Here is a 46,076-nt window from a genome sequence, read left to right as displayed (position 1 = left end):
CCCGCCGATGCGGGGACAATCGTCTCGGGAGACGAAGGAACGGATCATCCCCGCTGAGCGGGGACCACTGCCGAAGTGTCTCACTGGCCCTGATCGGGCGTCTCGGCTTTCCAGGTTCCCGCGAGGAACGCGTCGATGGTCTCCGGCTTCCACTGTGGGGTGCGGCTGACGTGGCGGTCCGGGGGTGGGGCCTGCCGCCGCTTCTTCGAGGTGTAGGCACTCCATGTCGACACGGAGATGTCTCGCCCTCGGGCACGCATGTACGCGAGGACCTGGTCCCGAGTCAGGTACTGGTCTGCCGCTCCCGAGTCCTTGGAAGGCACAGGGGTCTGTGGGTTGGCGCCGAGCACGTGCCAGCCGGGTGGGATCTTGCGTGCTTCTCGCTCGAGGTAGTCGATCGGGCTCATGGTGGAAGTGGCGGGGTAGTGGGCCCAGCCTCGCCATGGGCGCCGCTCGGGCTGGGTGGCTTCTTCTTCCGTGTACCAGTTACTCCAGTCGGCGATGCGCTCCCGGATGGGCTGATCAGATTCCATCCAGACGTCTCCTGCGCTGCGGGACCTGGTCTGTGCAACGGCTTCTGCAAGGGCGCGGGCGCGGGGTGTGAGTTGATCGAGGTCGACGTCTTCGTGGTGGCCCTGGACGGTGGTAGGGATGGCCCCTTCCCCGTCGAGGGTGAGTTCGTAGCCTGGGGCGTCGTCGCGCAGGCGGATGTTGACGATAGTGGCCATCAGGGGTTCCTGTCAGCAGGGACCGTCGGGGAGGCCCTTGAGGTTTTCGATGAGGTTGCTGGCCTGCGCCTGCGACAGTGCCTGCACCTCGTGCTTGCTGGTGGGGCCGTCGTAGTACTCCAGCCCGAAGTCGCTGTCGGCCAACTTATTGATCAGGCTCATGATGTAGCTGACTTGCCGGTCCGTGGCGGGGGGCTGGGGCTGCTGCTGGGTCATTTGGGCTTCCTTTCGGGTGCGCATGGCTCCGATGGCAATGCGGTGAGCGAGGGACGCGGTGTCGATGATCCAGCGGCCAGCCTGCTTGACGGCGGCGATGACGTTGCGGCGGCACCAGGTGCGGATGGTGTCGGCGGTGACTCCGGCCTCGGCGGCGGCTTCGGTGGTGGCGATGGTGGTCATCGGTTCCCCCTCGGTTCGACACAACGAAACTACAGCCTCACGCTGTACAGCGTCAAGCTGTATAGCCGGATCCGGGGCGGGAAGCCGGGCACGAGTAGGCCCCGCCCGGGATCCGAGCGGGGCCGAGGTGGTGAGGTGGGTCAGGGGTAGATGTCGTTGACGAGGCCGCTCGCCGAGATCGACACGACGGTGCCGCATCCGGGGCAGGTGTAGTCGCGGCCTCCGCTGCTGGTGTTTTCGCCTTGCATGTCGTCGCAGCAGACGGGGACGTCGTTGATGTCGGTGTCGTCACCGGGGGACAGCTCGTGCCCGTAGCTGGTGGTGGGTGCGCTCAAGGCAGTCTCCTTCTCAGGCGGGGCCGTCGTACTGGACGGCGTGGATGCGGGCGTTGGGGTGTTCGCGGGCAGTGATGGTCACGTCGGCGACGAGGCTGGCGAGGGAGTTGGTCGAGTTGAAGCTGAGCAGCTGGCCGCGCTGGTCATAGAGCCGGTAGTTGATCGTCTCGGGCAGCGGCTTCTGGATCCGCCTCCGATCGGGCAGCTGCTTGCCGTTCCACAGGTCGGGCATCGGGTTCTCCTCTACTTGCTGCGGTTGTTGAAGCGAATGCGGTCGAGTTCGAGGTTGGCCGCGTGCAGCCTCCCGGCGGTCGGCCGTCGGTGCTGGCCCTCGCATTCGGTGGCCCAGCACTGATGGGTGTGGCAGGTCTCGCGGTCGTCCGGGTGCATTCCGGCGTCCTCGCGGGCGTCATCGCGCTGGAGGGCGGCGGCGAGCCTCTTGTCCATGAGTGTCCTTACTTGATCTCGGCCCCGCGCGCTGAGACGGGCGTGGGGCACGACTGCCGTGGGGGAGGCTTCGGGGTGCTAGGTCAGTCGTCAGGGTTGGAGTTGCGACTGCGGTCGATGTCCTCGACATCGATCCAACGGCCGCTCGGGTACGGGCCCCAGCGGCCACTGTCGCCGTTCACGGCGACAGTGGAGCCGACGATGCTGCCGCCGCACTGGATGCCGACCACGCTGCCGGGGCTGGCCACGTTCACGACCGTGTTGTCGTCGGTGTTCTGCTTCTTCTTCGCCATGGGATTTCTCCGTCTCTGGATGGATTTGGGTTGGGTGGTTAGGTGGATGGCCGCCGGGTGGGCCACGTCCTCGTGCCACCCAGTGCCGGATTCGCTTACTTGTCTGCGGCCAGGCGCTGGCGCAGGGCGACGTGGACGATCTCGTTGTGGTCGAATGCGAGGTCCCCGATCGCGTCGAGCGGCACCCACTGCACAGCAGCAGCGTCGTCCCCAGCCCGCGCCGTGACGTCGGCGTCGACCGTGATCACGTAGGCGGCGCTGATGTACCGGCCGCGAGGGTCACGGTCGGGGCGGGCGAACAGCCCGACGAAAATCAGATCGTCCACAGAGACCTTCACGCCGGTCTCCTCCAGCAACTCCCTCGCGGCAGCCATATCCGGGTACTCCCCGGGATCCACGCCGCCTCCGGGAAGCGCCAACTGGCCCTGAAAAGGCGGGCATCCTCGCTCGATCAGCAGAATGTGGTCGCCCCGGATGCACACCACGTCGGCGGTGAACCGGACGGACTCGGTGGTGTCGGTGTCGGTCATGCTTCCTCTTTCGTGGAACAGGTAGCGGGCGGGCTGACGGGTCAGGGGTTCCGGTCATCCTGTAGCGCGCTGATCGGGACCTCGTAGATCTGGTCTCCCGTGACGTGAACTCCGGCCCTCTTGGTGATCACACGGGCTGTGGTGCCGGTGGTGGCGAGTACACGGACGGGGATGAGGCTTCCCTCGTATCCCACGAGGTCTTTCTCCTCGACCTTGTGCATGGCTGGGTTCCTTCCTGGGCGGGGTCGGGTTGTCGGGCTTCGCTTCAGTGGTGCCTGCGGCGGCTGGTGCGCCTCCACCCGAATGGGCCGGGCAGATCCATGGAGGTGGTGCGGCGGCCGGTGGAGCTGATGGTGTGCCGGGGCCCGCCGCGGGCGCCGAGGGTTATCGACCAGGACTTGGCGTTCAGGTTGAGGGTTACGCCGGGGAAGATACGGATGCTCTTGCGGAACGTGATGGCCATGGTCAGCTCCTGATGGCGTTGGCGAGTGCGGGCCACAGCCGGTCGTCGCGGCCCCACACGGGATCGATGAGGGTGAGGTAGGTGGACTTCCGCAGTTCACGAACGGCCCGGCCGCCGACGCCGGGCCACTCGTAGGCGATCTGGTTCCGGTGGCCGTCGGTGCGGGCGAACCAGGTGTACGGCTCCCGGTCGGCATCGGTGACAGGTATGCCGTCATGCCATCGAACTCCGGGCTTGTGCGCGATGACGTCGATCCCGGCCCGCTTAGCGCTGACCCGAAGGCGGTCGAGGAGACGGCGGTCGGCGACCCAGCCTTCGACGGCGGCCCGCTGCCGGTACATGCGCCCGTCCCATCCGCGGGTCTCGGGTTCCCCAGGTTGCGAGCAGGTGGTGACGAACCCGGCCCGGTTGCAGGCTGCGAGGATGGGAATCAGGTGGTCGGTCTCCTCGTCGGGCTGCGTGTCGCAGTAAGCCGGCCGCGTGCTGATCCGGCCCTCCAGCCAGTCGGCCATCAGGTTGCCCAGGGCGGCGACACTGGCCGCCTTCTTCCACGGGTTGCTCATGAGGGCTCCTCGACGTCGATCCAACGGAAGGCGAGAAAGGCAGTGCCGCGCGGGTTGGATGTCGTCTTGCACAGGGCGTCGGCGCCGTCGACGTCCCCCGCGTTGACGAGCGCGGCCACCTGGCGCGCGATGTTCTCGTCGACAGGTTGGCTGAGGTCGAGCGGCTCGTGGTTGGGCTTGCGGCGGAAGTTGAAGCGCATGGTCAGTGGCCTTTCGGGAGTTGTCGGGCGAGGGCTTCGAGGCGTTCGGCTTGCCGTTCACGGGCGTCGATCAGCCGCTCATACGCCTGCTCGTCGGCTGGGAAGTGCTCGGTGATGCCGTACTGCTGCCGCAGGTAGGAGATGTGCCGCTCGCGGGCGCCCTCCAGGTTCAGCTGCACGCAGTGGGCGAGCTCGTGGATGAGGGTGCGGTCGAGTTCCCGCAGGTTGCGGTGCCGGGCTGTGTCGATGGCGACCAGGGCGCCCGTGGCGGTGAGGGCGGTACCGGCGAGGGGCCGCACGGTCCAGTGGTCGACGACACGCCCGAATGCCTGCCGCTGCCGGGAGACCTTGCCTGCGAGGTCGACGTCTGCCTGCTGGACGAGCGAGACGACGCCTTTACGGTCAGTCAGGGCTATCTCCACGAGCGGGAGCGGCCCGCCGACATGTCGAGCAACCAGGCCCCCGGCCTGCTCTCCAACCTCGCGGATACGCTGCTCGACACGGTCGACACCTCGGCAGCGGCGGTGGATGGTGATGTTCATTGCGCGGCCCCGAAAAGGCCAGATTGCGGGTCGGTGGTGTGGGAGCGGTGGATACGGAATCCGTCGCCGGAGAGCACGAGCGGGTCACGGCTGGTGCCGTCATGGCCGCAGGCGGCACAGGTGTTCCGCTGACCCTTGTGGTCGCGCACCTGCTGACGCGAGTTGATCCAGCGCATGGTCACCCCGTTCCGATGGCGTTGCCCGGGGCCATACGGATGACGCCGTCCGGCTCGTCGAGCACGAGCCAGTCGTGATGTTCCTGGCAGTAGTAGAGACCCTTGGCTTTCCGCTCGCCGCAGAACTGGTTGCCGGTGTTGTGCCAGCTGCCGATCTGAATCTGGTAGCCGCAGATCTGACTCGACCGGGCGGGCTCGCGCTTGAGGACACGCTTCGCCTTCCGGTCGGCTTGTACGGGGTCGTACATGGCGATTCCTTTCGAGGTGGATGTGGTGTCAGATGCCTCGGGAGTCGGCCCGGACTGCAGTCAGCGCCTGCTTCGACCGAGCAGCTGCCTTTTCGTAACCCCCTTGCGGAAGCACTCGAAGCGCTTGAGGGTCCAGCCAGGGTTGGGGAGGTGTAGGACTTCGATGTCGCGGTAGCCGCGCTTGGCCCAGGTGAGGAGCATCTGGGCGACGTCGCTCTCTGACATGCGCCGCTCCACCAGGATGGTGCCGAAGTAGGGGTGGGGCTTCAGGCGGCGGTTCGGATCGAGGAAGACGATCTCGAACTCGTACCCGCCGGGCTCGTACATGGCCATGGCCTTCTCCTATCGCTGGAATGGGGATTTACTTCGGGCGCGTTCTCGGCGCTGCTGGACGGGGCACCAATCGGGGTGCTCTACGTGCCGGGGATTGCAGCAGCCGCAGCGCTGACAGTGGGACTTCAGGACCCTGCCGCAGTGCTTACACTTCATTGACCCGCCGCGACGGCTCGCTGGTAGGCGCTGAGGGTGACGTCGATAGCCGTCTCGGCTGTGCCCTGCTGCTGGTTCCAGTCGCCGATCAGCCCACGATTCCAGCCTCGGCCGCGCAGCTCGCACAGCACGTGCCATGCTGCGGTTTCCGCGCCGCTCATGGTGCCGATCCCGAGTGCGACGGTGGTGACGAGCGCCCCACAGATGCAGCGCTGCCCGCGTCGGTTGCGGAGCTTGTGCGGTTTCGCCTGCCAGCCCCACTCTCGGAGGATCGCGGCGGCCACGTACAGCTGGGTGGACGGGGGGTGGGTGATATCCCGGCGCCGCCCGCGGTGGGCCCAGTCCGGCATGACCGCGGCGAGCCGGCCGGGGAGGCGGACGTCGACCGGAGGCCGGGTGCCGTGCGGGTTGATGCCGCCGAGGGCCTCGGCGACGAGTTCATCCACCGTCTTGGTGACGAGGTTCCGAGCAGCCGGCACGGCGGGGGCGGTGCGCTCGTATCCAGCGGCGATCTGGTCGAACGCCCGGCGGTCGGCGGCGGTGAGGGGCCGTGCCTTGTACATGCGGGCGGCGGCCCGGTCGAGGTCGGCTGGGGTGGGGATGGTCGCGGCCATCAGAAGCCTCGGGCTTTGCCAGTGCCCTTGCACTTGGGGCATGTGGCCTTGATCCGCTCGCCGCCGAAGGCCGACCAGTTGGCGCCCTTGCCGGAGCAGTGCCAGCACAGGCCCCGGGCGCGCGCCTCGTCGGGATGGAGAGCGCCGTTCTGCGCCTCCCATTCCTGGTCTGTCATTCCGTGCTGCTTGTTGGGCATGCTGGATGTCTCCTCGTGTGATGTGAATTGCGCGGGGTGGGTGGGGCGCCCCGGTGCTGTCCAGGCGATGCGGGGCGCCCCGGTCGCTACTGGTCGCGGCCGATTTCGGCGAGCGGAATACCGGCGGCCTTCGCGGCCTCGGTGGCTTGCCGGGCGGCGGCGAAGTCCTCGACGCTGCCGGAGGTCTCGTATGCCGCCCACGCGCGGCGCGCCTCGGCGAGCAGCTGCTCGCGGTTGCTGATCACGACTTGCACTCCTTCGCGTGGCTGCTGGCCCATTCGCGCGCTTCCCGCATTCCGGAGATACCTCCGCAGCCGCCGCACTCGGCGACCAGGCGAACCTCAGCCTTTGTGCGAACCTGCAGCAAAGTCACGTCCGCGCCCCCGGCGGTGGGATAGCGGGTGACGACGTGGGTCGTGGTCTCCCGGCGTTCCTGCTCCCTGCGGCGCTCCTCTTCCTGCCGCTCCTCCGTGAGTGCACGCCGCATCTTCGCTGTCAGTCGCTCCACTCGCCGCGCCCTAAATCCGCGCATCAGATCCACCGGCCCCTCTTAGCCTTCTTGTGGGCGTCGGTGTTGTCCCGCACCCGCTTCCGCAGACCCTGGATCTCGACCGTGTCCAGGGGGCGACCGAATGCTTCCTCGTTGCCGAGCGGCCCGGCAACCTGCGGCAGGGGCTCCCACATGGGGTGGAGGGGCTTCCCCTTGTGACTGGTGATCGGCGTCGCATACAGGGGCCCGTGGCTGAACAGGATGCTTTCCAGTGACGAGGATCCGACCATGGCGCTCCTGAAGATCGGGTGCATGTGGGTGATGGTCCATCGGTCGCACATGTACTGGGGGGCCATAGCGCGGCGCCCCAGGGCTGACTGCTCCTGGACGCCGTAGAACGTCATGCCGGGCTTGGCGTACTTCAGGAGGTTCTTCTTGTCCTTGTTGGTCTTCTCCCAGCGTGTCTGCTGAGCCATTTCGATCCCCTTCGGGTTGATGGAACATATTTGGATGAATGGGGTGCTCTGGGGCCTGCTCGGGGGTGCTCCGTCGCAGGTCAGGGGGTGCTCGGAGGGGTGCTCGCGGGGTGCTCGACAAGATCAGCGAGCAGTCGCCGAGCAGCAGGCGAGCAGGGGCTGACCTGCGGTGGAGCAGGGGCGAGCACCCATCGAGCAGGGGACGATCAGGGCATTACGGGCGGGATGAGGGCGTCAACGACTCACGCTTGAAACCTCGCGGGTTGGACAGGCCATCCACCGCACCGAGCGGCACCGGGCTGCCAGCCCCCGCCTTCCGGAGCATCGCCTTCAGCGACTCTGGGGTCAGGTCGCTGTAAGACTCCGGGCTCCCGTCCTTCAGGCCGGCTGCCAGCACCTCGGTGCGCATCCGGTCAACCCCAGCCTCATCGAGGACACGAAGGCAGTCGGCCCGAAGCGCCGCCGATGCCGCGGCAGCCGAACCACCCTCGCCACGGTGCACTGCGGCGCCCATCAGCGTCCCGGCCTCCTCACGCAGAGCCCGACCGCGCTCGCAAATGTCGGTGAACTCGGGCAGGTCGATGACGTCCGCCTTCAGGGTCAAGTGGCCCTCCTCGGCGCCCTGATCCAGAACAACGACCCCCTTGCTGCTCTCCCCCAGCAGGTGCGGGGCCGCGCCTGCCGCGACCGCGTCATCGCCCAACACCATGCGGGACGACTCAGGGCCCTTGACTCGGAAGCACCCGGTCTTGACACATACGTTCCGCAGCTTGGTGGGCACGCTGCTGGAGTCCGGGCGCTGGGTGATGAAGACGCCCATGCCGCCGACGTAGCGCGCCACGCGCACGAACCGGGCGAACTTCTCCACCAGCACGTCCTTGCCGGACCGTCCCCGGCCGCCGCCTTCCTCCTCGTCGCCGACCTTGACCTTGGTCAGGGCGGCAGCGTCCAAGAGTTCTTGGAGCTCATCGACGATGATCAGGGTCAGCTCGGTGCCAGGCTCGCGCGCCAACTCCCGTGTGACCTTCCCCTCGGGGCAGGCCGCCGGGTCCTCCTCAAACAGTCGCTCCAGCCGCTCGCCGCGGTCCTGCATGTCGGCGATCGTCTCGTCGAGAATGCCGTGTACCGCATCGAGTCGATCGGGGGTGGAACCGGCGACGAAGGCGTGCGCGATCTTCTTCAGGGGTGCCCAGTCGGGCCCGGACTTCCCGCTGATCAGCACGATGCGCATGTAGGGGTCGAGGGCGGCGGCAGCGGCGATCAGGCGGGCCAGGTAGGACTTGCCGTAGTCCTGGAGGCCGCCAATCATCAGCGACGACCACATGAGGTGCAGCGTCTGCCGTCCTCCGCGGGCGTCACCGCCGAGCGGCACTCCATCCCTCCAGAAGTCCCAGCGCTCGGCCTCGATGAGCTTGGAGTAGTTCTTCCCTGTGCCGTAGGGGTTGTCGTTGTCGGCGACCCACAGAACGAACTGGCCCTCGTGTCCCTCGTCGGACGTGTCTGCCTTCACCTCGATGCGGGTCTTCTTGATCCGCAGGGCGGATGCCAGGTCGGCGGCCTTGCTGGTGGCGGCGGATGCCTTCATGCCGGGCGGCAGCTCCACTGTGGCGGTCCATCCGGGGCCGTGGGTCCGGATGGGTGCTGTCAGGTGGGTCTCGTCGCGCTGGGCCTCGCTGATGATCCCGGCCTTCGCCAGGACGGCCACGAGGTCCGCTTCGCCCTGGGGTCGAACCGGACTTGTGTTGCGGATTTCGGTGCTGCTTTCCTCCACTGCCTTGGGTGCTTCTGGCCGCCCGTGGTAGATGCCGACGGCGTAGGTGCCGAGGGCCATGAGCAGGTCGACCCACGGGCCGCCGACGACCGCTCCGGTCGCTACTCCTGCCGTGCCCGCCGCACCCCACCCGCTGGTCTTGGCCCAGTGGATCCACTTGTGCCGGCGGTACTCGGCGCGGCGCTCCTTGACGAGGTCCTTCGCGTCGGTCTCGGCCGCCGTGTCGCCGTCGGCTGCCTTCAGGTCGGCTTTGGCGGAGCGGATCATCTGCGGGTAGTCGTCGCGCCGCGCTTCGAGCCAGCGGCGGCCGAGGTTGCGGTAGCCGCGCACGGACCATCCGGCGTACAGCTTGTTGTCGAGGGTGTGGTCCTTGGCGCGCTCGATGCGGGCTGCCGCGGACTCGATCCACGCGGGCCGGACGATCTCGCCCTGGTGCTTGACGACGGTGCCTTCGAGCGCCTCGGCGGTCGGCTCGGGCTGGTCCTTGCGGAGGCTGAGCGGGGCCTGCTGGGCGGGGTGGGTTGCGGTGGTCACTTGTTCTCCTCCGGCTTCTCGGCGCGGACTGCGTCGCGCAGTCGCAGGGCGTACTCGTTGCGGCAGCCGACGGCCTCGCGGACGTTCCGCGCGGACAGCCGGTGGACTCCGCCGAGGGCGGCGGCGAGCTTCCTGACGGCTTCCAAATCCGCCTCGGCGAGGGGCTTGGAAGCCTCCGTGTCGGCCGTACTCCGAACCGGGCGCTTCCCTTTACCCCCAAGGGCTGTACGGCCCTCAGGGGTGCCCCCGCGCGGCCCGCCGCTGGGGGTGGCGGTAGAGGTTCCGGAAGACCCTCCATCGCCGCCTTCGGGACCGAAGATGTCGGCCAGCAGAAGCTCCACGGCGACCCGCTCCGGGGTCCGCTCGGCCTCGGCGAGGACGGCGGAAACGTCGGCCTCGGCGTCGAGCCGGTCGGCGATCACGTTGGCGGTAACGCCGAGCGGTGCACCCTCGACGTCCCACCAGGCGCGGGCGAAAGCGTCCTCCGACTTGAGCGTCCCGTAGGGGGCGGCGAGCATCAGCTGCTCCTGCCGGGCGACGATGTCCTTGAAGACCTTGCGGCGCTGCTTCTCGTGCTTGGCGCGGGCCTTCTGCTCGGCCTGCTTCTTCGGGTCGGCGGTCGATGCCGACAGGGTCAGCACCCACTGCCGCACCTCGAAGAAGAGCGGGCCTCCGAGGGTGACGGCGGCCAAACCGAGACCCGCCACGCGTGCGTTGCTCTCGCTGACGCCGTGCTCGGTGAGGCTGAGCCCGTACTGGTAGTTGATGTTGGCGGCGAACGCGGCGGCCGACAGGGACAGGACCCGCAGCAGCCACCGCACCCACGGCGACAGCTTCCGCTCGTCGGCGTAGGCGGTCCCGGCGGCCATGACCCAGGCTGCGCCCTCTACGGCGGGGCCGATGGGGAACAGCATCCAGTGGATCGCGACGAAGTGCAGGACCTGCGCGGGAAGGGAGGCGAGTGCGGACAGGGCGACGAGCAGCAGGGTGCCGCGCTTGTACACGTTCCCGGGGGTGAGGGTCTTCTCGCGTTTGGCGGCGCGGGCCTGGCGGCGCTGGGCCTTCTCGCGGCGGCGCTGGGCTTTCTCGGCGCGGGCCTCGTCGCGGTCCTTGCGGCGTTCGTCGCGGCGCCGCTTGTCCTCGGCCTCGCGCTCCTTGCGGCTACGTTCGGCGTCGGCGTCCTTGTTCTTCCGGCGCTGCTCTGCTTCGGCAGCCAGATTGCGCCTGCGCTCCTCGCTCCAGCTGCTCATCGGGCTGGGTCCTCTCTGTGGGGGTGGTGAGCGGGTTAGTCGGTTGAGGTGGCGATGCGGTCGAGGCCGAAGCCCCGTTCGACGAGGGCCGCACCGAGGGCGTTTGTGGCCTCTTCGGTCGTGACCCCGATCTGGTGGCGCCCGTAGGCGAGGACGATGACGTGCTCGGGGCTGATGCGCGCGTTGTCGTCGACGATCAGGGCGTGGGCGTCGACCATGTGCCGGGCAGCGGCCATGATCTGCTGGTGGCGTCGGCGGGGAGAGCGGTTCCTGAACATGAGTCCTCCTCAGGCGGCGGTCTTGAAGTCGTCGGGCTGCTTGGTGCGCACGTAGTGGCGGCTCGGCTTGTGCTCGTCGATCACCACGTCGAGGGCCAGGGCGACCAAGACGAGGGCGACGAGCACGACCCGCGTCCACAGGGGCGCATCGAGGCCGACCAGCCACGCGAGGCCAGCGACCATCAGGAACAGCCGCAGACGGGCGAGCCCGGCGAGCAAAGTGACAGGCATGGGTACTCCAATGCGGGTTGGATGGGGTGTCTGACGGGCTCTCCACCGCCGCCCGGAGAGCAAGGCCGGGCGGGATGGGCTGCCGTCAGGCGGCAGTCAGCGGCCGACGCTCAGACCTTCTGCAGGTCTTCGGGGGCGAACCCGACGTAGCCGAGCACCCGCTCCTTGACCTTGGATTCAAGGCCCTGCACCGCCACCAAGCCCGAACTGTCGGGCCCGTCGCGGTAGACCTTGGCGGTGCGACCCACGTACTTGCGGTACTCCGGGTAGTCGACCGAGCTGACGATCTTGACCTTGTCTCCCTTACGGAACTGCATGGTGTCCGTGCGAGACGGACGGATCAGGCTGCTGCCGGGGCTTGTGTCAGGAAGGCAGGGTCTTGGCGATGGCGTCGTGGATCGCCTGGATCTCCTCCGGCGACTTATCGGCCAGCTCCTCGCGGAGGACCGTCTCGACGTCCCGGCGGCTCTGGATGCCCTCGGTCACCAGCCACATGCCAGCGATCACCCGGTCCGCAGCCTCGTTTCCCGTGCTCTTCATAAATTCCTCCCGGGTTGGTTAAGGACTTGACTGTTCAGGTGGCGCCCCGGAGGCGCCTGTTGAGGGCGGCCTTGGCCTCCTCTTGGTCGGCCGGCGACACCCCGGCGAGGAGCCGGTTCATCTGCTCGTGCGCCTGCTCCCGGGTGATCAGCCCGGCCTTGGCTCGGTTCGCGGTCTGTTCGATCTGAAAAGCGACGATCTTCCCGTAACCCACTGCGAGCTCCCTCCCAGCCGGACTGTCCGGCCACCGCACCCCACGCCCAAACCGGCACGCGGAGCACGGAGGCGGGGCGGTCAGGCGGGTCGGTTGGCGATGCGGCGGAGGCGGCGAGCGATCCGCTGCCGCAGAGTCTTGGGCTCGTCCCAGCTGCGGGCGAAGTTGCGGAAGGAGCGGGCCGCGTCCCAGCGCTGGGAGAGACGGGCGAAAGTGCGCTCCTGCTCAAAGGTCATGGGCTGGTAGGTGGCCACAGTGGTGCCCTTCCAGGTCAGATGAAGAGAGGGGAGTCGTGCTCGCGGGGCCGCGGGGGACGGAATCCCGCGAGCACGACGACTGAGGGGGCTAGCGGCCCGACTGGCGGCGATCCACCCACGGGAACGGCGGCAGATCCTGCGCCCGGTAATAGACCTCGAGCGCCGCCCCGTCATGACCCGGCAACGGATACACGTGAGGCCGGATCAACGACGCGTACAAGCGGGCAGCGTGATGAACACAGCCCGACATACTCGCCCCGGCCTGGTTCACAACCCGCACCACCTGCGGGCCCCCACACGGGGTCGGGTCCTCCGCGTGCGCGGCCGGGCAACGCTCGACGGCAGTCACTGGGGCAGCTCCGGCTGCTCGCCGTACTCGGCGGCCGTCTCGAACGCGGCCCGAGCAGCCTCCCGGTACAGCGGCAGACTCCCCCGCGACGGGTTCGACGGATCCGAAGAGATCTGCACGATCCGAGCGGCCAGACCCTCACCACGCGCCTGCTCCTCAGCGGCCAGCGCCGGCGCCTTACCGAAGCGGGCCATCACGCCACCTGCTTCCGGGGCACGATGCGGTACAGGTCCCCGCGAGGCACGTACACGACCTCCACGTCCTCGCCCTGGGCCCGCAGACCCTCGGCGATCCGGTCCAACAGCGGCAGGTTCCGGGAATCCCCCGCGGGCAGCTCACGCAGCATCTCGGCGACAGTCATCACGCCGCCTCGACGAATCCGAGACGGGCGCCGGCCGCGTCCAGCACCGGGATCAGCTTCGGCTGACCGGGGCGCGCCTCATCCATGTCCGCCGCGTCCAGATAGGCGGCAGCCATCGCGTCGAAGTCACGCTGATCCAGCGCCGCCATGTAGGCGACGCGGATGCTCTCCCACGCCTCGTCCTCCAGATCCGGGCCGGCCGCGACCTGAAGGTCGGGGACCAGAGTCAGAGAGCGGCGGCGACGGCCAAGCTCCGTGGAAGCGGCATCGCCGTCGAAGAGCGAGGCGGGCAGCGGCGGAGTGGTGAACGTGGTCATGGTCAGTCCTTCCAGGTTGGTCAAGCCGGATGGTGTGGCGGGGGCCGCGCTAGGCGGCGGGAACCTCGGGGGTGGCGGTGACACCGACGTCCATCGAATTCAGGACGGACTCAGGGATCCGGAGGGCGCCGGTCGCACCGTCCCCGGGCTTGTAGGGCTGACCGTTCCTGTAGGCAGGGAGAAAGCCCTGGTGGATCCAGCGGTAGACAGTCGCGGGGTGCACTCGGAAGTGCGTCGCGACGTCTCGAACTCGCAGCATTGCGCCTCCGATCGAGTGCTTCGCATCTGTGAGCAACCTTAAAGGCTTGCCGAATAAGGTAGCAAGCTTCGCGGCATAGATTTGGCCAAGGAGCGACCAGTAGGCGTAAGCATCAAGGGATTAAGGTTGGTGAGGTCAGAAGACACATCACCAACAGGAGGGGAGGGTCCAGAGATGGCCGATAACCGGCGGCAATCCGACTCGCTCGCCTACGTCACACCACGCACCAACAGGCAATCCGATGCCTGGAGCGACGAATCGCAGCAACGAGGAGGCCAGCGACTCGCCGATGTCGCCGAAGTCGACCCTCCGCAGGAAGTGGCGGCAGCGCTACGCCTCTCCCCTGGCGAGAGGGTCGCCGTTCGCCGACGCGTCATCCTGCTCGACGGCTACGCCATTGAGCTCGCCGACTCGTACTACCCGCTCTCGGTAGCCCAAGGCACTGCTCTCTCCGAGAAGCGAAAGATCAAGGGCGGCGCGCCCACCCTGCTAGCGGACCTCGGGTATCGAGCCCGCCACGTGAGCGAGGATCTTGAATTCCGCGACGCCGACGAGTTCGAGCGCGCGGCCCTGGCCCTACCTGAGGGCGCCAGTGTCCTCACCCTCCTCCGCACCACATCCGCCGAAGACGGGAGTCCATTCGAAGTGCAGCTGATGGTCATGAAGGCGCCTCGCCGCCTCCACTACGAGATCGAGGTCGACTGACATGCCCGAGCCGCACGAGGACAAGCGGCCCCTCGCCGAGAAGATTGCCGCCGAGATCAGAAAGTTGATTATGTCTGGGGAGTGGGAGCCCGGCAAGAAGGTCCCCACCAACGAGAAGCTCAGAGCACAGTTTGAGACGTCGAACGTCACCGTCCAGCGCGCCCTGCAGATCCTGAAGGACGAGAAGTTCCTCGAAGGCCAGACGGGGGTTGGCGTCTTCGTCCGGGGCGAGCGAGCACAGACGATCCAGCCCGCTCACTACATTGCGCCGTCGGAGCCGGGGCAGCCGTACCGGTGGCTGACGGAGGCAACGAAGCGGCAGCAGCGTGGGAAGTACCGGATGCTGGAAGTTGCTGAGGTCGTCCCACCGGTAGAGGCCGCGCGCGCCCTACGCCTCGGAGAGGGCGACACCGCGATGCTCCGCTCGCGCATCGGCTTCCTCGATGACCAGCCGGCCGAACTGGTGCACTCGTACTATCCGATCGAGTTGGCACGAGGCACACGCCTGGCCGATCGTCGCCTCATCCCCGGCGGGTCCCCTGCCCTGCTCCAGGAGATGGGCTACCCGACGCGCTCGCAGGATGATGCGGTTGCCGCTCGCCCAGCGACAACCGAGGAGTATGAAGCCCTTGAGATTCCGCGCGACGTGCCGGTCCTAGAGATCTTCCGCATCGTCTACAGCGACGACGAGAAGCCCATCGAGGTGACGATCCTGACCAAGCCAGCGCACCGGTTCAAGATGGGCTATCACGTCAAGCTCTGACGCTCCGCCAACATGCGCCCCCAGCCCGACAGCTGGGGGCTTTTGCGTATCGAGACGCGGAGCTTGATACAGATGCGAATAAGCCTTACGGTCGTCTCGTGAGCGTGGCGGAAGCACCACGCATCGTGAGGAGGGGCATGCCTGAATCGCCCGAACGCACCGCGCTGTACCGCCTGTACGGCACCGACGACCGCCTGCTGTACATCGGCATCACAAGCCAGCCAGGCCCGCGTTTTACGCAGCACGCGGCCGATAAGCCATGGTGGCCACAGGTGGTGCGCCGCGAGATCAAGTGGTTCGATACCAGGCCGCTGGCCGCTGAAGCCGAAGTATCGGCGATCATCGACGAATCCCCCGTACACAACGGAAACAATGCGCTGGACAGGTTCGGCCTGTACCGACAGATTGCCGATGCTCTGCGCGAAGCGATCTACAGCGGCGAGATACCGGCGGGTGACCGACTGCCTTCTGAGAATGCCCTGGTCGCCCGGTTCGCGACCACCCGGACCACCGTGCGCAAGGGCGTTGCCCTGCTCCGCGCGGAAGGGCTGATCGTTTCCCAACAAGGCAAGGGCGCGTTCGTCCGTGGCCCGGTGAGCCGAAGCATCCCGATCCCCGTGGCCGATCCCGGCGCGGCAGCGGAAGCACTCGCCGCCCACATGCACAGGGAGGCGCTGGTCGCCCTGACGCAGGCCCTCGTAGCGGAGATCGCAAAGCCATCGCTCGAACCCCAGTAGCGCGAACGGCCGGGCGCTGCGAACGCCCGGCCTGTTCAACCGCGAGTCGCCACTCGCGATCAAGAAACTCAACCAGTCCAGATTGGAGCTTCACCATGACTGTACTGCACGACGTTCCCACCCAGCAGACCTCTGCGCCTGTCACCCCCACACCGCCGAGCGCCTCCCCCCGCCTGGTGGCCGCTGTGGTGCGCGGCCAGCGGATCGCCATCCCATGCCCTCCGTGGTGCGTGGTGGACCACGCTGCCGAGGACCTGGCGTTCCTGGAGGACCTGTCGCACGCCGGCGAGGCAGCCACCCTCCCGGTACGCCAGTTCGACGGCAGCGTGGAGGAGGTGCTGGTGGCTCAGCTGGTGCAGTGGCCGTTCACCCGCGAGGGCGAGGCGTACCTGTCGGTGGACGCGGACGGCAGCGGGGAGTGCAACCAGTACGCGGCGCCGGCTGCTTTGGCGTTCGCGGATCAGCTGGTGGCGCACGCGGAGAAGATCCGGCGCCTGGTGGGTGCGCTGCGCTAGCTGGTAGCGACTGGTCAAACCAGAAGCCTCCACCCCCGGGTGGGGGCTTCTGGTCATGTGGCTGGTTCGCGCTCTCCCGCCCTGCGGGCTGCTGCCGTCACTCTGATGGCTCTTGTCTGACCAGAGGGGGAGCGGCATGGCGTATGTGTGCCCGAGGTGCGAGATGCCGGATCAGGTGGTGAACCTGGCCGCGTTCTGGGGATCGCTGTCGCATGATGCGGAGTTGAAGGCCACATTGGCTCAGCCGGCTCCGTATGAGGCCCGGTGGGTCATACCCGTCGCGTTGGGTGCTGTCGCTGTTCTGTGTCTGACGACGGGCGGCGCGGCGGCCATCCTGCTGGGCATCGTCCTGTTGCTGGCGACCGCGGGCGCGGGGGTGTGGATTCACCGGGAGTCGGCGGAGCGGGAGGCCGCACGGGCGGCGTGGCTCCGGCTGCTGTATTGCAGGCACTGCCCGAACCAGTTCCCGCCGGACAAGGCGTTGATCTCGTAGGGGCAGCAGAAAGCTTCCGACGGACGCGACCTTGGGTGCTTCGGCTTTCGCATCACGCCCCGGGGAGCGTCTCCTGCTCGACCTGGTGCTCGGGCGGCCGGGGCGCGGCCCGCACGGCGAGCTTGGTGCGGCAGTCCTCCCCGAGCCCCCACAGCCGCGCCTGCCTGCCTCGGAGGGGCCGCCCGCACATGCGGCAGGTGACGCGAGGACGCCCCGCGGCCGGCTCGTCGAAGCCGGGCAGCGGGGCGGGATCGTCTGGGGTCATGCCGTCGAGGCTCCCACTTTCGGCATTGCCGTGAAAGCGCTGCTGTCAGTCGATGTCGGGTTCGCGGCGGAGCATGCGCAGGGCGGATGCTCTGGCCGCGGCGCGCATGGCCTCACGAGCCCGCTGCACAACGCGCTCGGTGGGGCACCCGCTTTTCAGGGCGCGGAGCATGTCGTCCACGTCGAACAGCACGCTTCCGAGACGGCTCCGGGCGTCCTGCCAGTTGTCCACGTACTCGGCGGCGCCGCGCTCCCCGAGCCGGCCGTTGCTGGCCTCAACGAGGAGCCGCACGGCCTGCTGGCGGTCCATCTCGCCCGCGTCCACGGCGCGGCCATAGAACTCGATGTCGTCGATCAGGGCCATCAGATCTCCTTGGGCCACTGCTGGGCGGCGTATTCGTCGGCTATCGCGCGGATGTCGTCGGCGGTCAAGCTGGGCGAGTCGCGCCAGGACGGGAGCAGCAGCTTCTCCATCTCGGCGCGGATGGCCCGGCGCTCGTGCAGCCATGCCATCCATGCCTTGTGGCCGGCGCCTCCCGGGGCTGTGTAGGTGCGCCGGACCTCGTCCCACTGCTCCATGGCGTCCAGGCCGTAGGCGGCGAGGAAGCCCGACCCCCGGTGCATGAGTTGACCAGGGTCTGCTGGCCAGCCGAAGGGCGGCTTGGGGCGTCGGATCCGGCGGCCTGCAAGGTACTGCTGCCATTCGTGCCGCTCTCGTCTGCGGTCGGCGGCGTCCATCAGGTCGGCGGTGTGGTGGAGGGCGTGGACAACAGGCCCGAGGTCGCCACGTCGCCCCAAGCGGGCACGGCGGGCGGCGCGGAGGCAGGTGAGTAGTTCGAGGCGGGCTTCCTCGGTCACGGCGAGTTCTCCTTGCGAAAGCGGGTCTGATCGAGTGCCCCGCGCCGGATTCGAACCGGCTGCGTCCGCCTGACGGGGCTGGGTGGATCTGTGTCATTCGCCTCGGGCGATCCGAGCGGCATGCTCACGGTCCCTGCCGGAGTCCCACGCGGTGTCACCGTCGACCACGTGACCGCCGCTGGCGAGGATCTCGCCTGCGACCTGCTGCCGGATGTGCTGCTCGATAGCGGGCCAGTAGTGGGCGAGCAGGGTGGCTACCTCGTTCTGCGAGCGGCCCTGGGACGCGGACAGGGGGCAGGTGTAGACGAGCTTGGTGATCTCGGTGGGGATGTCGTCGGGACTCATTGCGGGCTCCTCTGTGGGTTGGTGGTGCGGCGGGTTCGGGGGCGGGGCCCGGCCATGGCGGGCCGAGGGTCAGGCGTCGAGTTCGTGCTCGGCATGCCGGTCGGCGGTGTACTGGCCGAGGTCGGCCTGCATTCCGGCCCACACGGCGAGGTACATCTCGGCGCACACAACGCGGGTCAAGGCCATGCGCTTGAGGAGCGGATTGCTCGCAGCTTCGTGCTTCTCGACAGCTTCGGCGCGGATGCTCTGGAACTTGCTGGTGATCCAGGTCGGGGAGCAGCCGTCGCGGCGCCATTCGGCGAGCATGGTGCGGACGAACGGCAGGCCGGTCTTGATGATCTGGTTGGCGTTGCGGCGGTCGATGATGCCTTCGCGGACCTTGCGGTTGAGGAGGTCGCGTGCGGCCCGCTCGCTGTGGTCCATCTTCGGCTTGATGCTCGACATCTGCGGTCTCCCCTGCGGTGCGGTTGGCGGTGGTGGGTGGGGGCCCGGCCTGAAGGCCGGGCCTGGTGGAGCTAGGAGACGAAGACGCTGATCGTGTCGAGGAAGTCGGGGTCGGCGATGCGGACGATGCGCAGCGGGTTGCCGTCGCGGTCGGTGACGTTCCACTCGTTGATGCTCTGGCCGAAGATCTGCGCCTGCTCGATGTCCACCTCGGCGTCGGCGATGGTCGACTCACCCCAGAAGCTGCCGTGGTTGTCAAAGTTGAGAACAGTCTGGGCGGCCTGAATGGTGGTGTTCATTTCCATCTCCCCTACGAATCGACTGCCAACTTTCTTGGCACTTCGATACTGACAGACCCGCCCTCTTGATCGCAAGAAAGTTGGCAGTAAATCTTGAACCGAAGGCGTCCACTCAGTTGGCGGCCAGCTGCCTAGTCAGTTGGCACTCGCCCGTGAGACCATGCCGGGCATGACCCCGCACATGGACCCCGACGCCAAAGCCCAGTGGCTACGCAAGCTGGACCGGGCGACCAAGGCCCACGAGAAGACCCGCATCGCCCTCGACGAACTCGTCACCGACGCGCGGGCCGCTGGCGTACCCCTGACGCACATCGCCGAGCACACCCCCTACAGCCGCGAATGGGCCCGCCAGATCGCCGACCGCATCGAAGCCGAGCGGGCCAAGCGAGCCGCCTCCGAACAGCAGCCGGACGTCTGACCTGCCCTGTGCCGCACACCCCTCCCCCGGTGTGCGGCACACGTGCGCCCGGGGTCAGTCGGCACCGTGATGGCCGCAGGTACAGAGCTTCCCGGTGAACTTCTGGCTCTCCCGGCACCTGGCGTGCATCCGCCTGGCCCACTCCCGCAGCCCGACCTGCCGATCGGGGTGCTCGGCCACCGCCTGCTCGAGGAGCTGGGCCGTCTCGCATGCGGTGGACAGGTACGGCGGCGGGTCGATCAACGCCAGCACGTCGTCGGGCAGCTGCTCCACCATGGAGCCGGGCAGGTTGACGAAGTCGGGCGTGAGGTTCGGGCCATGAGCGCCGGGCTCTCCCCGCATGTACGCGGCTGCCGCCTCGGGCCCCTCAAACACGGCGACCGTGTGGCCGATGGCAATCCGCAAGCCGGCGGCCATGCCGTCGTTGAGCAGCCGGAACTTCTCACCACGGCACAGCGGGGCGTTCCGCTCGGACTTGGCCTGCTCGGCCTCCAAGCGGGCGCGGAGGACGCGGTACGGGGGCTGGGCCGTCACGACGCGCCCCCGCCCTCGTCGACGTATCGGTAGCCGGTGCTGGTGGGCCGGAACCGGTCCAGCCGAATGCGCGTGCGGCGCCCCGGCTTGGCGCTGCTGACAGGCAGACGCGGCTGGTGCAGTTCGACGACGGCGTGGGTGCCGTCGATCTCGACGATCCGCACCTTGCGGCTGTTGCTGCGCGGGTCGTTGTCCTGCCAGATCTGGCCGACGGCAGGGGTCGGGTTGGTCTCGGTCACCGGGTCTCCTGTGTGTAGTCGCGGTTCGGGGCCCGGCCGGTGGGGCGGCCGGGCATGCGTAATTAGGCGGGCAGGTCGAAGCAGAGTGGGGCGTGCTGCAGGCGATTAGCGGCGGCTTCGGCGTACTTCTCGTCCGCCTCGATACCGATCGCGCGGCGCCCGCACAGGCGGGCAGCGTCCAACGTAGAGCCGCTGCCGGCGAACGGGTCGACGACCAGACCGCCGGGCGGGCAGGCGTAGCGGATCAGCGGGTCGAGGATGCCGAGCGGCTTCTCCGTCGGGTGCGGGCCGCCGCGGACCGAGCGGGCATCCATCACGGACCGCACAAGCCGGGTTCCGTCATCCTCGTAGCGCTGCGCGCCGATCTTCCCGAGGTGCTGTCCACGGTCGTTGCGGGCTTGGGCGTGCTTGTCCGGTCCGGTGTAGGCGACGCGCGGGGTGTCGTGGTGGACGGCCGACCAGTCGCCGCGGTACCAGTGCGTGGCGATTTCATGGACGCGCTTGAAGCGGTCGGTGGCGAAGCCAGTGCCGTTGGCCTTCTGCCAGATCACGTCCTGGGAGAGCTTCCAGGCGGCGAACTCGTCGCGGCGTTCGAGGAACATGCGCATCGAGCCGAAGCACCACATGCTGCTCGCGACGGTGGCGGCGAGTGTGGGCCAGCCGTCGGGCCAGCGGTCCCAGGCAAGGCTGGTCTCGGCGTAGGGAGGATCCGCGACTATCAGGTCGGCCTGGCCGAGGGCGGGCAGGATCTCGCGCATGTCGCCGAGGTACAAGGTCACCTGCTCGTCGGCGTAGTACGGCTCGGGGCTCACGGGTTCTCCTCAGGCTGGTAGCAGTCGATGTCGGGCAGGTGGTGGACGCGCCGGCCGCGGCGTCGTGCGGACGGGATCGGGACGGGCAGGGTCACGGCGGCGATGAGCTCGGCGGGGAGGGTGAGTTGCTCGGGGGCGGGCGGCTCGGCGCGGTCGTGCTCGGCGGTGGCACTGCGGGTCATGAGGCCTGCCTTCTGCTGGCGGGGCGGGGTGTGATGGGCTGACCGGGTGGCCGCCCCCGGATAGGGCCCGGGGGCGGCCCGCTTGCGTGGTCAGGCGCAGGTCGCTTGGTCGATGACCGGCTGGACGACGCGACGGAAGCCAGCCAGCCACGCCTCGCATTCGCAGAACACCGAGCGCCGGGGGTGCTGCTGGCACCCGGCGTGGTACCGCTCGACGGCGGCAACCTGCGTCGGGTGCGCAGGCCGCGCCAGGCCGACGCTGCCCGTGATCGCGCCAGGGCTGCCGTTCCAGGTGGCCTCGACGGCGAAGCCGCGGCGCTCCAGCTCGGCGGCGAGAGCCTGCAGCTCGCCGGGCTCAAGCGGATTCGCAGGCGTCTGGAGCTGGTTGGGGCCGTTATTGATCCACTCGACCTTGGCCACGTCCACCACGACGACCGGGTGCTGCCGGGCGCCGACCGGGACGAAGCTGTACGTGCGGTTGCCGTCTGCGGGGATCATCTCGCCGTGGTGCTGGGCCCAGGCATCGGCGGGCTGCTCGGTCTCGAACAGCCAGCGCAGGCCGGCGTCGAGGACGGCGGTTTGGGTGGGGCGCGGCTTGGTCATCGGGTGGCCTTTCGTTCGACGTGGCGGGTGGATGGAGGGGCTGTGCGGCCGTCTGCGCTTCTCTCCGGACCTCGCGGGTCCTGGGTGGCGTTCGGGCGCTGCGGGGCGCCCTGGGGGTCACTGGAGCCGCGCGGCGGGGCATCGGTGGCTGGCGCGGTGGTAACCCGATTGGCCGAGCGCCCGCCTGACGGCCTATCTCCGCCTCGCGCGACCCGAGGCCTGGAATTCTCCTCCGAGGCGCTCAGGCGGGCACCCAGGCCCGCTCGCGGGGCATCGACGTCCATCACGCCGCCTCCCGCCGCTCGTCGAGCCCCGCCGCCTCTGCCGTCGGGCACGGCCACGGCGTCACCAGCCCCCGGCAGCGGCGCCCGTCCCAGCCCGAGCACTCGCCGCACACCTCAACGCCGGCGCGCAGCATCGGGCGATGCAGGACGGCGAGCGCACGGCGCAACCCGACAGCGGACCGATCCCGCCGCCACGACCGCCGCCACTCCAGGCCACGGCGGAACCAGCGCGCCTCCTCCGCCGAGAGCGGACCGCGCTCGGCCCGGTCGACCAGCACCCGCATCTGCGCCAGCGACGGGCCCGGACGCCGCGCCGTCACGACTCGGCCCCGAGGATCTTCCGGGCCACGGCGAGGGCGTGGGGGTCGGCGCCGACCTCCTCAGCGTCCACAGCCGCGCCGTCGAGCCACTCGGCGAGCTCAGGCCCGAACCGGGCGACTACTCCCGGCACCCACGGGTCAAACGTGGCGTCGGCGGCCCAATGGCGCACCGTCTCGGCGGCGGCCCGCAGCAGGGCGGCCGGGGTCTGGTCGGTCATGGTTCTCCGTTCTAAATTCAGCGTGCGATGAATTCCGTGGTGGCGGTCACGGCGGCCACACCAGCCGCCGTGACCAGCCACGGGACGAGGGCGCGCATCACGCGGCGGACTCGTTCGCGAGCTCGAGCAGCACCGATGCGTGGCAGTGGTCGGGCTGGCCGGGCTCTGGTAGCGGGCACCAGCACATGAGGTCCCGTCCGGCCAGGAGGGCGCGGAAGAGGCGCCGTTGTTCGCCCTGCTCAGGCTGGGTGATCCAAAACCGGTAAAGCTCGGTGGCGAACCGGCGGGCCTCGACGCCGTCGATGGGATACGTGCCGACGCTGCCGCCGGTGGCGCCCCACTGGACGGTGAGGCCGTGCTCGGCCTGCACGAGACGGGCGGGATTCCCGAAGCGAGTGGGGCGTCCGACGTACACGGCGCCTTCGGGCTTCCGCCATCCAGGGGTGCGCTTGCGCTGGATGCGGGACGGGGTGGTCATCGGGTTCTCCTTGTGTGGTGGGATTGGTGGGTGGCCGCCTCCGCTAGCCCCGGAGGCGGCCCGCCGTGCGTCAAGCGGCGGCATCGAAGGCGGCCAGCTTGTCCGCGGGCTCGTACTCGACACCGAGGACGGACTCGGCAACGCAGGCGAAGAGGTCGCGGGCCGGGGGCGGGGTAACGGCGTTTCCAGCGAGCCTCACGCGAGCCCGCTTGCTGCCCATCCAGATGTACGAACTCGGGAAGTCCATCGCCGCCGCGTACTCGGCGGGCTCGAGCATCCGGAACCCCAGATCCTCGACTGCGGCGACCGTGCCCGCGGGCAGCAGCCCGTGGTGGTTCCCGGAGGCGCACACCGTGGCGAGCGGCTTCGAAGCGAGACGGTGATTCGACCCGCCGCCGCGGAGCTCGACGATGTACGAGGGCACCGCCAGCAGCCCGGTCTCGTTCCGTGCCGTGCAGGTGCGCATCGGAAGGCTCGCCGGCCGGGCGACCTTGCCGTCCCTGCCCTCGACCGGAACGAGCAACGGCACAGCATGGGTGTCGAACCCGTCCTGGATGCGCTTCATGGTCTTCTCCGCCAGCGGCCTGGCCCGGTCCCCGATGCGCTGCGCGGGCAGGGTCCAGTCGACGGCGTCCGATGCGGGCCGGACCGCGGGGAAGACTTCGGCGTGGCAGCGGGCGGTCGGGCAGCGCCACACGTACTGGGTCTTGTACTTGCCGTATCGGCGCTGCGGGTTCTTCCAAGCCTGCACCGCGCGGACTGGCCTCTCGCAGGTGTCGCAGTACGCCATGGGCCGGGTCCACTTGTCGAAGTCCGGCTCCCGCTCGCCCTCCAGCCAGAACACCACGTAGATCCGGTCGCGGGACTGCGGGGCGCCGGGTCCGAGCGCCTGGGCGTGCATGCTGTTGAGGCACACCAGCCGGAACCTGTAGCCCAGCGCCTGCATGCCAGCGATCCACGCGGGCCACAGGATCCACTCCCGGGCGTCGACGACGTTCTCGACGATGACGGCCCGGTACCGGTGATATTCGGCGAAGCGGACTACGTCCCACATGGTGGCCCGGGACCGCTCGGCGGCCTCGTCCGGCAGAGTCTCGCCGAACAGGTCCGGGGTGGCGTCGATGTGCTTGCGGCGGCCCTTGGCGATGGAGTGGTTGGTGCAGGACGGGGAGAACCAGGCGAACGTTGTGGTCGGGTAGCGGCGCGGGTCGACTTGGGAGATGTCGGCGCAGTCGTGGTCGGTGTCGGGGTGGTTGGCGTTGTGGACCTCGACGGCGAGCGGCCAGTGGTTCAGCGCCGTGCGGACCCTTATGCCGACCTGGCGGGCGGCTTCGGAGGACCCTCCGGCGCCGCAGAATCCGTCGGTGGTGTCACCGTCCAGGGTGCGCATGTTGATCAGCATCAGGCGGCCTTCCTGTTGGGCTGCTGGGTGCGGCGGGCGTGCAGGTCGGAGTAGGCGGTCAGGTCACGGGTGGTGGCCCAGGTGCGTCCGCAGCCGCAGCGGTAGCCGTGGACGATGCGGTTGCCGCGGGTGCGGGTGGCGGCAGGGGCTATGCCACGGCGGCAGCACGACGGGCAGGTGTCGGTCAGCACGGGTCGGGTCCCTTCCGTCGGCAGTTCGGGCAGTCGCACACGGCGGGCACGGGTCCGCTGGCGGCGGTGCCGACGGGCCAGGCGCCGGGCCGCGGGATCGTGTAGTGGACGACGTCCGGCTTCTCGGCGGCGGGCGGCTTGGCGGGGGCCTTGCCGGTGAGGCCGAGGAGGAACTCCTTCAGGTCGCCCTGCTCTCGCATGGCCGCGATGTCCGCGGCGTCGAACTGTGTAGGGTCTCGCGGCCCGCTGCATACGCCGCCGCTCTGACCTGCGCTGTCTCGTTGCTGCACAGGGTCGCCGGACGGGGCCAGTCTCATCGGCTGCCGCATTTCCTCGGTCAGCGGCACCGGTTCGGAGCCGCTGACCTGCGTGTCTCTGCTCGGCGCAGTCGATATGCAGAGGGCGCTGAGATTATGAAGCGGGATTTGAGACCCCACAAACTGCGCGGTCACGTCTGAGCCATATCTACGAAACGCGCATAATGCCCCTGGAAGGCGCATGTGATCGTTGCGGTGGGGCCGCCCCGATGCTTGCCGACGATCAGGTCGGCTTCGCCGGCCCGCGGGGATTCCTTCTCGTAGGCGTCCTCGCGGTGCAGCAGGATCACGATGTCCGCGTCCTGCTCAATGGCCCCGGACTCGCGCAGATCAGACACCTGGGGTTTTTTCTCGGTGCGCTGCTCGGGCCCGCGGTTGAGCTGACACAGGATGATCACGACGATGCCGAATTCCTTGGCCATCAGCTTCAGTGCGCGGGACACGTCCGCCACCGCCTGCTGCCGGGTCTCGGCTCTGCCGACCTGCATGAGCTGCAGGTAGTCGATGATCACGAGGCGGAGGCCCATGGTGCGGACCATGTGGCGGACACGGCCGCGCAGCATCGGTACCGAGAGGATCGGCGAGTCGTTGATGTGCATCGGCGCGAGGGCGATGTCGGGGGCCCGGCGGGCGGCTCGCACCATGTCGTCGTCGGTACAGATGCCCTGCTTCATGTGGTGGAGGGCGATCCGGGCCTCGGCGGACAGGATCCGGTCAGACAGTTCCGGCTTGCCCATCTCAAGGGATTCGACGAGCGTCGGAACGCCAACCTTGATGGCGGCGGCGCGGGCGAAGTCCTGGGCGAGCGTGGTCTTCCCCATGGCAGGGCGAGCCCCGACGACAACAAGCTGCCCGGCCGCGAAGCCGCCGCAGAGCAGCGAGTCGAGGTCGATGAACCCGGTGGGGATCCGGTCTTCGCTGGTTGGCGGGGTGACGGCCCGCACAAGCGAGTCGCCGATCAGGTCACCGATCGTGGAGAGTTGTGCTTGGTCGTTGGCGCGGATCACTCCGTCGAGTTCGGTCTGGGCGGCGGCGACGTCCTCGTCGGGGTCGAAGGCGGCGGAGCGACCGCGGCTGATGGCGTTGTGCCCGTGGGCGACGAGGCGTGCGGCGACGGCGGCCTTGGTGACCTTCGCGGCGTACCAGGATGTGGCCCCAGGCGCGGCAGAGCTGTACAGGTCGCAGACCTGGACCTCGCTGGGGCAAGGGATCGGCAGGTAGCCGGAGGCCTTCCAGGCGACGAGCTGGCGGTGGACTGCCTGCCAGCGGATGTCGCCCTTGGTGAGGGTCTGGCGGATTTCGTCGACGGCGTGCCACACCCACCGGTACCAGTCGGTGGTGATGTCGGCGGGGTCGAACTCGGCGGCGAGTTCGTCGATGAGGTCGGGCTGGTCCATGACGTTGGCGGCGACGACACGTTCGGCGTCAACGTCCGCGGGTCGGCCGGTCGGCGTCTGGGCGTCGAGGGGGGCATCCCACAGGTCGCTGCTCACGCGGCGACTCCCCGACGGCGGTCGGCGCCGCTGAGACGGAAGGCGCCGCCGCGGCACATCTCGGCGAGACGGGAGGAGACGCGGTCGCCGACGATGTGGCTAATCTTGTTGGGCATGACGTCGCACGTGATCAGCACGGGGCGGCGGTTGATGTACCGCTCGTCGAAGATCTCGTACAGACGTTCCTGGGTCCATCCAGTCGGCGAGACGCGGGCGGCGGCGAGGTCGTCGATGTACAGCAGGTCGGCCCGCTGCAAGGTTTTGATCAGCGACTGCGGTGCGCCTCCCCCACTGTCGGGGCGGAGCGCGTCGAACAGGGCGGTGGAGCGCCAGGTTTCGATGGACGGGCTGCTCTGCCGAGTGCTGGCGGTGTGCCAGTTGTGGACCCACAGTCGGATGGCCTGCCAGGCGTTGTGGGTCTTGCCGACTCCGATGGCGCCAGCCAGGAACAGGCTGGGGCAGTCGGCGGTGCCGGTGGCCCAGCGGTAGGCAGAGGGGGCGAGTTCGATCTCTACCTGGTAGAGGCTGGGGATCCGGGCGCTGAAGGCGTTGACGGCGCGGTCACGGCGCTCCTGGAGGAAGGACTGGCGGGGGCTGATGTCGTCAGAACTTGAGTGCATCTTCGATCTCCTCGTCTGTCATGTCGTGCGGTGCGGTGCTCGGGTCGCTTTGCGGTTCGGGGTCGGGCTGGTCTTCGTAGCGGCCGTCGTCGAGCCAGCGGGCGGGGTACGGCGTGTACTTGGGGTCTTCACCGTGGCGCTCGTGGGCATAGGCCTTGGCGGCTTTGATGATCAGGTCGGGGTCGGCGCCGCGGTCGAGTGCGTCGCACCAGGCGCGCTTGGCTTTCTCGATCTGCTTGCTGCGCGGGTAGCAGATCCAGAACTCGCCGAAGGCGGGCCAGCGGTAGTCGCGTTCGTCGTCGGCTTCCGGCTCGCGGGCGCCATAAGAGTCTTTTGGTTCAGCTCTGGGTTCAGTCTTTTGGTTTGGGTGACGTGGGCGTCGCCCCTCCTGCGACGTGGACGTCACCCCATCGGCGACGTGGGCGTCACCGGTGACGTGGGCGTCACCGGTGACGTGGACGTCACCGGTTCCAGGCTCCGGGAAGTCGTCCGAGCTGGGCTTCTTCTTGCCGCCGCGTCGACGGGATGACGCCAGCGTCACCCGTGACGCCCGCGTCACCTCATCGGCACTGGCGCGGCCCCCTGGAACAGTGCGCTCCATGGCCAGGTCGTAGACGTCGGGGCGCTTGCCTTCGGGGAGGTGGGCGGCCTTGCTTTGGTCGCCGAGGCGGATGAATCCGAGGGCGCGAAGCTGCTTTAGGTCGCGCTGGACGGAGCGCTCCGCCTTGCATGCGTAGGCGGAGAGCCGGGCCACGGACGGGAACGCGCCGCGGCCGTGCTTGTCGGCGTGCCGTGCGAGTCCGCTCAGCGTGGCGACCAGCTGCGACGGCATTGGTGGGGCGTACTCCATAGCCCAGTCCATGGCCTCTTTACTCACGGAAATCTCTTCTCGGGGAGGGGATCGCTGCTGGTTTCGGCTGCGTGCGGGCAGCGCTCATGGAGGCTTCAGCAGGGCACGGTCCTTGCCCTCCGGCTTCACCGATCCTACCTCAAGGTGCCCGTGCACCCGAGATGCAATTGAGGGGCACTTTGTGTGGCGACGGTGCCCAGTCACTGCACAGTCAGCTACGCTGGGGCCATGACGACGAAGGGAACCCCGGGCCGCGTAATCCGCGTGGACGACGAGACGTGGGCGGCTTTCGGTGAGGTATGCGAGGCCAAGGGCCTGTCGCGCGCCGCTGACCTGCGCGTCTACATCAAGCGCGAGGTGGCCGCGTTCCGGCGCCGGCAGAAGGCCGAAGCCTCCGAGTCCTGACCTCATCGGTCCCCTCCCCTCCTTGCCCCGCCGTGTGGCGGGGCTTTGTCGTGTGCGGCTGGTGTACTGGCCGGCCGGGCTAGGCGGCGGTCTGGATCTGGGCTCGGTGGGTTCGGGCTTGGCGACAGGCCGGGCAGATGGGGATGCGGCTCCGGGAGTGGGCTCGGTAGCCCTCGGGGGTTCCGCACTTCCCGGTCCAGTCGGGGTAGGCGGCCGGGTCGTCGATGGTGTCGTCGTCCCACGCGCCGACCGGGGCCCACTGGCGGCTGGCGGCGTGGTTGCGTGCCCGGCTGTATGCCTGGTTGTCGACGCCGTGCTTGCGGGGGTCGGCGCGCCACAGCTCGTCGTAGAGGGTGAGGTTCGCGCGGGCCGTGCCGACCCTGACTTGCCGCTCGCCGTGGAGGGTGCTGCCGAAGTTGGACGGGTCCAATCCGAGCTGTCTGGCGAGGCGGGTTGGCGGCCAGCCGGCGGCTACGAGGGCGCGGAGGCGGCGCCGGGTGCCCGTTCCATCGATGAGTGCTGCGGCGCCGAGGTTGTCGAGGGTGGGCTCGACGGCCAGCAGGGCGGCAGCATTCTTGGGCAGGAGTCGCTTCGACGGGGCCATGCCGCGACTGGGGTCGCCGTACAGGAGCTTGGAGACGGTGCCGCGGGGCACGTCTGCGAGTTGGGCGAGGCGCATCCAGCCGATGCCGAATTCGCCGAGGGTTCGCACGTGGGTGCGGGCGGGTTCGGCGTCGACGTAGGGTTGCCAGGTGCCGTAGGCGATGGCGCGGGACCGGTTGGCCCGGTACTGGGCTTCGGCGTAGCAGCAGGGGTAGCAGCGGCAGCCGTCGAGCGTGTACTTCACGTAGGTGCCGTGCTCGCGGGCGGTCACGCCGCCTCCTCGTAGCTCTGGGGGTGGCGCTTGAGCGTCTGGTAGAGGTGCTCTTTGGTGACCTGGAGGCGCTCGGCGATGGCGTCGTGGCCGTAGCCGAGGGTTATGAGTTCGCGGGCGTCGTCGGCGAGGTCGGCACCGCGGCTGGATGCGGCTGCACGGGCCTTGCGGAGGGCGGTGAATCGCTCGCTGGAGGTGGCCGGGCCGAGGTCGGCGAGCCACTGCTGGTGGGCGGTCTCGCAGCGCTGGCAGGTGGGGATGTTGTTGAGGCGGTGGAGCCACCAGCCGTGGTCGGTGCCGCAGTGTCCCGTCCAGTCGGGGTGGGCCTGGGGGTTGTCGATGGTGTCGTCGTCCCAGGCGGCCGGCGGGGCCCAGCCTTCGCTTGCTGCTCGGTTGCGGGAGCGGGAGCTGGTGCCGGGCTGGTCGGCGAGCACGTTGTAGGCGTGTGCGATCTTGTCTGCGAGCATGCGGCGCATGCGGGGCTGGCCTGCGGCGATCGGCTGGATTCGGGAGAACACTCCGCCTGCTGTGGTGGCGATGGTTTCGATGGAGTGGCCGATGGCCAGGAGGGCTCGGACGCGGCGGATCGATCCGGTGGCGTCGATGTAGACGCCACCCGTTGTGCCTTGCTTCGCGGCCATGATCTTGTCGTGGGTGCCGCGGTTGATCCTGGTGACGCGTCCGAGTGCGATCTGGTGGAGGTGCCGCGGGGAGCAGCCGGCGGCGGTGCCGATGTCGTTCCAGCCCATGGTTTCGTTGAGTTGCAGGAGTCGTGTTCGGGCTTCGGCGGCGTCGACGCGGTTGGGCCTGCCGAGCTGCCTGTTGACGTGCTCGCGCTTCTTCTTGGCGCGGCGGGTGAGGACGCAGGGTTCGCATTTGCAGGGCGGCCGGTAGCCGGGGCTGCCGTTGGCGCGGGCGTAGCTGCCGTGGGGCGGGAGGGGCTTGGTGCGGGTGGTCATCGGTCCCCCTTGGTGGTGGGTAGGGCGTGGATGTCTGCGAGGGTGCGGCGGGCCCAGCGGGGCTCGTGGCCGAGGAGGTGCATCTGTTCGGGGAGTCGGGCGCGGTCTCGTGCGCGGGTGATGCGGGCGGTGGCTTGGCGGCGGTGGTAGGAGCGGATGGCCCGGGTGGCGGCCCAGCCGGCGAGGGCGCCCGTGGCAACGAGGAGCACGAAGGCCAGGGCGGGGCTCATGCGGTGACCTCGCGGACGGGGATGCCAGCCATCTGGGCGAGGCGCATGCAGTTGCGGGTGCCGTAGGAGCGACCGTGGGGGAAGGCGATGCCCCAGTCGGCTCGGGGCTGCTTGGCGACCATGGCGGCGTTGCGTCGGGGCCCGGCGGCGGGGCAGTAGTCGGGCAGCTGGCCGGGGTGGGCGGTGTCGCCGGGCGCTTTCGTTCGGCGGTGCCCGGGAGGGCAGTCGCTGGTGCAGTGGTCCCAGTCGGCGGCCATGGGGTCTTCGGTGACTCCGAGCCACTCCCCGCAGTCGCGGATCCAGTCGGACGCGGCCTGGTCTGCGGACTTCCTGCCGGGGCATGCGCCGTGGCGGATGACAACGGGGCCGTCTGCGATGTTGAGGGCGATGTCGGCGATCGTTGCCGGGACGATGCCCGGTTCGGGCAGCTCGCGGGCGCCGGTCAGGAGGATGACGAGGGTCTTCATGCGGCCCTCCCCTGGTGTGCAGGACGCCGCTGGGCGGCTATGGCCCGACCCTTGTCGGTCAAAGTCCAGACAGCGATCCGGTGGCCGTGGGTGTTCTCCTGCGTGGACGGCACCATCTGTCCGGTGTGGGCGATGATTCCGGCCGTTCGGAGGCTGTTGATGGCGGCGCCGAAGTAGCCGTGGCCGAGCTCAGGGAGGACGTCGCGGAGGTCGTTGGCGGACCATTCGTCGCAGGCGAGGCCGAAGTGGAAGACGGCCTGCTCGACGAGGAACCGGTCCCAGGTGGAGGACTCGACGATCTGCTCGAGGGTGGTGTTCTTGTCGACGGCGGCGAGGCGCTCGGCGGGTGTGAGGCGGCGGGCCATGGCGAGACTCCGTTCGGGTGTGCTGTCCTGGGGTGGGCCGCCCCGATTCCGGCGGGGCGGCCCCAGTGCCGGTTAGGCGGTGGATCCGGGCTGGGCGGCCTCCGGCCAGGACGAGGGCTCGTCCGCCTGGGGTGCCTGCTGCTGGTGCTGGCCGCGGATCTCGGCGGCGGTGATGCGCTCGGGCGGGAACGCCTCGTCGCGGGTCATCTCGCCCCGCTCGACCGAGCGGAAGATCGTGCCGAGCTTGGCGACGTCCTGCTTGTCCCACTTCTGGCGCGGCCGGCCGACCTTCGTCTCGAGCTGCTTGACGCTGACGCCGACCCGCTCGTAGCGGCTGACTTCCTGCTCGATGCGGTCGTCGAGGGAGGCGCCGTCGCCCCTGGTGAGCGTCTGCTGACAGATCTGGATGGCCTCGGCGGTGTAGTAGTCGGGCAGCACCGCGTAGATCGCCTCACGCAGCCGTCGGGCGCCGAGGTTCGCGTTGTTTTCGTACACGTCGCGCAGGTCGGTGAGGTTCTTCTTGCCGCTGCGGGTGTCGCGGATGTGGGGGGCGATGAAGATCTGCGAGGAGCGGGAGTTGCGCTCGAGGTCCCAGGCGTAGGCGAGGATTTCGGACTGTCCGAGTGCGGTGTCGCGGGACAGCTCCATCGTGCCGTGCTGGATGTTGCCCCAGATGAGGGCGAGTTCGCGGGCGAGGTGGACGGATGGCCCGGAGACGGTCTGCCCGGCCTTCGGGTAGGAGAAGAACGCCTTTTCGGCGATGGCGAGCTGGCTGCAGGCGAACCGCATCTCGTCCTGGGCGGCCTGCCGGTTGCGGGGGCTCTGCTTGGCGACGAAGACGGCGGCCTTGACTTCGGCTTCGGCGCGGGAGAGTTCGATCGCGGTGGCCTGGCCGATGTGGGCGGCCGGCTGGGTCTGGGCGGGGAGGTTCACAGGTAGATCTCCTTGTCGCGGTTCTCGGCCCATCCGGGGAGCGAGAGGTAGTTCGGTTCGTCGCCGTATCCGGGCCAGTTGTCGGTTGTCATGCAGTCCGCGAAGGTCTCGATGGCGGCCCGGTTCTTGCCGCGGCCTATCTCGCGGGACATGAAGTCGATTCCGATGACGTTGACCAGGTAGGGCGGCTTCTTCTCCTGGACGATGAAGAGGAGCTCGGTGTCCAGTCCGCCGAGGTCGAGAGCTTGGGCTGCCTCCTCGTACCAGGCGGCTTGGCAGTTGTAGCCCCGCTTGTCGATCTCCTTTTCCATGGCGTGGTTGCTGGCGTCGACAGCCGTCTTGTAGTCGGAGATGATCAGTCGGTCGGAGCGGATGGACGGGAGCCAGTCGAAGCGGACTCGGCGGCGGATTCCCGTCGGGCCGTCGATCCAGAACCCGGACTGTTCGGGGGCTCCGTAGGCTGGGTCGAGGAGGGTGGCGGCGAGGGGGTGGCGGCGGATGGCTGCGGCCATGTCCTTGACCATCTGCATCTCGTGTTCTTTGAGCGGGATGCCTCCGCGCTCGCGGATCTCGGCGACGTGGGCCTTGGCTTTGCCTGTGTCCCAGCGGGCTCCGGGTACGACTTCGAGGTCGGGACCGTTGCCGAGGACCAGCTTGTGGGCGGCATTGCCGTAGTCGAACGTCTTGCTGGCCGGCTGGGGGTGGTCCTGTTCGTAGCGGAAGGCGGCGGGGGTGGACGGCGGCAGGAGCTTCCGGGCGCCGGACGAGGACAGGGACGTCTTGTCAGCGTGGTAAGCCCCGTTGCTCAGGTCGGTGTGCAGACCGAGAGCTGGCGGGGCTATGGCGCTGGGAGCCTCGGTGGTGACGGTCACTTCTTCCCGTCCTTCTTGTCGGCGCAGTCTTCGCAGATGAGGCGGCCGTTGTGGCGGACGAAGGGGCCGTTGGTGTCGCCGCAGTCGCGGCAGGTGATGGGTGGCATCAGAAGGGCTCCTCTACGGGCCAGGCGGGGCGGCGCCAGAGGGGCACCCGCCAGGTGCGGAGTTGGTCGAGGCAGGGGCATTCGTCCCAGTCGGGGCCGGTGCCGTTGGGCTGCCAGCCGCCGCGGTTGCCTGTGCAGTCGGGGCAGTCAGGGTCGGGTTCGCGGGTGATGTGGATGGCCCGCCGGTGGAGTTCGATCTGCCAGCGGCCCTTGCGGATGGGCATGCGGTCTCCCGGTGGGTGGCCGCCCCGCCACTGGTGCGGGGCGGCCGGGCGGGTCAGCTGTGGTAGCGGATGGCGTCGGCGATGCGCTCGATGACGGCCTTTCGCGTGTCCTGGTCCATGTCGGGCGCGAAGGCGAGGTGGAGCCGGACCCGGTCATCGCCGTGGGAGTCCTTGATGTTGAGGTTTCCACTGATGGGCTGGAGTCCGTCGGCGCCGAGGTTGATGGCCCACTCGGAGACGTCGGCCGCGCCGTCGATCAGGTCGTGGATCTTCCGCTGCGCCTTCTCGAACTCGTCGTAGTCGTCGGCGTTCAGGCGCAGCACGCTGTCCCAGCTCCGCGGTGCACCCGCTTCGCGGGTGGACGGGACGATGCCGTCCTCCATCTGCTCGCCGATGCCCATGAAGTCGGGGTCCTCGGTCAGCGTCTTGTGCTGGCGAGCGGCTTCGGCACGGAGGTCGTCGTTGGTGTACGGGTGGTCGGTCACGTGTTCTCCTTGATCTGGGAGCCCCCGCCGAATTCGCCTCGGCGGGGGTGTTCCTGTGGGTTCAGGCGGTGAGGTTTTCGTTGCACTTGGCGCAGCGGGAGTGGGCGCCGACCACGCCGCCCATCGGGTCGTGGAGGTGGACGAGGAGTACGTCGCCGCCGCACCCGGCGTGTTCGACGTTCTCGGCGCGGTAGGTGCGTTCGAGTCCGCCGCCCCAGTCCTCGGTGCTGGTGAGGGTCCAGGCGATCTCGTCAGGGAGTTTGGCCACGGTGTCTTCTCCTTGGGTTTGGTCCCGGCCCCGCCGGCCGGTGTCGTCCGGCGGGGCGCGGGCGTCTCAGGCCGCGCGCAGCGGGATGCTGTTGGGCGCGGTGGGCTGCGGCGCCTGCGCGGGCACGGCGGTGATGCGGGGCCGGGCGTTGTGGAGGGCCTGGCGGAGGCGGGCCACGCGGACGGTGTCGTCGATGTGCTGCTGCTGGAGGCGGCGGATCTCGGCGACGGCCTTGTCGAGGTCGCTCCAGGCGCCGGTGAGTGCGATCCCGGCGGTGTCGAGCTGCCGCTGAAGGGTGTCGTTCTCGCGGGCGAGCCGGACGGTCTGGCAGGCGAGCTCGGTGCTCTCGGCTTCCAACTCGCGGACCCGGTCTATGGCACGGTGGCGTCCGTGCGGGCGGGGCAGGTGGAGGGTCATGACGCGGCCCTTCGGTGGTCGCAGTCGCCGAGCAAGCAGGGCTCGGCGCGCCGCTTCCACTCGTCGTGGCCGACGAGCTCGTGCCGGTAACCCTCAGCGGCCTCGCGGCGCCGGTCGCGGACGCGAGGGGTGAACTGCTTGTGCGCGTCCTCGACGAGCGGGCCGACGTACTCACCGAGCGCTGAGCCCTCGACGCAGCCCTGCGGGTTGATGCGGATCCAGAATGTGCGGGCCGCTAGCCGCTCGGCGCGGATGGCCTCCCGACACTCGGGGTGGCCGAGGGCCCGCAGGACCCAGGCGCGGTTCTCGAGCATCTCCCGGCAGTCGGGGCAGACGGTCGCGGTGGCAGTCATGCCGCCTCCTCCTGGTCGTCGGCGTCGTACCAGTCGGGCATGTCGCCGTGTTCCAGCAGGTGGCGGATGTCGTCGCCGCAGCGTTCGAGGCTGGCGCCGCGCTCGTAGGCGCCGTTGGCGTTCTCGCCCTGGTTCTGCCGCTCGGCGGTGGCCAGCTCGTGGTCCTGTTCGCGGCCCCACGCCTTGGTGAGCGTCTCCAGGAGGTCGCGGAGGCGGGCCTCGGACTGTTCCAGCTCGACGGCGATGCGGCGGGCCTGCTCCAGCTGCTGGATCAGCCACTGCTCGTCGCTCTTGCGGGCGGGCAGGGTGGAGGCGGAACGGTCCTTGATGTCGGCGAGGCGGTCGTCCATCACTCGCCCGCCTTCCGGACCTCAGCGGCGGTGATGCGGGCGGCGCAGAAGCGGGCGCCCTTCCTTGCGACCAGGTCGAGCCACACGAACTGGCCCATGGTCAGTTCCTTGTTGGTCTGGAAGAAGCAGTCAGCCGCCTCCGGCTGGCCCATCTCGGCGAGGACGGGCCGCATGTACGGGATGGCGTGCTCGGCGACGGCCCGGTGGAACTCGTTGACGTCGTCGGTGGTGACGGTCAGGTCCGGCACGGGGCGGCCTTCGCCCAGATGCCCGAACTCGACGGTGTAGGTGGTCACTGTCCCCCCTTGGGGTGGTTGATTCGGTGGCCGAGGGCGCAGAGGCCGAGCCCGGCGAGGAGGCGGCGCCCGGTCACTGGGCGGTCCGGCGGTCGATCTCGGCTTGTGCCGCGTCGGCGATGGCCCGGCCGACCTCGCTCACATACGGGCGGTCGAGGGCCTTGTCCCGCATGTGCTCCAGGTCGGCGATGCTGATCTGCGGATCCTGGAGGGCGGCGGTCACGTCGAAGGTCACGGCGTCACCGCCAGCCGCTCCCGGGTGGGCCGCACACCGTCGGCAGCCCGCCACGTTTGCGGCACGGTCCAGTCGGCGTGCGGATACTCCTGCCGCAGGATCGTGGCCAGCATCAGGGCCTCATCGCCGCTGGTGTGGATCAGGTCGTCTGCGGTGTTGTACGCCCGCACCAGCGACCTGCCGCCGACCGGGACGACCATGACCGTGGCCACCTGCTCCGCCCACACCTGCAGCAGATCCGGCAGCGGCACCGGCGGGCGGGTCACGCGGCACCTCGCAGCAGATCGGCCGGCGTGGGGGCGGTGATCCCCCGCATCCACAGGGTGTCCGGTCGGCAGTGCGCGACGGGGATGAGCGGCCCGTGGTCGCGGTGGACGTCCGGCAGCGGTACCGGGGTCTGGGGTCCGTACAGGGCCTGCATCAGCGGCACATCCTCGGCGTTCCGGGTGCCGGTCCACTCCCACTCGACGCCGATTGCGTCGCAGTGCACCCGGTCCAGGTCGATGCGGGAGCCGTCGATCGTGTAGGTGCTCACGCCGCACCTCGCAGGACCGACTCGGCGGCGAGGGTGTTGCCGTTCCGCCGCCACACCAGGGGGCGGGCCCAGTCGGCGGTGAACGCGCCCTGAAGAAGGCCGAGGATGTGGGCGGCGTGCTCGTCGGTCACGGCCATCGGGCGGCCGGCCGCGTCGTATGCGGTGACGCTGTGGACGGTGTCGCCGGCCGAGTCGGGCAGCACCAGCACGGTGGCCACGCCGGGCGCGAGGATGTCCAGGCGGTACGGCAGGTGGGTGCGGTGGTGGCGTCGGGTTCCGGCGGAGGAGCGGCGGATGTTGCTGGGGCGGTTCACGCTGCCCTCACCTCCCGGGCGGCCTCCTCGAAGGCAGCGATCACGTCGGCAGCAGTGCGCTCGCGGTTGTCGTTCCACACGGCGAGATCCCAGATCGCGCTCGCCCCCCTGTAGCCGGGGGTCACGTGCCGCATGAATCGCCGCGCCGCCTCGACCACGACCGGGATGTCATCGCCGTCATAGGCGGGTGCGGGTGAGCCCGTGAGTGCGACGTTCAGGGCGCCTGCCGCGCACACCGGGTACTCGGCCGGGGAGAGCTGTATCCCGACGCTCGTCTCCGGCACGCGGTAGTAGGAGCCCTTGTTGTGGCCGTTCGTGCGGATGATGTCGGCGGCCTGCTGGTAGATGACGGCAAGGTTCGTGCTCACGACGATTCCCCTCGCTCGATCACGTCGATGTGGGTGAGGCAGATGCCGCCCGCGTAGCCGTCGACGGACACGACGGGCTCACCGTGGCCGAGGATCCACGCCGGGGTGCGGGTCGCGGTCTCCAGCCGCTCGCACGGGTCGGCGTGCCCGAAGGTGCGACCTTCCCTGACGCACTTCTGGTGGGCGATGGCCGCCGGATGTTCCGGGCGGATACTGGGATAGGCGATGACCGGTGTACCGATCGGGTAGCGGGCGTTGAACTCGTCGGCCTGACGCTGGCCTTCCCGCTTATCGGCTTCGAGCTTGGCCTGATATTCGGCGTAGCTCACGCGGCCACCTCCGCCGTCTTGCGGGCGGCAAGTTCGAGCAACACTGCGGCGTGGCAGTAGTCGGGCTCCCCGGGCTCCGTCGGCAGCGGGCACGGGCAGGCGAGGTCCTGGCCGCGCAGCAGGTGAATGTCAGCGAGGACGCGGCGCCGGTCGAACGTCTTGCCACCGGCGATGAACGTGTCGGGATACTCCGTGCTGCCTTCGAGCCAGGCGCGGTAGTGGGAGACGCAGGCGCGGCGCGGGTTGGAGTACTCGGCTTCGATGGCGTCCTCGACGCGGAACGGGTTCCCGTAGCGGCTGGTTCGGTCGACGATCACGGCGTTCGGCGGGAGCCGCCACCCGGGGGTGCGCTTGCGCTGGATGCGGGTGGGGGCGTTCATGCGGTCCTCCCAGGGGTCTTGGGGTGGGGGATGCCGGGCAGCGGCACGCACGTGTCCGGGTCGGCGTCGAGGAAGTGGCGCTGCTCGGCGAGCTGGCCGTCAGTGACGGGTTGGGCCTGCTGCAGCGAGTCGAGGAGCATCGCCGTGCGGAACCTGATGTCGGCCGCCAACTGCTCGGCGGGCACGTCCAGGTCGGCGATCGAGCGACGGGGAGTCGTCGGAGTCGCCATCACCGACCACCCCCGAGCAGGGTGCGGGCCAGGGCAGCGATGTCGCCCACCAGCTCACGCGAAACCGGGGACCCCAGGGCCGTCAGCGCCTCGTACTCGCCCAACCGCGACCGCAGCGCCCCCCGAGCCGCCTGCTCCAGCTCGTAGCGGACCAGCTCCTCACGGTCGTTCTCACGCGCCGACCAGTACGTGTACAGCAGCTGGTCGAACGCCTCATCGCGCTCCGTCTCCGGCAGCCACTCCCACGCGAGCCGGCCAATGTCCTCCGGGTGGAAGCCCTCCGGGCGGTCCGCCAGCAGCTTGTCCTCCGCCGCGTCGAACATCGCCGCGAGCGGAGACACCCGGCGCAGGCCGGACGTGATCTGCTCGAAGATCGTGTCGGGTTCAGGGTTCTGGAAGAATGTGGACACGGTCCACGCTCCTGTTCTTCAGGGTTCTGGGTGGTGTGGATCCGAGGCCGGCGTCGGGTCTAGGCCCCCGGCGTCGGCCGCAAGCCGCACTCAGGCGGCGGACTTGACCGGAGCCGGCGAGATGGCCCTGCGGGCGCGGCGGGCGGGACGACGGATGCGCTTCGGCCCCTGGATGCGGTGCTCGTAGAGGGCGCGGCGGGTGGCGCTGTCGATGACGATCCTTTTCCCGGGCTTGCTCTTGAGGCCAAGTTCGTCCAGGAGCCTGGTGACCGTCTTGGGGTTGCACTTCAGGACGAAGGCCGTCTCCTGAAGCGTCATGTATTCGGCGTTCGGATCCGTGGGGGGCTTTGGCTTCCCGTACTCCTCGTACTTGTCGCCGGGCATGTCACTCCTTCTTGGTGGTTGGGTCCTCGGTGGGGGCGAGGAGCTCGTCGTCAGTTGCGCTCAGCACGGCACGGAGGCGGATGTAGCTGCTTGGCCCCATGCACTCGCGGACGCCGGTTTCGAGCTTTCGGATGTAGCTGGCGGTGACCCCCACCAGCGCTGCGAGCTGCGGGGCCGAAAGGCCTGCCTGCATGCGGCGCTTGTTGATGGCCACCCCTCTCACCCGGAAGGTGGTCGGGGCTTGCTGCATACCCATAAGTTAGCCCTAGATGGCCCACGAGTCCAGCCCCAGTCGGACATTAGTTAGCCCCAGACCGCCCTAGCGCGTGCACACTGGCTGCCGCCATTCGGCTACTTAGGGTCCACTTTCCAGCCCTTGTTACCCCCGGTCCTGGCTGGTCCCGGCCAGTCCTGCCAAGATGCCCCCATGGACCGTGACCTCGACCGCCTCGCACGCGTCGCCACACAGCGACGCCTCGAGCTGGGTCTCGCGCGCAACAAAGCAGCCGCGGAGATCGGAATCTCCAAGGACACCTGGAAGCGGCTCGAGCGGGGCGAGCCGATCCGCGAAATGAACTACGGGAAGATCGACAGCGCTCTCGGCTGGGCCATCGGCAGCTGCGTTGCCATCACAGAAGGCGGCGAGCCGATCCCCATCGAGGCGAGCAGCGACGACGCCGTCATCGCGCACGTCCCCGTGGAGGGACTGCAGGGCGAGGTACAGGACGCCGTGGCAGTGGCCGCGGTCCTGACGACGCCCGACCTCACTGCACGAGAGATCAAGGCGCTAAGTGATCAGATTGTGGAGGAGCTGCGAAAGCGCGGCATCCTTCCATAGGTCGACCAAATAGGGCCGTTCGGCTATACAACCTTTTTGTTGTTACATGATCGATATCGTTCGATCATGGGCTATCTTCTGCTAACGGGTGTTGCGCAGGTGTACGCCGTGACACCCTGTGTGGCACCTGGGGGTTCTCCCACTGCAGGAAAGGGGGGCCCATGCACAAGTTCGTCATGATGGATCTTGGGCCAAAAGTACGCGTCTGGTCGGCACGAGTACGAGACGACACCGTGTGCGTCATGACGCCTGCATCGCTCAAGGATGCGTTCGCTAGACGCAAGGCGAGGGAGATGATGAAGCGCCAAGGCGTCGACTGCGGCACCTGCCGTGGCTGCCCGCTCGGCCGGGCAGACTAAGGCAGAGTTGGACGCGGCACCCGGCGGAACCCACCGCCGGGCCCGCGCAAGAGAATGGGGGGTAGCCGCGTGCCCTACGTGGAACAGCGCGGGAACAGCATCCGCGTCAAGTGGTGGGGCGGCGAGTACAAGCTCGACGCCGACGGCAAGCCCACCAAAGCCAAAAAATACGAGTCCGCCAGCGGGCCCGCTCCCGGCGTGAAGTTCCAGTCCGAAGACGAGGCATACGACTTCGGACTCGACCGCGAATACGACGTGCGGCACGGCAAGCACGTCAGGCGAGCCGACAGCAAGACGCTGATGAAGGACTACTGCTGGCTCTGGTACGAGGCTCAAGACCTTCGGCCCATGTCCATGGACAGATACCGGTCACGGCTACGCGCGAGGATCATCCCCTACTGGGGTGAGCACGCTGTCGGCGACATCACCACCTGGGAATACGACGCGTGGAGGAAGGGCCTCAAAGCCGCGGTCGCTCGGGGTGAGCTGTCACAGAACTACATCGACCAACTCCTCAGCCTGTTCGGCATGCTCATGAATGACGCTGCCGTGAAGTACAAACTGCGCCCCGAGTCCCCCGTCGTTGTACAGCGCCGCCGCGGCAAGTACACCAAGAGACACCGGGAAAAGAAGCGGCCCATGCAGATGGCCGTGCTACACCAGCTGGCGACCAACGCGTACACCGTGTGGGGCTTTACCGGCTGGACGTACATGTGGACCATCGCGTTCACAGGCATGCGTCCGCCCGGAGAGATGTGGGGGTTCCGGCGGGAATTCGCATCGCCGACCTGGCCGGCCAGCGATCCTGATCCAGAGCGGCGAGAGGAGGCGCTCGAGCGCTACGGGCCGGATCGGATACCGGCGCTGCGCGTGCAGTACCAGTTGCAGTATGTGGACAGTGTGCGGACGCTCGTCGAGCCGAAGTACGAGTCGCATCGCACCCTGGCCCTACCGCCGTTCCTGCACGAGATGCACACAGCGCTGCTGGCCTCCCATCGCTCGCCATGGGTCTTCCCTGCCCCGACTGGTGAGGCCATGGGCTCTCAGTGGGCTGACCGCTACTGGAAACCCATCCGGGGTGGGGCTCCGGCCCGCACAGCACGCCGGGATTACTTTCGCCCGGAGATCCCGGCCGTGCCGGAGATGGTCGGTAAGCGGATCTACCTGTTGCGGCACTGGATGAAGGAGATGCTCGAGGAGGACGGTCATCCTCGAACGGCCCAGGAGACGCGGATGGGGCACGAGGTCGCGGGGGTGGAAGCCCTGTATGCGAACCTGACCCCTGGGATGGAGCTGCGTATCGTGGAGACGCTGCAGGAGCGCTGGGAGAAGTTCATGTGTTCCGAGGGCGGGAAGTGGCAGCCTCCTTTTCCCACCGCTCTCCCAGTTGATCACTCAGAGTTGGGATAAGTCCAGTTCAGGCGCGTGTCCCGACCCTTCCCATCGGGATGCTGGCCATGCTCGTGACGCTCTGAGCGGTCACCCGGCGGGGACGGCCCGGCCCCGGCGCGGCGAGGGCCCCGGCGCCCGGAACAAAAACTTCCTCGCCAAACACCCGGCCCGTCCCCCGGCGACCGTGGCGTACGTCACTTCCGGCCGCAGGACCGTACCCGCCCCGACACCGCGCTCATAAGGTAACGGCCATGATGGTCCCGCTCGCGCTGATGGGCCTCGGCGCTTTGGCGGCGGCAATGGCGCCCCGCCTGCTGGCCCGGTCCGACTGGGCCGACCGCGAACCCGTGCTCGCCCTGTGGGTGTGGCAGTGCGTGGTGGTCGCCGTACTGCTGTGCTGCGGGCTGACCATGGCGCTGACGGCGGCGGCCGCCTCGCAGGCCGTGCGCGGGAATGTCTTCGCCCCCGCGCCCCACGGCGTGGTGGAGGCGTACGCGCTGTCCGCGTACGGGCCCTGGGCCGCCCCCGTCGCCGTCGCCCTGGCCTGCGGTGCCGTGTGGACGGCGGTGATGCTGACGCGGGAGATCGGCCGGGCACGGGGGCGGCGCAAGCAGCGGCGGGCCGAACTGCTCGACCGGTGCCCGGCGTTGCCCGGCGAGGAGCCCACCGGGGACCGTCTGGTGGTGCTGGAGGGCGAGCGGCCCGAGGCGTGGTGGCTGCCGGGCGCTCCGCCCCGGCTGGTGATCACCACGGCGGCGCTGCGCCGTCTCAAGGGCCGTCGGCTGGACGCCGTGCTGGCGCATGAGCAGGGGCATGCGCGGGCCCGTCACCACTGGCTGCTGCACTGCTCGTCCGCGCTGGCCACGGGCTTTCCGCAGGTGCCGGTGTTCGCGGCCTTCCGCGACCAGGTGCACCGGCTGGTGGAGCTGGCCGCCGACGACTCCGCCTCGCGCCGCTTCGGGCGGCTGACGACCGCGCTCGCGCTGGTCGAACTGAACGAGCACCGCGGGGTGTTCGGACCCGTTCCGGCCCAGCTCGCGGAGGTCCCGCGGCGGGTGGACCGGCTGCTCGCCCCCGCCGCCCGGCTCTCGCCCGCGCGCCGGTGGCGGCTGACGGCCGCGGCGGCGCTGGTCCCCGTCGTCCCGCTGGTGGTCACGCTGGTCCCGGCGCTGCGGGTGCTGGGCTGAGCGGAGCGTAAAGTCTTCGCCGGGGCGGGGCGTGCGGGGCTACAGTCGCGGGCTGTCACCTATCTGGGAAGGCACGATCCGCATGGACCACGCACCATCCGCACGCCCCGGCGACCGGGCGCTGACGGCTCCCACCGTCTCCTGTGTCTTCGTGTGCCACGACGGCCAAGGGCGCGGTGCGGGGCGCGTACTGCTCGCCCGGCGCGGAGCGGGGGCCCGCGACGAGCCGGGGACCTGGGACACCGGGGCCGGGGCGCTGGAACACGGCGAGTCGTTCGAGGCGGCCGTCGCGCGTGAGGTCCGTGAGGAGTACACCGCGCGGGCCCTCGCCATCGAGACCATCGGCGTCCGCAACATCCTGCGCGGCGACCCCGTCTCCCACTGGGTGGCCGTGGTGTGCGCGGTGGAAGTGGACCCGTCGCGGGTCACCATCGGTGAGCCGCACAAGTTCGACGCGCTCGGCTGGTTCACTCTGGACGACCTGCCCGCCCCGCGCCATTCGCAGTTGGAGGAGACCCTCGCCCTCTTCCGCACCTGGCAGACCTGACCGACCCGCGCGCCCATCGGTGCGCGATCATCGACCCATGCCCCTCTCGAAGCTCCGCGCCGTACGCACCGCCGCCGTCCTGACCGTGCTGTTCGTAGTCCTGCTGGTCCTGGTCGTGGCCGGCTGGGGACCGCTGGAGGACGCCGATCAGGACACCGTCGAAGCCCTGCACCGGACGGCGGTGACGCACCACGGCTGGACCGAGGCCAACAAAGTGCTGACCGACTGGGTGTGGGACCCCTGGACGATGCGTGCGGGGATGGCGCTGCTCGTCGGGTGGCTGCTGTGGCGCCGGGAGCGGCTGCTCGCGCTGTGGGTCGCGGCCACCACCGCCGCGGGGACCGCGCTGCAGCAGGGCGTCAAGGCGGCGGTCGGCCGGGAGCGCCCGCACTGGCGGAACCCGGTGGACTCGGCGCACTACGCGGCCTTCCCGTCCGGCCACGCGCTCACGGCCACTGTCGCGTTCGGGCTGCTGCTGTGGGTGCTGGCGCGGTGCGGGGCGCGGGCGGCGTGGCTGAGGTTCGCGACGCTGCTGGCCGTGGTGTCCGTGGCCGGCGTGGGGTTCACCCGCGTGTATCTGGGGGTGCACTGGCCCACCGATGTGGTGGGCGGCTGGCTGCTGGGCGCCGCCCTGGTGTACGCGGCGGCTGCCGCGTACCCGTACCCGCCGGAGCGGAAGAACGAGTCGGCGGGGGAACCGCCTGGTGCGCCCCGGTGAAGGGGCGCGCCTGGAACGATGGGGGCATGACGATCAAGGGTGCGCTCTTCGACTTCTCCGGGACCCTCTTCCGTGTCGAACCGACCGAGGCCTGGCTGCGGGCCGTGCTCGAGGCATCGGGCGCGGCCGTCCCTGAGGAAGACATTCCGCGGTACGCGCGGCGGCTGGAGGACGCGGGGGCGCTGCCGGGCGGCGCCCCGCCGCAGGTCGTGCCGCCGCACCTGACCGAGGTGTGGGGCACCCGGGACCGCAGCGCCGAAAACCACCGCGACGCCTACACCGGGCTGGCCCGCGAGGTGCCGCTGCCCCACCCCGAGCTGTACGACGCGCTGTACGACCGCCATATGGAGCCGGCCGCCTGGCGGCCGTACCCCGACGCGGCCGAGGTGCTGGGCGAACTGCGGCGGCGCGGGGTGCGGATCGCGGTGGTCAGCAACATCGGCTGGGATCTGCGGCCGGTGTTCCGGGCGCACGGGCTGGACGAGTTCGTGGACGCCTATGTGCTCTCGTACGAGCACGGCATCCAGAAGCCGGACCCCCGGCTGTTCCGGGTGGCGTGCGACGCGCTCGGGCTGGCCCCGGCCGATGCCGTGATGGTGGGGGACGACCGGCGGGCGGACGCGGGGGCGGCGCGCCTGGGGTGCCGGGTGCATCTGGTGGACCATCTGCCGGTGGAACAGCGGCCCGACGGGCTGCGGCCGGTGCTGGACCTCGCGGGCGCGGCCGAAATGCCGTGACAACACCGCGATACCTCTGACGGCCGGTCACGGATACGACGAAACCATCGATTTCGGGCGATCCCCCGCGTCGCCCGAAATCGACGGAACATCCGGGCCGCCCAGGGCAAGGTGGCGGACAACCCGAGACCGCACTGAGTATATTGGCCAAGAGCCAGTCAACGCAGGAGTTACAGCATGTCCCCCCGCAGCGCTTCGGTCAATGAGGAGTTGCGCCGCCGGTCCCAGGAGCGTCTGCTGCAGGCGACGGTCGAGCTGATCGGCGAGCGCGGCTACGAGGCGACGACGCTCGCCGATATCGCCGACCGGGCGGGGGCCGCGCGCGGCCTGGTCTCCTATTACTTCCCCGGCAAGCGCCAGTTGCTGCAGACGGCCGTGCACCGGCTGATGCATCTGGAGCTGGCCAAGGGGCTCGAGCGGGAGCCGCGGCCGGACGGCGAGGACGCGGGCCGGGAGTGGCTGGCGCGGGCGATCGACGCGATCCTGGGGCTCGCCGTGGAGCGTCCGCGGCTGATGCGGACGCATATGGCGGGCATTCTGACGGCCGAGGGGTTCATCCAGTGCCCCGAGCAGCAGCGGCTGGCCGCGCTCCTTCGCGAGACGATGGTCCGGTACGGATCGCCGGAACCGGACGTCGACTACCCTCTGTTACGCGCGCAGCTGATGGGCGCGGTGGTCGCCGTGCTGCTGCCGGGGGCTCCGATGCCGGTCGAGCGGCTGCGGGCCGAGCTCTTCAACCGGTACGCACTGGGCTGGGAGTTAGGCGTCCCGCCGGGCGCGGAGGCGGCCACCGGCACCCCGGCGGACGAGAAAACGGACGACAAGACGGGCGGCGAAGCGGGCGACGAGAGGGGCGGCGGAGCGCGCGGCGGCGAGGCCGCCGCCCCGGACGGCCGGAAGCCGTCCGGGGCGGACGGTCAGCGGTAGTCGGGCTGCGTCTGTGCGTTCAGCTCGCGCAGCCGCACCGACCGGGCGCTGTCGGTGCGCCGGTCGTCGATCTTCAGGACGTCGAAGCCCTTGGCGATGTCGTTCGAGTAGATGTAGCCGTTGTAGTAGTACGCGGACCAGGAGCCGCCGCCGACCAGCGTGTCGGCGGAGATGGGGCCGCGCTCGAAGTAGCCGATCTCCTTCGGGTGCAGCGAGTCGGTGAACTCCCAGATGGACACGCCGCCCTGGTACCACGCCTGGACCATGATGTCGCGGCCCTTCACCGGGATCAGCGAGCCGTTGTGGGCGACGCAGTTCTCGGTGTTCGCCTGGTGGCGCGGGATCTTGTAGTAGTTCCGGAAGACCAGCTTGCGGCGGTCGCCCTTGCCGACGATGTCGTAGATGCCGTCGGCGCCGTGGTCCGGGCCGACCTCGGCGTTGCAGGTCGCGGCCCCGCCGCCGCCGAGCTCGTCGGTGAACACGACCTTGTTCCCGCGCTCGTTGAAGGTCGCCGAATGCCAGAAGGCGAAGTTGACGTTGTCCTCGACCCGGTCGATGACCCGCGGCTTGGCGGGGTCGGCGATGTCCAGCAGGATGCCGTCACCCATGCACGCGCCCGCCGCCAGCTTCAGCTCGGGGAAGCTGG

92 protein-coding genes (1 of these 92 cut by a window edge) are annotated in these 46,076 nt (G+C 69.2%); 15 read left to right on the top strand and 77 right to left on the bottom strand.

The window, feature by feature from the left end; translation table 11 throughout:
* Nucleotides 1-80 precede the first annotated feature (80 nt).
* The 12 genes from PV419_RS34540 to PV419_RS34485 form a co-directional block, all read right to left on the bottom strand.
* Nucleotides 81-728 carry a hypothetical protein gene (locus tag PV419_RS34540; RefSeq protein WP_319695685.1) on the bottom strand — a complete coding sequence of 216 codons (648 nt, stop codon included), beginning with the start codon at nt 726-728 and terminating at the stop codon, nt 81-83.
* A gap of 12 nt (nt 729-740) precedes the next feature.
* The gene (locus tag PV419_RS34535) at nt 741-1,127 is read right to left on the bottom strand and encodes a hypothetical protein (RefSeq protein WP_319695684.1); all 387 of its coding nucleotides are present in this window, start codon (nt 1,125-1,127) and stop codon (nt 741-743) included.
* A gap of 140 nt (nt 1,128-1,267) precedes the next feature.
* Nucleotides 1,268-1,462: a hypothetical protein gene (locus tag PV419_RS34530; protein WP_319695683.1), complete on the bottom strand. Its 195-nt coding sequence runs from the start codon at nt 1,460-1,462 to the stop codon at nt 1,268-1,270.
* 13 nt (nt 1,463-1,475) lie between these two features.
* On the bottom strand, nt 1,476-1,694 hold the full coding sequence (locus tag PV419_RS34525; protein WP_319695681.1) for a hypothetical protein: 219 nt from the start codon (nt 1,692-1,694) through the stop codon (nt 1,476-1,478).
* 11 nt (nt 1,695-1,705) lie between these two features.
* Nucleotides 1,706-1,909 carry a hypothetical protein gene (locus PV419_RS34520; protein ID WP_319695680.1) on the bottom strand — a complete coding sequence of 68 codons (204 nt, stop codon included), beginning with the start codon at nt 1,907-1,909 and terminating at the stop codon, nt 1,706-1,708.
* 83 nt (nt 1,910-1,992) lie between these two features.
* On the bottom strand, nt 1,993-2,202 hold the full coding sequence (locus tag PV419_RS34515) for a hypothetical protein (protein ID WP_319695679.1): 210 nt from the start codon (nt 2,200-2,202) through the stop codon (nt 1,993-1,995).
* Nucleotides 2,203-2,297: 95 nt separating this feature from the next.
* On the bottom strand, nt 2,298-2,732 hold the full coding sequence (locus PV419_RS34510) for an NUDIX hydrolase (protein ID WP_319695678.1): 435 nt from the start codon (nt 2,730-2,732) through the stop codon (nt 2,298-2,300).
* 41 nt (nt 2,733-2,773) lie between these two features.
* Entirely contained in the window at nt 2,774-2,953 is a 180-nt protein-coding gene (locus tag PV419_RS34505) for a hypothetical protein (RefSeq protein WP_319695676.1), read from the bottom strand.
* 44 nt (nt 2,954-2,997) lie between these two features.
* The gene (locus PV419_RS34500) at nt 2,998-3,195 is read right to left on the bottom strand and encodes a DUF4236 domain-containing protein (protein WP_319695674.1); all 198 of its coding nucleotides are present in this window, start codon (nt 3,193-3,195) and stop codon (nt 2,998-3,000) included.
* 2 nt (nt 3,196-3,197) lie between these two features.
* Entirely contained in the window at nt 3,198-3,758 is a 561-nt protein-coding gene (locus PV419_RS34495; protein ID WP_319695673.1) for a DUF6919 domain-containing protein, read from the bottom strand.
* Nucleotides 3,755-3,958 carry a hypothetical protein gene (locus PV419_RS34490; protein ID WP_319695672.1) on the bottom strand — a complete coding sequence of 68 codons (204 nt, stop codon included), beginning with the start codon at nt 3,956-3,958 and terminating at the stop codon, nt 3,755-3,757. The genes PV419_RS34495 and PV419_RS34490 overlap by 4 nt, the downstream gene beginning before the upstream one ends.
* Before the next feature lie 2 nt (nt 3,959-3,960).
* On the bottom strand, nt 3,961-4,257 hold the full coding sequence (locus PV419_RS34485) for a hypothetical protein (protein ID WP_319695670.1): 297 nt from the start codon (nt 4,255-4,257) through the stop codon (nt 3,961-3,963).
* A 6-nt stretch (nt 4,258-4,263) separates the two neighbouring features.
* Between PV419_RS34485 and PV419_RS34480 the strand changes: the two genes are divergently transcribed.
* Complete coding sequence (locus tag PV419_RS34480) at nt 4,264-4,632, top strand: hypothetical protein (RefSeq protein ID WP_319695669.1); 369 nt, start codon at nt 4,264-4,266, stop codon at nt 4,630-4,632.
* Nucleotides 4,633-4,678: 46 nt separating this feature from the next.
* On the opposite strand, the gene PV419_RS34475 is transcribed toward PV419_RS34480, so the two are convergent.
* The 19 genes from PV419_RS34475 to PV419_RS53485 form a co-directional block, all read right to left on the bottom strand.
* Entirely contained in the window at nt 4,679-4,924 is a 246-nt protein-coding gene (locus PV419_RS34475) for a hypothetical protein (protein WP_319695667.1), read from the bottom strand.
* 60 nt (nt 4,925-4,984) lie between these two features.
* Nucleotides 4,985-5,257 (bottom strand): hypothetical protein, encoded by a 273-nt coding sequence (locus PV419_RS34470; protein WP_319695666.1) that lies wholly within the window; start codon nt 5,255-5,257, stop codon nt 4,985-4,987.
* Between the two features lie 152 nt (nt 5,258-5,409).
* Nucleotides 5,410-6,027 (bottom strand): hypothetical protein, encoded by a 618-nt coding sequence (locus PV419_RS34465; protein WP_319695664.1) that lies wholly within the window; start codon nt 6,025-6,027, stop codon nt 5,410-5,412.
* Entirely contained in the window at nt 6,027-6,224 is a 198-nt protein-coding gene (locus tag PV419_RS34460; protein ID WP_319695662.1) for a hypothetical protein, read from the bottom strand. Before PV419_RS34460 ends, PV419_RS34465 begins: the two co-directional genes overlap by 1 nt.
* Before the next feature lie 86 nt (nt 6,225-6,310).
* Nucleotides 6,311-6,469, bottom strand: coding sequence for a hypothetical protein (locus tag PV419_RS34455; RefSeq protein WP_319695661.1), 159 nt, complete (start codon nt 6,467-6,469; stop codon nt 6,311-6,313).
* Complete coding sequence (locus tag PV419_RS34450) at nt 6,466-6,732, bottom strand: hypothetical protein (RefSeq protein ID WP_319695659.1); 267 nt, start codon at nt 6,730-6,732, stop codon at nt 6,466-6,468. The genes PV419_RS34455 and PV419_RS34450 overlap by 4 nt, the downstream gene beginning before the upstream one ends.
* A gap of 23 nt (nt 6,733-6,755) precedes the next feature.
* Nucleotides 6,756-7,190 (bottom strand): hypothetical protein, encoded by a 435-nt coding sequence (locus tag PV419_RS34445; RefSeq protein WP_319695657.1) that lies wholly within the window; start codon nt 7,188-7,190, stop codon nt 6,756-6,758.
* 214 nt (nt 7,191-7,404) lie between these two features.
* The gene (locus tag PV419_RS34440; protein WP_319695655.1) at nt 7,405-9,495 is read right to left on the bottom strand and encodes a hypothetical protein; all 2,091 of its coding nucleotides are present in this window, start codon (nt 9,493-9,495) and stop codon (nt 7,405-7,407) included.
* A complete protein-coding gene (locus PV419_RS34435; RefSeq protein WP_319695653.1) occupies nt 9,492-10,745 on the bottom strand; it encodes a hypothetical protein in 1,254 nt (417 codons plus the stop codon). The genes PV419_RS34440 and PV419_RS34435 overlap by 4 nt, the downstream gene beginning before the upstream one ends.
* 35 nt (nt 10,746-10,780) lie before the next feature.
* Entirely contained in the window at nt 10,781-11,023 is a 243-nt protein-coding gene (locus PV419_RS34430; RefSeq protein WP_319695652.1) for a hypothetical protein, read from the bottom strand.
* 9 nt (nt 11,024-11,032) lie between these two features.
* Entirely contained in the window at nt 11,033-11,254 is a 222-nt protein-coding gene (locus PV419_RS34425) for a hypothetical protein (RefSeq protein WP_319695650.1), read from the bottom strand.
* Nucleotides 11,255-11,364: 110 nt separating this feature from the next.
* Nucleotides 11,365-11,571, bottom strand: a complete 207-nt coding sequence (locus PV419_RS34420; RefSeq protein WP_319695649.1) for a hypothetical protein — start codon at nt 11,569-11,571, stop codon at nt 11,365-11,367.
* Between the two features lie 46 nt (nt 11,572-11,617).
* Nucleotides 11,618-11,794 carry a hypothetical protein gene (locus PV419_RS34415; protein ID WP_319695648.1) on the bottom strand — a complete coding sequence of 59 codons (177 nt, stop codon included), beginning with the start codon at nt 11,792-11,794 and terminating at the stop codon, nt 11,618-11,620.
* Between the two features lie 34 nt (nt 11,795-11,828).
* Nucleotides 11,829-12,008 carry a hypothetical protein gene (locus tag PV419_RS34410; RefSeq protein ID WP_319695646.1) on the bottom strand — a complete coding sequence of 60 codons (180 nt, stop codon included), beginning with the start codon at nt 12,006-12,008 and terminating at the stop codon, nt 11,829-11,831.
* A gap of 80 nt (nt 12,009-12,088) precedes the next feature.
* On the bottom strand, nt 12,089-12,244 hold the full coding sequence (locus PV419_RS34405; protein WP_319695645.1) for a hypothetical protein: 156 nt from the start codon (nt 12,242-12,244) through the stop codon (nt 12,089-12,091).
* Nucleotides 12,245-12,610: 366 nt separating this feature from the next.
* Nucleotides 12,611-12,808 carry a hypothetical protein gene (locus tag PV419_RS34400; RefSeq protein ID WP_319695644.1) on the bottom strand — a complete coding sequence of 66 codons (198 nt, stop codon included), beginning with the start codon at nt 12,806-12,808 and terminating at the stop codon, nt 12,611-12,613.
* Complete coding sequence (locus PV419_RS34395; RefSeq protein WP_319695642.1) at nt 12,808-12,975, bottom strand: hypothetical protein; 168 nt, start codon at nt 12,973-12,975, stop codon at nt 12,808-12,810. The genes PV419_RS34400 and PV419_RS34395 overlap by 1 nt, the downstream gene beginning before the upstream one ends.
* Nucleotides 12,975-13,292 carry a hypothetical protein gene (locus PV419_RS34390; RefSeq protein WP_319695640.1) on the bottom strand — a complete coding sequence of 106 codons (318 nt, stop codon included), beginning with the start codon at nt 13,290-13,292 and terminating at the stop codon, nt 12,975-12,977. Before PV419_RS34390 ends, PV419_RS34395 begins: the two co-directional genes overlap by 1 nt.
* Nucleotides 13,293-13,341: 49 nt before the next feature.
* Nucleotides 13,342-13,551 (bottom strand): helix-turn-helix domain-containing protein, encoded by a 210-nt coding sequence (locus PV419_RS53485; protein ID WP_415925436.1) that lies wholly within the window; start codon nt 13,549-13,551, stop codon nt 13,342-13,344.
* A gap of 174 nt (nt 13,552-13,725) precedes the next feature.
* On the opposite strand from PV419_RS53485, the gene PV419_RS34385 reads away from it, so the two are divergent.
* The 5 genes from PV419_RS34385 (at nt 13,726) to PV419_RS34365 (ending at nt 16,764) form a co-directional block, all read left to right on the top strand.
* The gene (locus PV419_RS34385; RefSeq protein ID WP_319695639.1) at nt 13,726-14,256 is read left to right on the top strand and encodes a UTRA domain-containing protein; all 531 of its coding nucleotides are present in this window, start codon (nt 13,726-13,728) and stop codon (nt 14,254-14,256) included.
* A 1-nt stretch (nt 14,257) separates the two neighbouring features.
* Nucleotides 14,258-15,019: a GntR family transcriptional regulator gene (locus PV419_RS34380; RefSeq protein WP_319695637.1), complete on the top strand. Its 762-nt coding sequence runs from the start codon at nt 14,258-14,260 to the stop codon at nt 15,017-15,019.
* Nucleotides 15,020-15,156: 137 nt separating this feature from the next.
* On the top strand, nt 15,157-15,756 hold the full coding sequence (locus tag PV419_RS34375; RefSeq protein WP_319695635.1) for a GntR family transcriptional regulator: 600 nt from the start codon (nt 15,157-15,159) through the stop codon (nt 15,754-15,756).
* Between the two features lie 95 nt (nt 15,757-15,851).
* Entirely contained in the window at nt 15,852-16,271 is a 420-nt protein-coding gene (locus PV419_RS34370) for a DUF6907 domain-containing protein (RefSeq protein WP_319695634.1), read from the top strand.
* Nucleotides 16,272-16,434: 163 nt separating this feature from the next.
* The gene (locus PV419_RS34365; RefSeq protein ID WP_319695632.1) at nt 16,435-16,764 is read left to right on the top strand and encodes a hypothetical protein; all 330 of its coding nucleotides are present in this window, start codon (nt 16,435-16,437) and stop codon (nt 16,762-16,764) included.
* 52 nt (nt 16,765-16,816) lie between these two features.
* On the opposite strand, the gene PV419_RS34360 is transcribed toward PV419_RS34365, so the two are convergent.
* The 6 genes from PV419_RS34360 to PV419_RS34335 all read right to left on the bottom strand — a co-directional run bounded on the left by PV419_RS34360 (nt 16,817) and on the right by PV419_RS34335 (nt 18,974).
* The gene (locus PV419_RS34360) at nt 16,817-17,029 is read right to left on the bottom strand and encodes a DUF6011 domain-containing protein (protein ID WP_319695631.1); all 213 of its coding nucleotides are present in this window, start codon (nt 17,027-17,029) and stop codon (nt 16,817-16,819) included.
* 45 nt (nt 17,030-17,074) lie between these two features.
* The gene (locus tag PV419_RS34355) at nt 17,075-17,392 is read right to left on the bottom strand and encodes a hypothetical protein (protein WP_319695629.1); all 318 of its coding nucleotides are present in this window, start codon (nt 17,390-17,392) and stop codon (nt 17,075-17,077) included.
* Nucleotides 17,392-17,886 (bottom strand): hypothetical protein, encoded by a 495-nt coding sequence (locus tag PV419_RS34350; RefSeq protein WP_319695627.1) that lies wholly within the window; start codon nt 17,884-17,886, stop codon nt 17,392-17,394. Before PV419_RS34350 ends, PV419_RS34355 begins: the two co-directional genes overlap by 1 nt.
* A gap of 93 nt (nt 17,887-17,979) precedes the next feature.
* On the bottom strand, nt 17,980-18,231 hold the full coding sequence (locus tag PV419_RS34345) for a hypothetical protein (RefSeq protein ID WP_319695625.1): 252 nt from the start codon (nt 18,229-18,231) through the stop codon (nt 17,980-17,982).
* Between the two features lie 69 nt (nt 18,232-18,300).
* A complete protein-coding gene (locus PV419_RS34340) occupies nt 18,301-18,675 on the bottom strand; it encodes a hypothetical protein (RefSeq protein ID WP_319695623.1) in 375 nt (124 codons plus the stop codon).
* 71 nt (nt 18,676-18,746) lie between these two features.
* The gene (locus tag PV419_RS34335) at nt 18,747-18,974 is read right to left on the bottom strand and encodes a hypothetical protein (RefSeq protein WP_319695621.1); all 228 of its coding nucleotides are present in this window, start codon (nt 18,972-18,974) and stop codon (nt 18,747-18,749) included.
* A gap of 169 nt (nt 18,975-19,143) precedes the next feature.
* Here PV419_RS34335 and PV419_RS34330 point away from each other — a divergent pair, with 169 nt between their 5' ends.
* Nucleotides 19,144-19,392 (top strand): hypothetical protein, encoded by a 249-nt coding sequence (locus PV419_RS34330; protein WP_319695619.1) that lies wholly within the window; start codon nt 19,144-19,146, stop codon nt 19,390-19,392.
* A gap of 54 nt (nt 19,393-19,446) precedes the next feature.
* Here PV419_RS34330 and PV419_RS34325 read toward each other — a convergent pair whose 3' ends face one another.
* From PV419_RS34325 to PV419_RS34260, 14 genes are all read right to left on the bottom strand, one after another.
* On the bottom strand, nt 19,447-19,926 hold the full coding sequence (locus tag PV419_RS34325; protein WP_319695617.1) for a hypothetical protein: 480 nt from the start codon (nt 19,924-19,926) through the stop codon (nt 19,447-19,449).
* A complete protein-coding gene (locus PV419_RS34320) occupies nt 19,923-20,165 on the bottom strand; it encodes a hypothetical protein (protein WP_319695615.1) in 243 nt (80 codons plus the stop codon). Before PV419_RS34320 ends, PV419_RS34325 begins: the two co-directional genes overlap by 4 nt.
* Nucleotides 20,166-20,227: 62 nt before the next feature.
* Entirely contained in the window at nt 20,228-20,977 is a 750-nt protein-coding gene (locus PV419_RS34315; RefSeq protein ID WP_319695613.1) for a site-specific DNA-methyltransferase, read from the bottom strand.
* Nucleotides 20,974-21,159 (bottom strand): hypothetical protein, encoded by a 186-nt coding sequence (locus PV419_RS34310; protein WP_319695612.1) that lies wholly within the window; start codon nt 21,157-21,159, stop codon nt 20,974-20,976. Before PV419_RS34310 ends, PV419_RS34315 begins: the two co-directional genes overlap by 4 nt.
* Nucleotides 21,160-21,249: 90 nt before the next feature.
* The gene (locus tag PV419_RS34305) at nt 21,250-21,762 is read right to left on the bottom strand and encodes a hypothetical protein (RefSeq protein ID WP_319695610.1); all 513 of its coding nucleotides are present in this window, start codon (nt 21,760-21,762) and stop codon (nt 21,250-21,252) included.
* Nucleotides 21,763-22,045: 283 nt separating this feature from the next.
* On the bottom strand, nt 22,046-22,366 hold the full coding sequence (locus tag PV419_RS34300; protein WP_319695608.1) for a hypothetical protein: 321 nt from the start codon (nt 22,364-22,366) through the stop codon (nt 22,046-22,048).
* Nucleotides 22,363-22,584 (bottom strand): hypothetical protein, encoded by a 222-nt coding sequence (locus PV419_RS34295; RefSeq protein ID WP_319695607.1) that lies wholly within the window; start codon nt 22,582-22,584, stop codon nt 22,363-22,365. The genes PV419_RS34300 and PV419_RS34295 overlap by 4 nt, the downstream gene beginning before the upstream one ends.
* Before the next feature lie 97 nt (nt 22,585-22,681).
* Complete coding sequence (locus PV419_RS34290) at nt 22,682-23,062, bottom strand: DUF4326 domain-containing protein (protein WP_319695605.1); 381 nt, start codon at nt 23,060-23,062, stop codon at nt 22,682-22,684.
* A gap of 70 nt (nt 23,063-23,132) precedes the next feature.
* Nucleotides 23,133-24,464, bottom strand: a complete 1,332-nt coding sequence (locus PV419_RS34285; RefSeq protein ID WP_319695604.1) for a DNA cytosine methyltransferase — start codon at nt 24,462-24,464, stop codon at nt 23,133-23,135.
* A complete protein-coding gene (locus PV419_RS34280; protein ID WP_319695601.1) occupies nt 24,464-24,655 on the bottom strand; it encodes a hypothetical protein in 192 nt (63 codons plus the stop codon). Before PV419_RS34280 ends, PV419_RS34285 begins: the two co-directional genes overlap by 1 nt.
* The gene (locus PV419_RS34275) at nt 24,649-24,855 is read right to left on the bottom strand and encodes a hypothetical protein (protein ID WP_319695600.1); all 207 of its coding nucleotides are present in this window, start codon (nt 24,853-24,855) and stop codon (nt 24,649-24,651) included. The genes PV419_RS34280 and PV419_RS34275 overlap by 7 nt, the downstream gene beginning before the upstream one ends.
* A gap of 248 nt (nt 24,856-25,103) precedes the next feature.
* A complete protein-coding gene (locus PV419_RS34270; protein WP_319695598.1) occupies nt 25,104-26,465 on the bottom strand; it encodes a replicative DNA helicase in 1,362 nt (453 codons plus the stop codon).
* Nucleotides 26,462-27,085: a DnaA ATPase domain-containing protein gene (locus PV419_RS34265; RefSeq protein ID WP_319695597.1), complete on the bottom strand. Its 624-nt coding sequence runs from the start codon at nt 27,083-27,085 to the stop codon at nt 26,462-26,464. Before PV419_RS34265 ends, PV419_RS34270 begins: the two co-directional genes overlap by 4 nt.
* Nucleotides 27,069-27,917 carry a helix-turn-helix domain-containing protein gene (locus PV419_RS34260; RefSeq protein ID WP_319695595.1) on the bottom strand — a complete coding sequence of 283 codons (849 nt, stop codon included), beginning with the start codon at nt 27,915-27,917 and terminating at the stop codon, nt 27,069-27,071. Before PV419_RS34260 ends, PV419_RS34265 begins: the two co-directional genes overlap by 17 nt.
* A 246-nt stretch (nt 27,918-28,163) precedes the next feature.
* On the opposite strand from PV419_RS34260, the gene PV419_RS34255 reads away from it, so the two are divergent.
* Nucleotides 28,164-28,340 (top strand): hypothetical protein, encoded by a 177-nt coding sequence (locus PV419_RS34255; RefSeq protein ID WP_319695593.1) that lies wholly within the window; start codon nt 28,164-28,166, stop codon nt 28,338-28,340.
* Nucleotides 28,341-28,419: 79 nt separating this feature from the next.
* Here PV419_RS34255 and PV419_RS34250 read toward each other — a convergent pair whose 3' ends face one another.
* The 25 genes from PV419_RS34250 to PV419_RS34130 form a co-directional block, all read right to left on the bottom strand.
* Nucleotides 28,420-29,214, bottom strand: a complete 795-nt coding sequence (locus tag PV419_RS34250; protein WP_319695591.1) for a hypothetical protein — start codon at nt 29,212-29,214, stop codon at nt 28,420-28,422.
* Nucleotides 29,211-30,173, bottom strand: a complete 963-nt coding sequence (locus PV419_RS34245) for a hypothetical protein (RefSeq protein WP_319695590.1) — start codon at nt 30,171-30,173, stop codon at nt 29,211-29,213. The genes PV419_RS34250 and PV419_RS34245 overlap by 4 nt, the downstream gene beginning before the upstream one ends.
* Nucleotides 30,170-30,403 carry a hypothetical protein gene (locus PV419_RS34240; protein ID WP_319695589.1) on the bottom strand — a complete coding sequence of 78 codons (234 nt, stop codon included), beginning with the start codon at nt 30,401-30,403 and terminating at the stop codon, nt 30,170-30,172. The genes PV419_RS34245 and PV419_RS34240 overlap by 4 nt, the downstream gene beginning before the upstream one ends.
* Nucleotides 30,400-30,870 carry a hypothetical protein gene (locus PV419_RS34235; RefSeq protein WP_319695588.1) on the bottom strand — a complete coding sequence of 157 codons (471 nt, stop codon included), beginning with the start codon at nt 30,868-30,870 and terminating at the stop codon, nt 30,400-30,402. Before PV419_RS34235 ends, PV419_RS34240 begins: the two co-directional genes overlap by 4 nt.
* Nucleotides 30,867-31,235: a hypothetical protein gene (locus PV419_RS34230; protein WP_319695586.1), complete on the bottom strand. Its 369-nt coding sequence runs from the start codon at nt 31,233-31,235 to the stop codon at nt 30,867-30,869. The genes PV419_RS34235 and PV419_RS34230 overlap by 4 nt, the downstream gene beginning before the upstream one ends.
* A 72-nt stretch (nt 31,236-31,307) precedes the next feature.
* Nucleotides 31,308-32,168: a hypothetical protein gene (locus tag PV419_RS34225; protein WP_319695584.1), complete on the bottom strand. Its 861-nt coding sequence runs from the start codon at nt 32,166-32,168 to the stop codon at nt 31,308-31,310.
* Nucleotides 32,165-33,040: a PD-(D/E)XK nuclease-like domain-containing protein gene (locus PV419_RS34220; protein ID WP_319695582.1), complete on the bottom strand. Its 876-nt coding sequence runs from the start codon at nt 33,038-33,040 to the stop codon at nt 32,165-32,167. The genes PV419_RS34225 and PV419_RS34220 overlap by 4 nt, the downstream gene beginning before the upstream one ends.
* A 106-nt stretch (nt 33,041-33,146) precedes the next feature.
* Entirely contained in the window at nt 33,147-33,371 is a 225-nt protein-coding gene (locus tag PV419_RS34215) for a hypothetical protein (RefSeq protein WP_319695581.1), read from the bottom strand.
* Nucleotides 33,372-33,424: 53 nt separating this feature from the next.
* The gene (locus tag PV419_RS34210) at nt 33,425-33,856 is read right to left on the bottom strand and encodes a hypothetical protein (RefSeq protein WP_319695579.1); all 432 of its coding nucleotides are present in this window, start codon (nt 33,854-33,856) and stop codon (nt 33,425-33,427) included.
* Nucleotides 33,857-33,917: 61 nt separating this feature from the next.
* On the bottom strand, nt 33,918-34,124 hold the full coding sequence (locus tag PV419_RS34205) for a hypothetical protein (protein ID WP_319695577.1): 207 nt from the start codon (nt 34,122-34,124) through the stop codon (nt 33,918-33,920).
* A gap of 66 nt (nt 34,125-34,190) precedes the next feature.
* The gene (locus PV419_RS34200) at nt 34,191-34,541 is read right to left on the bottom strand and encodes a hypothetical protein (protein ID WP_319695575.1); all 351 of its coding nucleotides are present in this window, start codon (nt 34,539-34,541) and stop codon (nt 34,191-34,193) included.
* Nucleotides 34,538-34,894: a hypothetical protein gene (locus PV419_RS34195; protein ID WP_319695573.1), complete on the bottom strand. Its 357-nt coding sequence runs from the start codon at nt 34,892-34,894 to the stop codon at nt 34,538-34,540. Before PV419_RS34195 ends, PV419_RS34200 begins: the two co-directional genes overlap by 4 nt.
* Nucleotides 34,891-35,244, bottom strand: a complete 354-nt coding sequence (locus tag PV419_RS34190; protein WP_319695571.1) for a hypothetical protein — start codon at nt 35,242-35,244, stop codon at nt 34,891-34,893. The genes PV419_RS34195 and PV419_RS34190 overlap by 4 nt, the downstream gene beginning before the upstream one ends.
* Nucleotides 35,244-35,540 (bottom strand): hypothetical protein, encoded by a 297-nt coding sequence (locus PV419_RS34185; RefSeq protein WP_319695569.1) that lies wholly within the window; start codon nt 35,538-35,540, stop codon nt 35,244-35,246. Before PV419_RS34185 ends, PV419_RS34190 begins: the two co-directional genes overlap by 1 nt.
* 73 nt (nt 35,541-35,613) lie before the next feature.
* A complete protein-coding gene (locus tag PV419_RS34180) occupies nt 35,614-35,775 on the bottom strand; it encodes a hypothetical protein (RefSeq protein WP_319695567.1) in 162 nt (53 codons plus the stop codon).
* Entirely contained in the window at nt 35,772-36,041 is a 270-nt protein-coding gene (locus PV419_RS34175; protein ID WP_319695566.1) for a hypothetical protein, read from the bottom strand. The genes PV419_RS34180 and PV419_RS34175 overlap by 4 nt, the downstream gene beginning before the upstream one ends.
* Nucleotides 36,038-36,310 (bottom strand): phiSA1p31-related protein, encoded by a 273-nt coding sequence (locus PV419_RS34170; RefSeq protein WP_319695565.1) that lies wholly within the window; start codon nt 36,308-36,310, stop codon nt 36,038-36,040. Before PV419_RS34170 ends, PV419_RS34175 begins: the two co-directional genes overlap by 4 nt.
* Nucleotides 36,307-36,624 (bottom strand): hypothetical protein, encoded by a 318-nt coding sequence (locus PV419_RS34165; RefSeq protein WP_319695564.1) that lies wholly within the window; start codon nt 36,622-36,624, stop codon nt 36,307-36,309. Before PV419_RS34165 ends, PV419_RS34170 begins: the two co-directional genes overlap by 4 nt.
* On the bottom strand, nt 36,621-36,992 hold the full coding sequence (locus PV419_RS34160; protein ID WP_319695563.1) for a hypothetical protein: 372 nt from the start codon (nt 36,990-36,992) through the stop codon (nt 36,621-36,623). Before PV419_RS34160 ends, PV419_RS34165 begins: the two co-directional genes overlap by 4 nt.
* Nucleotides 36,989-37,321 carry a hypothetical protein gene (locus PV419_RS34155; protein ID WP_319695561.1) on the bottom strand — a complete coding sequence of 111 codons (333 nt, stop codon included), beginning with the start codon at nt 37,319-37,321 and terminating at the stop codon, nt 36,989-36,991. The genes PV419_RS34160 and PV419_RS34155 overlap by 4 nt, the downstream gene beginning before the upstream one ends.
* Complete coding sequence (locus tag PV419_RS34150; RefSeq protein WP_319695560.1) at nt 37,318-37,701, bottom strand: DUF4326 domain-containing protein; 384 nt, start codon at nt 37,699-37,701, stop codon at nt 37,318-37,320. The genes PV419_RS34155 and PV419_RS34150 overlap by 4 nt, the downstream gene beginning before the upstream one ends.
* Nucleotides 37,698-37,931, bottom strand: coding sequence for a hypothetical protein (locus tag PV419_RS34145; RefSeq protein ID WP_319695558.1), 234 nt, complete (start codon nt 37,929-37,931; stop codon nt 37,698-37,700). Before PV419_RS34145 ends, PV419_RS34150 begins: the two co-directional genes overlap by 4 nt.
* Nucleotides 37,931-38,341 carry a hypothetical protein gene (locus PV419_RS34140; protein ID WP_319695556.1) on the bottom strand — a complete coding sequence of 137 codons (411 nt, stop codon included), beginning with the start codon at nt 38,339-38,341 and terminating at the stop codon, nt 37,931-37,933. Before PV419_RS34140 ends, PV419_RS34145 begins: the two co-directional genes overlap by 1 nt.
* 90 nt (nt 38,342-38,431) lie before the next feature.
* Nucleotides 38,432-38,725 (bottom strand): DNA-binding protein, encoded by a 294-nt coding sequence (locus tag PV419_RS34135; RefSeq protein WP_319695555.1) that lies wholly within the window; start codon nt 38,723-38,725, stop codon nt 38,432-38,434.
* Between the two features lies 1 nt (nt 38,726).
* On the bottom strand, nt 38,727-38,975 hold the full coding sequence (locus tag PV419_RS34130; protein ID WP_319695554.1) for a helix-turn-helix transcriptional regulator: 249 nt from the start codon (nt 38,973-38,975) through the stop codon (nt 38,727-38,729).
* Nucleotides 38,976-39,152: 177 nt separating this feature from the next.
* Between PV419_RS34130 and PV419_RS34125 the strand changes: the two genes are divergently transcribed.
* From PV419_RS34125 to PV419_RS34095, 7 genes are all read left to right on the top strand, one after another.
* On the top strand, nt 39,153-39,563 hold the full coding sequence (locus PV419_RS34125; protein WP_319695552.1) for a helix-turn-helix transcriptional regulator: 411 nt from the start codon (nt 39,153-39,155) through the stop codon (nt 39,561-39,563).
* Nucleotides 39,564-39,991: 428 nt separating this feature from the next.
* Nucleotides 39,992-41,332, top strand: a complete 1,341-nt coding sequence (locus tag PV419_RS34120) for an integrase (RefSeq protein WP_319695550.1) — start codon at nt 39,992-39,994, stop codon at nt 41,330-41,332.
* Between the two features lie 233 nt (nt 41,333-41,565).
* Nucleotides 41,566-42,501: a M56 family metallopeptidase gene (locus PV419_RS34115; RefSeq protein WP_319695548.1), complete on the top strand. Its 936-nt coding sequence runs from the start codon at nt 41,566-41,568 to the stop codon at nt 42,499-42,501.
* An 82-nt stretch (nt 42,502-42,583) separates the two neighbouring features.
* On the top strand, nt 42,584-43,048 hold the full coding sequence (locus PV419_RS34110) for an NUDIX domain-containing protein (RefSeq protein WP_319695547.1): 465 nt from the start codon (nt 42,584-42,586) through the stop codon (nt 43,046-43,048).
* Nucleotides 43,049-43,085: 37 nt separating this feature from the next.
* A complete protein-coding gene (locus PV419_RS34105; RefSeq protein ID WP_319695545.1) occupies nt 43,086-43,766 on the top strand; it encodes a phosphatase PAP2 family protein in 681 nt (226 codons plus the stop codon).
* Between the two features lie 26 nt (nt 43,767-43,792).
* Nucleotides 43,793-44,503 carry an HAD-IA family hydrolase gene (locus tag PV419_RS34100; RefSeq protein ID WP_319695543.1) on the top strand — a complete coding sequence of 237 codons (711 nt, stop codon included), beginning with the start codon at nt 43,793-43,795 and terminating at the stop codon, nt 44,501-44,503.
* Between the two features lie 177 nt (nt 44,504-44,680).
* A complete protein-coding gene (locus PV419_RS34095) occupies nt 44,681-45,430 on the top strand; it encodes a helix-turn-helix domain-containing protein (RefSeq protein ID WP_319695542.1) in 750 nt (249 codons plus the stop codon).
* Here the strand turns inward: PV419_RS34095 and PV419_RS34090 are convergent.
* On the bottom strand, nt 45,421-46,076 hold the final stretch of the coding sequence (locus PV419_RS34090) for a hypothetical protein (protein ID WP_319695540.1). It continues 820 nt past the right edge of the window; the window shows 656 of its 1,476 coding nt (coding positions 821-1,476); its start codon lies beyond the right edge, outside the window; the stop codon is at nt 45,421-45,423. The two genes, PV419_RS34095 and PV419_RS34090, sit on opposite strands and share 10 nt — an antisense overlap.

Origin of the sequence: Streptomyces sp. ME19-01-6, from assembly GCF_033793745.1 — a bacterium.
In the GTDB taxonomy this organism is placed as follows: domain Bacteria; phylum Actinomycetota; class Actinomycetes; order Streptomycetales; family Streptomycetaceae; genus Streptomyces.
This window is presented reverse-complemented; position numbering and strand designations above follow the sequence as displayed.

Excerpts from the sequence above, each read along its gene's own strand:
- PV419_RS34200 (WP_319695575.1), bottom strand. The coding sequence starts at position 34,541 with ATGACCCTCCACCTGCCCCGCCCGCACGGACGCCACCGTGCCATAGAC.
- PV419_RS34540 (WP_319695685.1), bottom strand. The coding sequence starts at position 728 with ATGGCCACTATCGTCAACATCCGCCTGCGCGACGACGCCCCAGGCTAC.
- PV419_RS34290 (WP_319695605.1), bottom strand. The coding sequence starts at position 23,062 with ATGACCACCCCGTCCCGCATCCAGCGCAAGCGCACCCCTGGATGGCGG.
- PV419_RS34415 (WP_319695648.1), bottom strand. The coding sequence starts at position 11,794 with ATGAAGAGCACGGGAAACGAGGCTGCGGACCGGGTGATCGCTGGCATG.
- PV419_RS34295 (WP_319695607.1), bottom strand. The coding sequence starts at position 22,584 with ATGACCGACCAGACCCCGGCCGCCCTGCTGCGGGCCGCCGCCGAGACG.
- PV419_RS34385 (WP_319695639.1), top strand. The coding sequence starts at position 13,726 with ATGGCCGATAACCGGCGGCAATCCGACTCGCTCGCCTACGTCACACCA.
- PV419_RS34245 (WP_319695590.1), bottom strand. The coding sequence starts at position 30,173 with ATGACCACCCGCACCAAGCCCCTCCCGCCCCACGGCAGCTACGCCCGC.
- PV419_RS34465 (WP_319695664.1), bottom strand. The coding sequence starts at position 6,027 with ATGGCCGCGACCATCCCCACCCCAGCCGACCTCGACCGGGCCGCCGCC.
- PV419_RS34240 (WP_319695589.1), bottom strand. The coding sequence starts at position 30,403 with ATGAGCCCCGCCCTGGCCTTCGTGCTCCTCGTTGCCACGGGCGCCCTC.
- PV419_RS34520 (WP_319695680.1), bottom strand. The coding sequence starts at position 1,909 with ATGGACAAGAGGCTCGCCGCCGCCCTCCAGCGCGATGACGCCCGCGAG.
- PV419_RS34360 (WP_319695631.1), bottom strand. The coding sequence starts at position 17,029 with ATGACCCCAGACGATCCCGCCCCGCTGCCCGGCTTCGACGAGCCGGCC.
- PV419_RS34525 (WP_319695681.1), bottom strand. The coding sequence starts at position 1,694 with ATGCCCGACCTGTGGAACGGCAAGCAGCTGCCCGATCGGAGGCGGATC.
- PV419_RS34345 (WP_319695625.1), bottom strand. The coding sequence starts at position 18,231 with ATGAGTCCCGACGACATCCCCACCGAGATCACCAAGCTCGTCTACACC.
- PV419_RS34495 (WP_319695673.1), bottom strand. The coding sequence starts at position 3,758 with ATGAGCAACCCGTGGAAGAAGGCGGCCAGTGTCGCCGCCCTGGGCAAC.
- PV419_RS34215 (WP_319695581.1), bottom strand. The coding sequence starts at position 33,371 with ATGCCCATCCGCAAGGGCCGCTGGCAGATCGAACTCCACCGGCGGGCC.
- PV419_RS34115 (WP_319695548.1), top strand. The coding sequence starts at position 41,566 with ATGATGGTCCCGCTCGCGCTGATGGGCCTCGGCGCTTTGGCGGCGGCA.
- PV419_RS34235 (WP_319695588.1), bottom strand. The coding sequence starts at position 30,870 with ATGAAGACCCTCGTCATCCTCCTGACCGGCGCCCGCGAGCTGCCCGAA.
- PV419_RS34110 (WP_319695547.1), top strand. The coding sequence starts at position 42,584 with ATGGACCACGCACCATCCGCACGCCCCGGCGACCGGGCGCTGACGGCT.
- PV419_RS34425 (WP_319695650.1), bottom strand. The coding sequence starts at position 11,254 with ATGCCTGTCACTTTGCTCGCCGGGCTCGCCCGTCTGCGGCTGTTCCTG.
- PV419_RS34230 (WP_319695586.1), bottom strand. The coding sequence starts at position 31,235 with ATGGCCCGCCGCCTCACACCCGCCGAGCGCCTCGCCGCCGTCGACAAG.
- PV419_RS34355 (WP_319695629.1), bottom strand. The coding sequence starts at position 17,392 with ATGGCCCTGATCGACGACATCGAGTTCTATGGCCGCGCCGTGGACGCG.
- PV419_RS34285 (WP_319695604.1), bottom strand. The coding sequence starts at position 24,464 with ATGCTGATCAACATGCGCACCCTGGACGGTGACACCACCGACGGATTC.
- PV419_RS34400 (WP_319695644.1), bottom strand. The coding sequence starts at position 12,808 with ATGGCCCGCTTCGGTAAGGCGCCGGCGCTGGCCGCTGAGGAGCAGGCG.
- PV419_RS34130 (WP_319695554.1), bottom strand. The coding sequence starts at position 38,975 with ATGCAGCAAGCCCCGACCACCTTCCGGGTGAGAGGGGTGGCCATCAAC.
- PV419_RS34340 (WP_319695623.1), bottom strand. The coding sequence starts at position 18,675 with ATGTCGAGCATCAAGCCGAAGATGGACCACAGCGAGCGGGCCGCACGC.
- PV419_RS34125 (WP_319695552.1), top strand. The coding sequence starts at position 39,153 with ATGGACCGTGACCTCGACCGCCTCGCACGCGTCGCCACACAGCGACGC.
- PV419_RS34105 (WP_319695545.1), top strand. The coding sequence starts at position 43,086 with ATGCCCCTCTCGAAGCTCCGCGCCGTACGCACCGCCGCCGTCCTGACC.
- PV419_RS34430 (WP_319695652.1), bottom strand. The coding sequence starts at position 11,023 with ATGTTCAGGAACCGCTCTCCCCGCCGACGCCACCAGCAGATCATGGCC.
- PV419_RS53485 (WP_415925436.1), bottom strand. The coding sequence starts at position 13,551 with ATGCTGCGAGTTCGAGACGTCGCGACGCACTTCCGAGTGCACCCCGCG.
- PV419_RS34535 (WP_319695684.1), bottom strand. The coding sequence starts at position 1,127 with ATGACCACCATCGCCACCACCGAAGCCGCCGCCGAGGCCGGAGTCACC.
- PV419_RS34505 (WP_319695676.1), bottom strand. The coding sequence starts at position 2,953 with ATGCACAAGGTCGAGGAGAAAGACCTCGTGGGATACGAGGGAAGCCTC.
- PV419_RS34375 (WP_319695635.1), top strand. The coding sequence starts at position 15,157 with ATGCCTGAATCGCCCGAACGCACCGCGCTGTACCGCCTGTACGGCACC.
- PV419_RS34510 (WP_319695678.1), bottom strand. The coding sequence starts at position 2,732 with ATGACCGACACCGACACCACCGAGTCCGTCCGGTTCACCGCCGACGTG.
- PV419_RS34420 (WP_319695649.1), bottom strand. The coding sequence starts at position 11,571 with ATGCAGTTCCGTAAGGGAGACAAGGTCAAGATCGTCAGCTCGGTCGAC.
- PV419_RS34255 (WP_319695593.1), top strand. The coding sequence starts at position 28,164 with ATGACGACGAAGGGAACCCCGGGCCGCGTAATCCGCGTGGACGACGAG.
- PV419_RS34145 (WP_319695558.1), bottom strand. The coding sequence starts at position 37,931 with ATGGCGACTCCGACGACTCCCCGTCGCTCGATCGCCGACCTGGACGTG.
- PV419_RS34395 (WP_319695642.1), bottom strand. The coding sequence starts at position 12,975 with ATGACTGTCGCCGAGATGCTGCGTGAGCTGCCCGCGGGGGATTCCCGG.
- PV419_RS34310 (WP_319695612.1), bottom strand. The coding sequence starts at position 21,159 with ATGACCCGCAGTGCCACCGCCGAGCACGACCGCGCCGAGCCGCCCGCC.
- PV419_RS34405 (WP_319695645.1), bottom strand. The coding sequence starts at position 12,244 with ATGACCTTTGAGCAGGAGCGCACTTTCGCCCGTCTCTCCCAGCGCTGG.
- PV419_RS34195 (WP_319695573.1), bottom strand. The coding sequence starts at position 34,894 with ATGACTGCCACCGCGACCGTCTGCCCCGACTGCCGGGAGATGCTCGAG.
- PV419_RS34460 (WP_319695662.1), bottom strand. The coding sequence starts at position 6,224 with ATGCCCAACAAGCAGCACGGAATGACAGACCAGGAATGGGAGGCGCAG.
- PV419_RS34100 (WP_319695543.1), top strand. The coding sequence starts at position 43,793 with ATGACGATCAAGGGTGCGCTCTTCGACTTCTCCGGGACCCTCTTCCGT.
- PV419_RS34190 (WP_319695571.1), bottom strand. The coding sequence starts at position 35,244 with ATGGACGACCGCCTCGCCGACATCAAGGACCGTTCCGCCTCCACCCTG.
- PV419_RS34370 (WP_319695634.1), top strand. The coding sequence starts at position 15,852 with ATGACTGTACTGCACGACGTTCCCACCCAGCAGACCTCTGCGCCTGTC.
- PV419_RS34095 (WP_319695542.1), top strand. The coding sequence starts at position 44,681 with ATGTCCCCCCGCAGCGCTTCGGTCAATGAGGAGTTGCGCCGCCGGTCC.
- PV419_RS34470 (WP_319695666.1), bottom strand. The coding sequence starts at position 5,257 with ATGGCCATGTACGAGCCCGGCGGGTACGAGTTCGAGATCGTCTTCCTC.
- PV419_RS34445 (WP_319695657.1), bottom strand. The coding sequence starts at position 7,190 with ATGGCTCAGCAGACACGCTGGGAGAAGACCAACAAGGACAAGAAGAAC.
- PV419_RS34265 (WP_319695597.1), bottom strand. The coding sequence starts at position 27,085 with ATGCACTCAAGTTCTGACGACATCAGCCCCCGCCAGTCCTTCCTCCAG.
- PV419_RS34305 (WP_319695610.1), bottom strand. The coding sequence starts at position 21,762 with ATGACCAAGCCGCGCCCCACCCAAACCGCCGTCCTCGACGCCGGCCTG.
- PV419_RS34135 (WP_319695555.1), bottom strand. The coding sequence starts at position 38,725 with ATGCCCGGCGACAAGTACGAGGAGTACGGGAAGCCAAAGCCCCCCACG.
- PV419_RS34335 (WP_319695621.1), bottom strand. The coding sequence starts at position 18,974 with ATGAACACCACCATTCAGGCCGCCCAGACTGTTCTCAACTTTGACAAC.
- PV419_RS34390 (WP_319695640.1), bottom strand. The coding sequence starts at position 13,292 with ATGACCACGTTCACCACTCCGCCGCTGCCCGCCTCGCTCTTCGACGGC.
- PV419_RS34260 (WP_319695595.1), bottom strand. The coding sequence starts at position 27,917 with ATGCCGTCGCAGCTGGTCGCCACGCTGAGCGGACTCGCACGGCACGCC.
- PV419_RS34515 (WP_319695679.1), bottom strand. The coding sequence starts at position 2,202 with ATGGCGAAGAAGAAGCAGAACACCGACGACAACACGGTCGTGAACGTG.
- PV419_RS34475 (WP_319695667.1), bottom strand. The coding sequence starts at position 4,924 with ATGTACGACCCCGTACAAGCCGACCGGAAGGCGAAGCGTGTCCTCAAG.
- PV419_RS34275 (WP_319695600.1), bottom strand. The coding sequence starts at position 24,855 with ATGCGAGAGCAGGGCGACCTGAAGGAGTTCCTCCTCGGCCTCACCGGC.
- PV419_RS34490 (WP_319695672.1), bottom strand. The coding sequence starts at position 3,958 with ATGCGCTTCAACTTCCGCCGCAAGCCCAACCACGAGCCGCTCGACCTC.
- PV419_RS34435 (WP_319695653.1), bottom strand. The coding sequence starts at position 10,745 with ATGAGCAGCTGGAGCGAGGAGCGCAGGCGCAATCTGGCTGCCGAAGCA.
- PV419_RS34380 (WP_319695637.1), top strand. The coding sequence starts at position 14,258 with ATGCCCGAGCCGCACGAGGACAAGCGGCCCCTCGCCGAGAAGATTGCC.
- PV419_RS34365 (WP_319695632.1), top strand. The coding sequence starts at position 16,435 with ATGCCGGATCAGGTGGTGAACCTGGCCGCGTTCTGGGGATCGCTGTCG.
- PV419_RS34330 (WP_319695619.1), top strand. The coding sequence starts at position 19,144 with ATGACCCCGCACATGGACCCCGACGCCAAAGCCCAGTGGCTACGCAAG.
- PV419_RS34500 (WP_319695674.1), bottom strand. The coding sequence starts at position 3,195 with ATGGCCATCACGTTCCGCAAGAGCATCCGTATCTTCCCCGGCGTAACC.
- PV419_RS34150 (WP_319695560.1), bottom strand. The coding sequence starts at position 37,701 with ATGAACGCCCCCACCCGCATCCAGCGCAAGCGCACCCCCGGGTGGCGG.